We start from the raw sequence: 55,394 nt of genomic DNA, 5'->3' as shown, positions 1-55,394 counted from the left end.
ATGCAACGGTGACTTTTGCGAGACCGTTTCGTTGCCGGGGTGTCCGCCGGGTGTGAAGCGTTCTCCGGCCGGAAAGACGCAGGGAATGGCAGATCGCTACGTGGAAGTCGCCCTGACCGAACGGGACGTACGGTGCACCGCGCGGCTCCTCGACGACCGTGCCCCGCTCACCTGCGCGGCGGTCTGGGAGGCGCTGCCGCTCGGCGGGGACGTGTACCACGCGAAGTACGCCCGCAACGAGATCTACGCCCTCTTCCCGCCCTTCGCCGCCACCGAGCCGCCCCTGGAGAACCCGACGGTCACGCCCATCCCCGGCGACCTGTGCTACTTCGCCTTCTCGGGTGCGGAACTGGGCACGCGGGCCTACGGCTACGACCGCGAGGTCGGCCCGGCCATGATCGACCTCGCCCTCTTCTACGAGCGCAACAACCTGCTGCTCAACGGGGATGTGGGCTGGGTGCCGGGCACCGTGTGGGGGCAGGTCGTCGACGGGCTGGAGGAGATGGCGGCGGCCTGCAACGACCTGTGGCGGACCGGGGCGGCGGGGGAGACGCTGACCTTCACCCGCGCGTGACGTACGGCCGCGCGATCCCCGCCTCGTACAGCGCGTGCGCCGCCCGCAGCACCAGATCGTCCCGGTGCCGGGCGGCCACGATCTGCAGGCCGATCGGCAGCCCGTCCGGATCCGTGCCCACGGGGACGGAGGCCGCCGGCTGCTGGGTCAGGTTGAAGGGGTACGTGAACGGCGTCCACCCCGTCCAGCGCCGCAGCCCCGACCGCTTCGGCACCTCCGCGCCCGCCTCGAACGCCGTGATCGGGAGCGTGGGGGTGACCAGCAGGTCGTACGTCTGGTGGAAGCGGCCCATCCGGCGGCCGAGGTCCATCCGGACGTCCACCGCGGCCAGATAGTCCAGCGCGCTGTACCGGGCGCCGATGGCGCAGATCTCCCGCAGCCCCGGATCCAGCAGCTCCCGGTCGTGCGGGCCGAGACGCTGGACGACGCGGGCCGCCCCGCTGAACCAAAGGGTGTGGAAGGCGTCCACCGGCTCGGCGAAATCCGGGTCCGTCTCCTCGACGTACGCGCCGAGCCCCGCCAGCCGCTCCACCGCCCGCCGCACCGCCGACGCCACCGCCGGGCGCACCGCCACCTGCCCGCCGAACGACGGCGAATAGGCGACCCGCAGCCCGTGCACGCCGCCCTCCAGCCCCGCCACGAACGAGCCCGGCGCGGGGGCCAGCGCCGACCAGTCGCGGGCGTCGGGCGCCGAGATCACGTCCATCAGCAGCGCCGCGTCCGCCGCGTCCCGGGTCAGCGGGCCCACATGCGCCAGCGTGCCGAAGGCGCTCGCCGGGTACAGCGGCACCCTGCCGTACGTCGGCTTCAGCCCGAAGACCCCGCAGAACGCCGCCGGGATACGGACGCTCCCGCCCCCGTCCGTGCCCAGCGACAGCGGGCCCGCGCCCAGCGCCACCGCCGCCGCGCTGCCGCCGCTGGAGCCGCCCGCGGTGCGCGCCGGGTCGTGCGGGTTGCGGGTGACGCCGGACAGCGGCGAGTCGGTGACGCCCTTCCAGCCGTACTCCGGGGTCGTCGTCTTGCCGAGGAACACCGCGCCGTGCTCGCGCAGCCGGGCCACCGACGGCGCGTCCTCGGTCCACGGGCCCTTCGGGTCGACGGTCCGCGACCCGCGCAGGGTGGGATGGCCGCGCAGCAGCAGGATGTCCTTCACCGTCACCGGCACCCCGTCCAGCAGCCCCTGCGGCTCCCCGCGCCGCCAGCGATCCGCCGACGCGCGCGCCTGCTCCAGCGCCTCGTCGGCGGTCAGCAGCACGAACGCGTTCACGGCCGGCTGGATCTCCGCCGCCCGCGCCAGCGCGGCCCGGGTGGCCTCGACCGGGCTGAACGCCCCGCTGCGGTAGCCGTCGACGAGCCGGACTGCGGTCAGCTCGGTGAGTTCCATACGGCCTCCTGCGCGCTCAGTGCCCCGGTACGTAACCCCGCTGCTTGTCGACCACGTTGATCAGCGGGCGGCCCGCCGCCCACCGCTCGTACAGCTCCACGAACTGCGTACCCAGCTCGTCCCGCCAGCCCACCGTGTCCCCGCTCATGTGCGGTGACACGATCAGCCCCGGCAGCCGCCACAGGGGGCTGTCCGGGCCGAGCGGCTCGGCCGCGAAGACGTCCAGTGCCGCCCCCGCGATCCACCGCTTGCGCAGCGCCTCGGCCAGCGCCTCCTCGTCCACCAGCGCGCCCCGGCCGACGTTCACGAACCGCGCGGACGGCTGGAACACCCCGAAGCGGCGGGCGTCGAACATGCCGCGCGTGTCGTCGGTGAGCGGGGCCGCCGCGACCACCCAGTCGGCGCGCGCGAGCAGCCGGTCCAGGTCGTCCGGGCCGTGGATGCCGGTGCGCGGCGTGCGGCCGACGATCGCCGTACGGATGTCGAGGGCCTTCAGCACGCGGGCGACCGCCCGGCCGACCGGCCCGGAGCCGACGACCACCGCGCGGGTGCCGGCCACCCGCTGCGACTCCCGGTGCCGCCACTCGCCGCGCTGCTGCAGCTCCCAGGTGCGGGGCAGATCCTTCGCCATCGCCAGCACCAGCGCGGCCACGTACTCGGCGATGGGCTGTTCGAACACTCCGCGCGCGTTCGTCACCACCGTGTCGGACGCCGCCAGCTCCGGGCACATCAGATGGTCGACGCCCGCGCTCGCGGTGTGCACCCAGCGCGGCCGGGGCCCCTCGCCCGGCCAGGCCTTCCGTACGGCGTGCGAGGTGAAGTCCCAGACCAGCAGGACGTCCGCCTCCGGCAGGCGGGCGGCGAGACCCGCCTCGTCCGTGTGCACGATCCGGGCCCGGCCGGTGAGCCGGCCGAGCCGGGGGAGCGGGTCGGCGTCCAGGACGAGCAGGGTGGGGTCGGTCATGGGCAGCCGTCTCTCCCAGCGGATCGGTGTGACCAAGGGCGTCTGACATGCACGGATTGACCACGCTCGCACCCGAACCTACCGTCGTCAACACGGGCGCCCGCACGGTCCGTTGTCCCGCGTCCGCCGCCCTCCCATGACTTCCGGAAGGCCGGTGCTGCCATGGACGTCTCCTTCCTCGGCGGACCCCGCGCGCAGCGCGGCATCGGCGTCGTCGCCCCGTTCGACTTCGCGCTGGACCGGGAGCTGTGGCGCTGGGTGCCCGACGACGTCTCGCTCCATCTGACCCGCACCCCGTACGTCCCGGTCGAGGTGAGCCTCGACCTCGCCCGCCTGGTCAGCGAGCACGAGACCCTGACCGACGCCGTGCGCACCCTGATCGCCGTCGCCCCGCAGACGGTCGCCTACGCCTGCACCTCGGGCAGCTTCGTCGGGGGCATCGCCGGGGAACGGGCGATGTGCACGGCGATGAGCCTCGCGGGCGCGGTGCCGTCCGTCACCACCTCAGGGGCGCTGCTGGAGGCGCTGACCGAGCTGGGCGTACGCCGCGTGGCGCTGGTCACCCCGTACACGGTGTCGGTGACCCGGGCCCTGGAGGAGTACGTCGCCGAGGCGGGCGTCACCGTCACCGGCTGCGCGTTCATGGGTCTCACCCGCCACATCTGGCAGGTGCCGTATCGGGAGGTCGTCGACATGGCCCGCCGCGCCGCCCGGGCCGGCACCGCGGACGCGCTGTTCATCAGCTGCACCAACCTCCCGACGTACGACGTCATCCCCCAGCTGGAGGCGGAACTGCGCTTCCCGGTGATCTCGGCCAACCAAGTGACGATGTGGGCGGCGCTGCGCCGGGTGGGTACCCGAGCCGTGGGGCCGTATCAGGCTCTGTTGGACGAGACGGCGCGCGCATGGCCCCCCGTACTGCCGGACCAATCCCCCGCACTGCCGGAAGAACAGCAGGAAGGCTGGACATGACCGCACTCGGATTCCTCTACCCGGGCCACTCGGCCGAGGACGACTATCCCCGTATCGAGCAGCTGCTGGGCAGTGACATCCGGGTGGACCTGGTCCACACGGACATCGGCGAGGACGCCCACCGCGAGGACGCGCTGCGCGAGATGGGCTCCCCCGAGCGGCTCGCGGCGGGCGTCCAGGAACTGCGGCACGCGGGCGCCGAGGCGGTGGTGTGGGCGTGCACCAGCGGCAGCTTCGTGCACGGCTGGGAGGGCGCCCACGAGCAGGTGCGCACCCTCGCCCGCACCGCCGGGATGCCGGCCTCCTCGACCTCCTTCGGCTTCGTCCACGCGAGCCGGGAGCTCGAGCTGCGGCGGGTCGCCATCGGTGCGACCTATCCCGACGACATCGCCGCCCTCTTCGCGGACTTCCTGCGCGCGGCCGGCCTGGAGCCGGTCGCCGTGCGCGCCTCCGGGATCGTCACCGCCGCCGAGGTCGGCACCTGGGGGGAGGCCGAGCTGTTCGCGCTGGCCCGCGCGGCGGACCACGTCGACGCCGAGGCGGTCCTCCTGCCGGACACCGCCCTGCACACGGCGTCCTACCTCACCGCCCTGGAGAAGGACCTGGCCAAGCCGGTCCTCACCGCCAACCAGGTCACGGTCTGGGAGGCGCTGCGCCTGACCGACCGCCGGGTGAACGCCCCGAACCTCGGCGCCCTCTTCACCCGGGAGCCGATCATCCAGGTGTGACCGGGTCGGTCCATCGCTTACGGCGTCCTTGCGCGGCGGGGGAGAATAGAGGGTGGTCCGGCCGGATGTCCGGGGGGCGGGCCACCCGATCCGTCCGTACGAGGAGGACCCGACATGGCGGAGCCCACGCCGCGTCGCAACGAACCGCGGCTACGCCCCGCGCCCCTGCTCTTCGAGCCGGCCGAGGCGGCCGGCGACGCGGAGCACTTCTTCGACCTGGAGTCGATCGACGACCCGCGCGCGCTGCTGGCCCGGGCCACCGAGCTGACGCAGGCGTTCCGCGCGGCGGCGGACCGCGCCGTGGAGTTCCAGGCGATCGCGGCGGCCCAGCTCGCCGACCCCCGGCGGTTCGACCGGCTGACGCCCGCGGACATCGCGGAGCGGGCGGAGTGGACCGAGGACTACGCCAAGAAGATGGTCGAGTTCGGCAGGGACCTGCTGCGGGGGGCCGACGCGCAGGGACCCGACCCGGTCTGAGCACCCCTGCACACCGCGCTGTGGCATATGCCAGGCGGGCAAGATACCCGTTCCCGTCGCTCCCCGTCCCGGTTTCCGGCAACCCAGGGAAACGGAACATGCACAACGGGTAGACCTTGGTGGCATGAGCAGCAGCAAACTCACCGCTGACGGAGTCGCCTGGCTCGCCTCGGCAGGAACGTATCCGCGCAGCACCCGCGCCCTCTGGGCGGAGCGGCCCGACGCTCCGGCCGTACTGCCCTGCGGCACCACCTTCGACGTGGTGAGCGCGCCCGCGATCTTCGGGCGCCGGATGCTCGACCGGCTGTGGGAGGAAGGCCCGGGCTCCGGCCCCGTGGCCGCCTTCCGGGGCCGGATGCTGCTGTTCGCGGCGCCCGGCACGGCCCAGCGGCTGCCCTCGCTGATGGAGTGGGAGGAGTGGGGCGGTCAGGGCCGCACCGGCGAGATCCCGCCACTTCTCTGCCATGGCACCGGCGACGCCGTGACCGTCCCCGCGCCGGCCGGTCCCCAGGTGGCGGCCTCCTCCGCGGAGTCCCGCTGGATCGTCGCTCCGGACACCCGCCACCCCTGGCTGCCGGGCCCGGAGGTGCTGCTCTGGGCGGCTGTCAGGGTGGCCCGGGCGGCGGTGCGGATATCGATTTCACCTCCCGCCGACCAGGATGCTAATGTCTACGACGTCAGCAGGCGCCGCTAGCTCAGTTGGTTAGAGCAGCTGACTCTTAATCAGCGGGTCCGGGGTTCGAGTCCCTGGCGGCGCACTAGCGATTAGGTCGCTGACCTGGGCGTTCTCGTTTCGAGAACGCCCTTTCGCTTGTCCGCGATCAGCTCTGGCGCACTGGCGAGATCTTGACGGTCCACGCCCCCGACACCGTACGGCCCTCCACCTCGACGCGGACGTCCTCGCCGGGCACCGTGAAGCTCTCCCCGACGCCGACCGGGGCGTCGGCGAGCGCCGGGTAGACCGAGTTCTCCCAGCAGGCCTCCGTCTTCGGATGGGCGTCGATCACCTGGACCGGGCCGCCCCCGGACTCGGCGCCGCTGCGCACCCGGTACACCAGGACGCCCTGCCGGCAGGTGGCGCGGTCGTTGCCGACCGCGCCCCGCGCCTCGAAGGCGAGCACGCTGTCGGGGCCGGTGCGCACCACCGCCAGCTTGGTGCCGCGCCCGGAGCCGAAGACCGGCACCCCGGCGGCCCCCAGGACCGGCGCCCCCGGGCCGGCGCCCAGCGACTCCAGGGAGAGCCGGGTGGGTTCGTTGCCCGGCACGCACACCACCTGCCGCTCGTTCAGCCAGCCCAGCTTCCACTTGTGCCAGCCGAACAGGTCGGGAGCGAGGCCGAACTGGCTGCCCATCAGGTCCCAGTCACCGACGTGGGTGTCCCAGTCGCCCTTGCCGTCCGTCGGCCGGTGGTAGAGATCCGGCAGATCGAACACATGGCCGGTCTCATGGGCGAGCACCAGCCGGTCCGGCGGATGGTTCTCGAACACCGTGACGACCCGGCGGATGTCCGTGTCGTCGGCCCGCAGCGGGGTGTCCAGATTGACCACCTTGGTGGCGTCCGAGTCCACGCCGGGCGCGTGCGGATCGGCGACGAAGTAGACGACGTCGTAGCGCGAGAAGTCGACCTGCTCGTCGGTGACGGCGAGCGCGTCGCGCAGATAGGCGGCCCGGTGCGAGGTGTCCCAGTCGCGCTGTATGGCGTACGCCGTGGACGGGCGCGGCATCCGGATCCAGTGCCGTAGCGGATGCGGGCGCAGCACGAACCGGCCGTAGGACGCCTGTGCGAAGTAGCGGCTGGTGGCCGGGAAGTGGTCCGCCGTCAGCTCTGCCGGGGTGGTCAGCGGCTCGGAGTCCGGGAAGGACAGGAAGACCATCACCGCGTCCAGGGTGCGGCTCGGCCGCGGATAGGCGGCGTTCCAGGTGTCCAGGCCCTCCGAGTGGTGGGCCTCGGTGCGCTCCAGGGCGCAGGGTGCCGCCGAGAAGGGCTCGGCGACCGAGGGGTCGGTGATGAAGGAGGTCGCGGCGAGGGAGGAGAGGGTGGTGAACACGGCCGCAGTGCTGCGCAGTCGGGGGCGCGGGAGCGGACGCGGCACAGAAACCTCCGGATGCGGTGGGGGTGGCCCCACGCCCTTGAGGCAGTGGGGGAGGGACGCCGCATCCAGCGTGTGGCAGATTGTCGTACTGCGTCCTGTTTGTCTGACCCGGATGAGTGAGACGGGAAAGGAGCCCGGAAGGCGACGCCCTCGAAGTGCTCACGGAACGTCACCACTGGTCGTGAGGCTGATGAAGACGTCCAGCTGTGGGCAGAAACGATCCGCCTGCAGAGTGGGTATGTCCTGAGTGGTGGGCAGTGGCTGGAAGGGCCGGAGGACACCCTCTATGATCGGCACACTTTCCTGCGCGGACGACGATCGAGTGCACTGCGGGAGCGAGCGGTGAGCGGAACCTCCGAAGGGCCGACGCCCGCGGCAGACCTCATCCGGCCGGCGGTCACAGAGAGTGACTCAGAGGCGCCGGGTGGTACGGACGCTGTCGCTTTCGTGCCCCTGGACCCGGACACGGACCTGGGCAGGGGCATGGACATGGACATGGACGCGGCGGCGGGCCACGACGCCGACTCCTACCGGTCCGCCTTCACCTCGGCGCCACTCGCCATGGCGGTCGTCGACCGGGACGGTCTGGTCGTCACCGCCAACGACACGCTCGCCGCGCTGTTCGGCGGCCGACCCGGCGGACTCGTCGGACGCGTCGCCGCCGAACTGCTCGACCTCTCCTCCGACCCCCGCACCTGGCACGCCTACCGCGAGGTGCTGCGTGGCCGGCAGGCCAAGCTGCGCTGCACCCGCCGGCTCAAACATCCCGACGGGCACGCGGTCTGGGCGCAGATCACCGTCGCCCCGCTCGCCGACCGCATGCCCGGCGTCCTGCTGTCCGTCACCGACATCAGCGCCCGCCGCGAACTCCAGGCCCAGCTACGGCACTTGCAGATGCACGACCCGGTGACCCGGCTGCCCAACCGCACCCTGTTCTTCGAACGCCTCTCCGCCGCCCTCGACACCGAGTCCTACGCCCGCGGCGGCACCGGCCGGATCGGCCTGTGCTACCTCGACCTCGACGGCTTCAAGGCGATCAACGACACCCTCGGCCACCGCGTCGGCGACCGGCTGCTCGCCGCCGTCGCCGAACGGCTCACCCGCTGCGCCGAGGAAGCCGGCTACACCCGCTCCGGGGCGCCGCTGGTCGCCCGGCTCGGCGGCGACGAGTTCGCCCTGCTCGTCGAGGACTCCACCGGCACCGAACAGCTGGCCGACCTCGCCGAATCCGTCCTCACCGCGCTCCAGGCCCCGTTCGACCTCTCCGGACAGCGGCTCAGCGTCTCCGCCTCCATCGGCGTCGTCGAACGGCAGGCCGCCGGGACCACCGCCACCGGGCTGATGCAGGCCGCCGACACCACGCTGTACTGGGCGAAGGCCGACGGCAAGGCCCGCTGGACGCTCTTCGACCCCGAGCGCAACGCCCATCGCATGACCCGCCAGGCGCTCGCCTCCACCCTCCGCCCGGCCATCGACCGCGGCGAGTTCGCCCTGGAGTACCAGCCGCTGGTCGGCATGGCGGATGGGCGGCTGAGCGGGGTCGAGGCACTGGTGCGATGGAATCATCCGCAGTTCGGCACACTGACGCCGAATCGGTTCATCGGATTGGCGGAGGAGGACGGGGCGATCGTCCCGCTCGGCCGCTGGGTGCTCGCCACCGCCTGCCGCCAGGCCCGCCGCTGGCAGCTCGAACACCCCGACGAGCCGCCCATCTTCGTCAGTGTGAACGTGGCGGTCCGTCAGGTGTGGGACTCCGACCTGGTCGCGGACGTGGCGGAGACCCTCGCCGAGACGGGCCTCGCCCCGCACCTGCTCCAGCTGGAGCTGACCGAGTCCGCCGTGATGGGCTCCTCCGGGCGCCCGCTGCGCACCCTCCAGGCCCTCAGCGACATGGGCGTGCGCATCGCCATCGACGACTTCGGCACCGGCTACTCCAACCTCGCCTACCTCAGCCGGCTGCCGGTGTCCGTGCTGAAGCTGGACGGCTCGTTCGTGCGCGGCTTCCAGTACGAGGACGCCGGGGCGCACGCCAGCCCCGCCGACGAGGTCATCGTCGAGGCGATGATCCAGCTCGCCCACCGGCTCGGACTGACCGTCACCGCCGAGTGCGTGGAGACCTCCGCGCAGGCCGGGCGGCTGCGCCGGATCGGCTGCGACACCGGCCAGGGGTGGCTGTACTCCCGGCCGGTGGCGGCGGATCGTATCTCCGAGCTGCTGGCCTGCCCGGCGGGTCAGGCGGCCGGCAAGCCGTAGGCGTCGGCGATGAGTTCGTAACTGCGCAGCCGCACCTCACCGGTGGGCGTGTTGGCCGTGATCATCAACTCGTCGGCGCCGGTGCGCTTCTGCAGGTCGTCCAGACCGCTGCGGACCTCGTCCGGGGTGCCGTGGATGATGTTCGAGCTCCACTGCTGCACGAAGTCCCGCTCCATGGGGCTGAATTCGTACGCCTCCGCCTCCTCCGGGCTCGGCACCAGACCGGGCCGTCCGGTGCGCAGCCGGACCATGCTCAGCACGGCCGCCTTCACCTCACGCCGGGCCACCCGCTCCTCGTCGGCGGCCAGCGCAGAGACACCGATCAGCGCGTACGGCTCGGCCAGCACCTCCGACGGCTTGAACGACTCCCGGTACAGATCCAGCGCCGGGATGGTGTTCTGCGCCGAGAAGTGGTGGGCGAACGCGAACGGCAGGCCCAGCAGACCGGCCAGCCTCGCGCTGTAGCCGGAGGAGCCCAGCAGCCAGACGGGAGGGCGGTGCGGGGACTGGACGCCGCCGGGGGAGGTGCCCTGGACGGGACCCGGGACGGCATGGATCCTCCGGTACGGGTGGCCGTCGGGGAAGTCGTCGTCCAGGAAGCGGGTCAGCTCGGCGAGCTGGCGCGGGAAGTCGTCGGCGGCCTCGTCGGGCCGGTCGGTGCGGCGCAGCGCCGCCGCGGTGGCGCCGTCCGTGCCGGGGGCGCGGCCGAGCCCGAGGTCGATCCGGCCGGGGGCCATCGCCTCCAGGGTGCCGAACTGCTCGGCGATGACCAGCGGGGCGTGGTTGGGGAGCATCACGCCGCCCGAGCCCAGGCGGATGCGGTCGGTGTGCGCGGCGAGATGGGCGAGGATCACCGCGGGCGAGGAGGAGGCCACGCCGGGCATGGAGTGGTGCTCGGCGACCCAGTACCGGTGAAAGCCCCGGGCCTCGGCCAGCCGGGACAGGGCGACGCTGGTGCGCAGGGCGTCGGTTGACGTATGGCCGGCGCCGACGGTGACCAGGTCGAGCACGGAGAGCGGGGTGGGGGCGGAGCCGTGGGCGGTGCCTTGGATGCCGTCGCCTTCGCTCGTGCGGTTCTCGGCGTCCCGGGTGTCGTCTGCCGCCACGGTGGGGCCTCCTGCTCTCGTCGCCATGCGGTGGGGTCATGGGCGTCAACGGGAGGTGGCGGGGGGTTCATTCCCTGGTGGGCGGAGGTAGGGGGGTGCGGCGGCGGAGGTAGGGGGGCCGCGGGGCCTGCGACTGCGGTGGTCCTACGACCGCGCAGGCGCCGCGGGTTCTAGGTCGTGTCCGCAAAGTCCCGTCGGGGCAGGCGGGACTTTGCGGACACGGCCTAGGGCCGCCAGCTCACCCGGTGCTCCGTCAGGTGGGCGAGGACCGCGTGGTTCGCTTCCCACCCGTCCGGGAACTTCACCAGCGTTCCCAGCTGCACCGGTTCCGTCGACGGATAGTCGTCCAGCAGCTCGCCGACGCCCGCGCGGCAGACCACGATGCAGGCATGCCGGTGCCGGGAGGCGAGCACGCAGAGGCGGCCCGTCTCCAGGTGGAAGGCGGTGGCGTCGGGGCGGCCGGAGAGCGGGTGCAGGACGACCGTGACGTCGTACTCCCGCCCCTGGAGGCGGTTCGCCGTGTCGACGGTGACGTCGCGCACACCCAGCTCGGCGAGGGCCGCGCGGACGGCCGCCGCCTGGTCCCGGTGGGCCGTGCCGACGGCGATCCGGTCGGCGGTCAGCGGCGTCGGGTCGGGGGACCGCTCCGAGGTGGCGGCGCCGCCCCGGTCCAGCACCCGGCGGACGACCGTGGCCACCGCCCGCACCGCCTCCGGGTCGGTGCGCGGGGTGTGCCGCGCGGGCAGCTCCAGCAGGCCCCAGCCGGACTCGGCGGCCTCGTCGATCACCCGGTCCGGCCCGGAGCCGTCCGACGGCACCGCGAAGGCCAGCTTCCGGTCGCCGTGGCCGGTGCCGCTGCGGAACGGGGTGTACGGGTAGAAGGCGTCCGAGACCAGCGGCGCGGCCGAGGCGGGCAGCCGCCAGGAGACCGGCAGCCGGTGCTGCGGCAGGCCCGGGTTGTGCGCGAGCAGCGTGGTGACCGCGGAGGCCGACGGGTCGTACGACAGCCCCGCCCACTGCTCGCTGCCGACGATCGCGAACGGGTCGAGCTGCCCCGGGTCGCCCACGAACAGCGCCCGTTCGAACAGCCCGGCGACGGCGAGCAGCGCGTCCGAGCGCATCTGGTACGCCTCGTCGACGATCGCGTGCCGCCAGGGCTCGTCGACCTTGACGTGGGCCCACTTGGCGGCGGTCGACAACACGACGGGCAGGCCGGTCAGATCGGCCGCCTTCGCCGACGTACGGACGTGGGGCAGCTCGTCCAGCGCCTTGTCGTACGCGTCGGCGTCGCTGCTGTGCAGCCGGCCCACCGGCAGCTCGGGGTTCTTCTCCGCGAGCCGCAGGACCAGGTCGTCGACCTGGGCGTTGGTCTGCGCGACCACCATCAGCGGGCGTCCCGCGTCGGCCAGTTCGAGAGCCGCGCGGACGACGAGGGTGGACTTTCCCGCGCCGGGCGGGGAGTCGACGACGACGCCACGGTCCGGGCCGTGCAGGGTGTCGTGGAGGATCGCGTCGGTGGCCCGCGCGGCGGCGGTGCCCGGGTCGAACGGGGCGCCGGAGTCGAGCGGGGCGCCCGGGTCGAACGGGGCGCCGGGGTCGGTGACGGCCTCGGCGGTCACAGCGCGTCCTCCTCGGTCACGGGGTCGGCGGGTTCGGGGGCGGCCTCCTCGCCGGGCGGTCCGCCGTGTGTCCACGGGGTGTCCTCGGGGTCGGGCAGCTTGGCGCCGCCCCGCTGCTCGTGCTCGAACAGCGTCCAGCACAGCCGGTCGCCCTTCTCGGGCACCGAACCCGGCTCGGGCTCCTTACCGCGGCCCATCTTGTCGAGGATTCGAACGGTGATCAGCGCGCCGTCCTCCTCGCTCGCCACGAACTCGGCGGACTGCGGCTTTCCGCCCAGCGAGCGGTACACCTTCGCGCGCTCCCCGAAGTGCGGCCGGTCGTCCGTGCGGACCGTGACCAGCGGGCGCGGGCTGGGGCGCTTGCCCTCGCTGTACGCCATCTCGACGTCGACGACCTCGCCCGCGAACGCCTCCCCGGCCAGTCGCCGGCCCGCCATCACCAGCGGATCGTCGAGGGCCTCCTGCGCCTCCAGGCGGGCCTGCTCGCGCTCGCGGGTGGCCAGCTTGTTCGCCGCGGTCACCGCGTCGTCGTGGCGCGGCTGCGGCGGCTCGCCGGACAGCACGCGGTCGCGGTGGCCGGTGAACGACCAGCGGTCGCGCGTCCAGCGCTCCTCGACCCGCCCGCCCTCGGGCAGCGCCCGCAGCAGGTCCAGGCCCCGCCACACCGCGTCCCACGTGGGGCGCGTCACGCTCTCCACCAGTGCGCGGATCTCCCGCTCGGCGGCGGTGACGGCACCGAGCCGGTCGTCGGCCTCCAGGCCGTCCTCGGCGGCGGCGAGGGCGCCGCGCGCGCGGTCGTAGCGTTCGATCGCCGGGGCGAGCAGCTTGTTGTCGAACGCCGGGTCGGTGGCCGGACCGGCCGGCGGGCACAGCAGCTGGCCCCGTTCGTCCCGGGCCAGCTCGGCGCGCAGCGCCGCCTCGGCGCCCGAGCCGCCCTCCGGCGGGTCGATCCAGGCGAGCAGCGCGCCCAGGTGCTGGTCCTCCAGCCCGGACTGGCCGGTCGCCCAGTGCCGGGACAGCACCTCGGTCACGGCCAGCAGCAGCGAGGAGCCCGGCACCCGGGACCGCTCCGCGTAGTGCGTCAGCCAGCGGCCCAGCAACGGCACCCGCGGCGGGGCCGGGTGCGGTGTCTCCGGGTCCTGCTCCGCCGTACGCCTGAAGCGCATGGAGCGGCCCAGCAGCCGTACGAAGTCGACGCCCGCGCGGCTCGGCACGATCAGCTGCGGGGCGTCCGCGCACAGGTCGACCTCGACCTTGACCCGCTTGCCGGTCTCCGGGTCGGTCTCGGTGCGCTCGGCGGCCTCCACGGCGTCCGCGTACGCGTCGATGTACGGCAGCACGATGTCCGCCAGCTCGGCCAGGAAAGCGAACCGCAGGTCGCGGTCGCGTGGTTGCGGGACGACCAGCAGGCGGGGTGCGTCCCGGTCGGTGCCGACCAGCGCGCCGAGCGGCGCGCCCGCCTCACCGGCGGTGGTGAGCGGCACGAAGACCAGCGGCCGGTCGGACAGATGCCGGTGCCGGACGGTGGCGGCGGGCTGGGCGCGGCCGGTGTCGACGGCCTCGAGGCGGGCGAGGGTGGCGATCAGCGACATGCGGCCACCTCCGGTGCGGTGGCGCTCGGTCCGGAGGACGCCGTGGCCAGGGCCTCCGCGCGCAGTCGTGCTGCCCGGCGCAGGGCGGCCACCGCCGGGTCGTCCGGGTCGCCGCTCTCGCCGCGGGCCGCCGACAGGACGGCGCCGACGGTGGTCAGCCCGCCCAGCTCGGCGCGGACCGCGCGGCCGAGGGAGGTCACCGCGTCGGCCGCGCGGGCCCGGTCGCGGCAGTGGAAGGCCAGCTCGCAGGCGGACAGGCACTCGGGCGCGTAGGTCGCCGGGACCGACTCGACGGCGGCGGTCAGCTCGGCGGCCGGCAGCTCTGGGGAGAAGCAGGTGCCCTCGGGGAGCGTGTCGACGATCTCCTCGATCCGGGTGAGCCGGGCCAGTTGGCGGCGGGTCACCGCGCGCTGCTTGCGCACGTCCACCGCGGACGCGGCGGGCAGGTTGGAGAAGTCCTTCGGGCAGACCAGCAGGATCCGGTGCCGCACGCGCGGGGCCGGATCCAGACGGGCCGCGACCTCCTCCAGCGCCAGCACGTACACCGCCGCCTGGCGGGCCGCCGCGCCCACCTTCGCCGGGTCCGCGGAGCCGTCCAGCATCGGGAAGGACTTGATCTCCACGACCGTCCAGCTGCCGTCGGGGTGCACGACCACCGCGTCCGGCTCCAGGAACGCCGGGGACCCGGCGACGTCGAGGGCGAGCAGCGGATGGTCGAGCAGCGTCCAGCCGCCGGCCTCGACGGCCTCCCGCAGCGCCAGCGCCGTACGCGCCGCCCGCCCCTCCGGGCCGATCGCGGACAGCTCGGGCACCCGCGCCCGCTCGGGCGGCTCGGCGCCCGGGTCCAGCTTCCGGTGCGCCAGCCGCAGCAGCTCCGCGCCGCCGTCCGCCTTCACCCGTGCCTCGAACGCGTTGCCCCGGGTCAGGGCGAACTGCGACTGGCCGAAGGCGGACGGCGAGCCCAGCGCGTCCGCCAGTCTCGTCTTGTCCACCCCGGCGCCGTCGAGGACCGCGCGCCGCGCGCAGCCCGGGTTCGCGGCGAGCGCCGCGAGGGCACGCGCGTCGAGCGCCTTGGCCGGTACGTCGGGACCGCGCAGCTCAGCGAGCCGGTGCCGGAGCCCCGTCCCCTGCCTCCGAGGGTGCGGCACTCGGCTCGGCTCCCGGTCCGAACCGTGACTCGCGCTGCCGTGGAATTCGCTCACCCGCCGAAGTCTGGCATCCGTCACTGACAATCGAGGCCTGCGCGGCCCCGGCGGCCCCTGTGGCGGGTGCCGCTCCGACCCCCGCACGGTCCGTCAGACGGGCCCTGACCCGGTCCGCGCAGCGCATCACGACCGGGGCCAGCAGCAGTCCGGCCCCCATCACCGCGGCGCCCGCGACCGCGTCGAGGAAGTAGTGGTTCGCGGTGCCCATCACCACGACCGTCGTCACCAGCGGGTACGCCACGGCGACGGCCTTGGCAAGCCGCGTCCCGCCGTACCGCCACAGCATCACTCCGCACCACAGCGACCAGCCGACGTGCAGGCTGGGCATCGCCGCGTACTGGTTGGTCATGCCACCGAGGCCGCGCGGTGCGCTGGCCTCCCCGCCCCACCAGCCGTACGCGCTGTACTGCGCCATGGTGTCCACGAATCCGTACCCGGCCGACAGCAGGCGGGGCGGGCAGGTGGGCAGCAGGGTGAAGCCGATCAGGCCGATGAACGTCGAGGTCATCAGCCAGGTGCGGGCCGCGCGGTAGTGCACGGTGCGGGAGCGGAAGATCCAGACCAGGAGCGCCGGGGTGACCAGATAGTGCAGCGACGCGTACCAGAAATCGGCCGGTATGCCGATCCAGGCCTCCCGCGTGAAGAGACGGTTCAGCGGGTGCTCGGCGTTGAGATGGAGGGCCTTCTCGATGCGCAGGATGGCCAGTCCGTGCTCGACGGCGGTGGAGACGTCGCCCCGGGCGAGCAGCCGGCCCGCCGAATAGCAGACGTACACCAGGAGGATCAGCGGCAGCTCCGTCCACCAGCGCAGCCGGGTCCGCGGGACAACCTCGGTGCCTGGTGAATCGGTCTGCGGCATCCGATCGCCCTCCCCCTTCGTTCACGTTCCACGGCCACGCCTGCCTGGGCGCCCCGGCCCTCAAAGACGCAAAGATCGCCCCCCAGGTTGCCCCACCACAGCGTGCGCGATGATGGTGGGGTTCCGCCTCTGGTTTCTCCCGGAAAGGTCATCCATGGCACCGCGCATCCTGCTGGCCCGGCACGGACAGACCGAGTGGTCGCTGTCCGGCAAGCACACCGGCAGGACCGATGTGCCGCTGCTCGACGAGGGGCGGCGCGGCGCCAAGCTGCTGGGCGAGCGGCTGCACCGGACGCCGTTCGACGGCCTGCCCGGCATCGAGGTGCGCACCAGCCCGCTCTTCCGCGCGCGCGAGACCTGTGAACTCGCCGGGTTCGGGGACCGCGCGCAGACCTGGGACGCGCTGATGGAGTTCCACTACGGCGCGTACGAGGGCATGACCCCGGCCGAGATCCATGCCATACGTCCCGGCTGGCTCATCTGGCGCGACGGTGTGCCCGAGGGCGAGACCCTGGCGGAGGTGACCGCCCGCGCGGACGAGGTCGTCGCCTGGGCCCGCGAGGCCGACCGCGACGTCCTGGTCTTCGCCCACGGCCACATCCTGCGCTCCATAGGCGCCCGCTGGCTCGGCCTCCCCATCGACTTCGCGTCCCGCATCCGCCTGAACCCGACGTCCCTGTCGGTCCTCGGCTGGGCCTACGGCGAACCGGCGATCGAGAGCTGGAACGACGTGGGGCACTTGGCGGGGTAGCCAAGTCGCGGGGCCTGTCTGCCGTAGCCTCGGGCAGTCGTGCCGCCACGGGTGGGCGCGGGCGGCACCCCGCCGACGCCGGGCTGCGCACCCCCTGCCCAGCCCCACTCCGGGCACCGCTCAAGCGAACGGCCCGCTCACACCGTACGCGCCGCCCCCGCGTGCCGCTCCAAGAACGCCGACACCCCAGCCGCCCCCCGATGCGGCAGCAACACCCGCGCGGTCCCCGCCAACATCGCCTGCACGCGCGACGACTGCACCTGATCCAGCAGATCCAGCACCCGCATCCCCGCGACCGCCGCCTCGTCCGGCCGCCCCCCGCGCGCGAGATCGTCCGCCAGCTCGGCGGTGTACAGCGCGATGTTCCGGGTGAAGTGCGGATCCTGGAGCTCCGCCGCCCGCCCCGCGTGCCGCGCGGCCCGCTGCCAGTCGCCCAGCGTCGACCAGCACTGCGCCTCCAGACCCTCCAGCTCGGCCTCTCCGTAGAAGCTCATCCACTCGGGGTCGGCGTCCGAGGGGCCGCGCTCGAAGAGGGCCTGCGCGCGCGTGAGGGCCTGTTCGCAGCCCGCGCGGTCCGCCAGTCCCGCCCAGCCGCCCGCCTCGCGCAGCGCGAGCAGCGACATCAGCCGGGGCGAGCCGAGGGGGCGCGCGATGCGCTGCGCGGCCTGCGCGGCGCGCACCGCCTCCCGGGGCCGCCCGGCGTCGCGCGCGAGGAAGGCCGTGTTGCAGAAGGCGTGGGCCTCCAGCGCGTCGTCCCCGGTCATCCGCGCGGTCGCCAGGGCCTCCGCGTAGTGCGAGCGCGCGTCGTCGAACCGGCCGGAGTCATGCGCCAGCCAGCCCACGGAGATGGCCAGTTCACCGGCGCCGGAGTGCAGCCGGTCGGCGGTCGCCTGCCGGGTCGCGCCGGCGTCCAGCAGCGCGTACGCGGCGCGCAGCGGGGCAGCCGCGCGCCGGTAGAGGCCGTCCGCGCCGTGGCGGTCGTCCAGCAGCCGGATCCGGCGGACGGCGTCTTCCAGGGCGCTTGCCTCGCTCGCGCCGACGCGGCGGACGGGGCGCTCCGCGGCCGTCGTGTCGAGGGCGAGCCCGAAGGGGCCCAGCGAGGCGGCGGCCACGGTGGCGCCTCCGCCGGTCATGAATGCGCGACGCAGCACGTCGCTCTCCTCGTAGTTGATGTGCGGGTCGTACGGGTTCTGCGGGTCATACGGGTACTGCGGGTCCTCCGGTTCAAACCCCGCGCGCGTCTCACCGGTGGTGTGCGCCGGGCTCGGGTCGTGCACGGGGGGCGTGTCCGCGGCGGCGCGCGCCCCGCGTCCGCGCACGGACGAGCGGGGCGCGAACCCCAGGTCGGTGAGCGTGCGGCCGGGGAACATGTGCAGGAACACCCGCTCGTACGCGTAGTTGGGGCAGCGGATCTCGCCCGCCTCCACCCGGCCGATGTAGCGCGCGTCACAGCTGACCCGCTCGCCGATCTCCCGGGCGGCCCGGCGTACCGCCGCCGCGAACTCGGCGGGCGAACGCCGGCCCCGCAGCTGCCGGAAGGCGAGGTTCGGCCGCGGTGGCCGACTGGGCTGAGACGAGGTCACCGGTGACGACGTCATGGCCGGGTCCTCTCGTGCGAACCGTCGAACCATGCCGGATTCCTGGCGAGTTGACCAAACTGCCATGTTGCTGGCTTTATCGGTGTCAGGCCCTGTTTCCGGCGGGCAAGAACGTACCTGCTGTCACGGGTTCGGCACGCTGTGTTTGGCTACAAACCGGATATCTCATCCACGATCTGCCATGAACTGCCATCCTTTGCGGCGCACTTCCGCCGTAGCCGTTGACGCCGCCCCGCGTTGAACACGATGGACCGGGAGCCGCCCGACTCCCGAACCGCTGGCGCAAGGAGGGTTCGTGGTGGAGGCCGGGATGGAGACCAGCCAGAGCATCGATCCGTGTAGGCCGCCGTCCACGCCGCAGGCCGCGTGGGACCTTGTGACGGTTCCGGCCCGGCAGGGGCTGGAGGCGGTCGACATCCTGCGGCGCGGCGACGGGGACGGAGTCGGCCCCGTGCTGCACGACGACGACGGCGACACCCTCGGTTTCCTGGTCCCGCCCGGCACCGCGGCCGGCTGGGACGTCCCGGGCAGCACCTGCACGGAGACGAACGGCCGCGGCCTGAGCCTCGTCCCCGAGCCGCCGGCCACGGGCGCCGACGGCACCGCGGGCACCCCCGGCTCCGACTGCACCTGCTGGCTCCTCCCGCCCGGCGAGGCGGACCCGGCGACCGACCCGGCGGTGCTGCGCCGGGCCCTGGGAGAGGCGGCCCGGATGATCGAGGCGGCGGACAGCTGCCGCTGACCGCCGGGACCGGTTCCCGTCGGCGGCCGACTGCGCCGGTCACGCCGTACGCCCTGATAATGGCCGAATGGGAAAGTCCAGGAACTCCCGGCGGGCGTCGGCCGCCGCCGATGCCGTCGTCGAGGCCGTCGACGGCGGGCTCGCGCAGCTGGTGCCCGACCGCGACCGGGCCAGGGCCTGGACGCTGCTGATCGACGGGGCGCCGCAGTCGCACGTCGACCTGGACGATCCGGGGTATCTGTCCTTCGAGTACCAGCGGCGGCTCGGTCATGTCATCGACCTCGCGGCCCCGCCCGGCAAACCGCTGACCGCCGTCCACCTCGGCGGTGGCGCCCTCACCCTGGCCCGTTATGTCGCCGCCACCCGCCCCCGCTCCACCCAGCAGGTCGTCGAGCGGGACGCGCCCCTCGTCCAACTGGTCCGCCGGGAGCTGCCGCTGGCGCCGAACGCGCGGATCCGGGTGCGTTCGACGGACGCCCGCGAAGGGCTCGCCAAGGTGCCGGACGGCTGGGCCGACCTGGTCATCGCCGATGTGTTCAGCGGCGCCCGCACCCCCGCCCACCTCACCTCGACGGAGTTTCTGGACGAGGTCCGCAGGGCCCTGAAACCCGGCGGAATCTACGCCGCCAACCTCGCCGACGGCCCGCCCCTCGCCCATCTGCGCGGCCAGATCGCCACCGCCGCCGCCCGGTTCGCCGAGCTGGCGCTGGTCGCCGACCCGGCCGTACTGCGCGGCAAGCGCTTCGGCAACGCCGTCCTCGTCGCCTCCGATCTGCCCCTGCCGGTCGCCGAGCTGACCCGCCGGGCCGCCTCCGACCCGCATCCCGGACGGGTCGAGCACGGCAGGACGCTCACCGACTTCACCGGCGGCGCCGTCCCGGTCACGGACGCGGCGGCGGTCGCCTCGCCCGCACCCCCGGCCTCGGTCTTCCGCTGAGGCGCCGGGTCGCCGTCTGAGCGCCGGCTCAGTACGTGCCGATGTCCACCCGCGGCGGACCGTCGTGCCAGGTGCAGAACACCGACACCCGTTCCGCGCCGGAGCTGAACTCCACCCGGATCCACGTCTCCGTCTTCCACACCTGCATCGACCAGCCCGCCCCCGGGGTCGCCGACACCAGCGTCGCGGAGCGCTCGCCCAGGTCGAAGACGGCCCGGCCGCCCTCGGTGGTGTAGCTGCGCACGCGACTGACAGCGGTGGCGGAGGCCGAGGGGGACGCGCTCGGGCGGGCGGTCGGGGTCCGGGACGGCGTCGGCTCCGGAGGGCTGGTGGCCGAGGAGCCGGTGCTCTTCGACGGCTCCGGGCGGCTGGTGCTCGCAGAGGTGGCGAGCGGCTGGTCCGACGCGGTCGCCCCGGCCGAGACGACCGGCAGGGCGCGCGGCGGGTCGTACGCCGTGCCCGCCATCACCGAGTGCACTCCCCACCACGACAGCGTGGTCGCCGCGCCGGTGGCGAGCGACCAGGCCAGTACGTGTACGACTCCTCTGAGCATCGCGGGCCATACTGCACCACAAGCGCCACAGCTGTCCCACCAGTCAGGGACGGCCGGCCGCGGAACGTGGGGTTTTCCACAACGAGTCGGTTGTCCACAGGGCCCGGACCGGTGTTGCCCGCATGGCGTACGGTGCGGCGCATGGCAAGTGTGCTCGTGGTCGAGGACGACCAGTTCGTACGCTCCGCGCTCATCCGGCAGCTGACCGACGCCGCCCACACGGTACGCAGCGTCGGCACGGCGCTGGAGGCGCTGCGCGAGGTCGCCCATCACCGTTTCGACGTGGTCATCCTGGACCTCGGACTGCCCGACCTGGACGGGTCCGAGGCCCTGAAGATGCTGCGCGGCATCACCAACGTCCCGGTGATCATCGCCACCGCCCGGGACGACGAGACGGAGATCGTGCGGCTGCTCAACGCGGGCGCGGACGACTATCTGACCAAGCCGTTCTCCGTGGAGCACCTGTCCGCGCGGATCGCCGCGGTGCTGCGCCGCTCCCGCGCGGGCGCGGGCGAGGCCCCGGCCTCCCCGGTGCTCCGGGTGGGCGGGCTCACCGTCGACCCGCTGCGCCGCCAGGCCGAACTGGACGGCGTACGGCTGGACCTCACCCGCCGGGAGTTCGACCTGCTCGCCTTCCTGGCCGCCCGGCCCGGCGTGGTCGTGCCGCGCCGGGAGCTGCTGGCGGAGGTGTGGCAGCAGTCCTACGGCGACGACCAGACCATCGACGTCCACCTGTCCTGGCTGCGCCGCAAGCTGGGCGAGACGGCGGCCCGCCCGCGCTATCTGCACACCCTGCGCGGCGTCGGCGTGAAGCTGGAACCCCCGGCCATGGAACCCCCGGCCATGGAACCGCCCGGAGCGGAGCCGGTGCGATGAGGTGGGCCCTGGTCAAGGTCTCGCTCGCGGTCACCGCGATGGTCGTGGTCGCCTTCGCCGTGCCGCTCGGGCTCGTCGTCAGGGAGATGGCCCGCGACCGCGCCTTCTCGAACGCCGAGCGGGACGCCGCCGAGATCGCCCCCGCGCTGTCCATCACCACCGACCGCGCCCAGCTCGAACGCGTCGTGGCCTCCGCCGGGTCCGACGCCGGGATGGCCGTGCACATCCCGGCGGCCGACGGCAGCGGCCCGGTCGAGATCGGGCGGCAGCGGGCCGCCGACGCGGACATCGCCGCCACCCGGAAGCTGGGCCGCGCCTCCACCGCCGAGGTGGACGGCGGATCCGCGCTGCTCCAGCCGGTCGCGCTCAGCTCGGGGAAGTTCGCCGTCGTCGAGGTGTACATCCCCGACACGGCGGTCACCAAGGGCGTCGGCACGGCCTGGGCGGTGCTCGCCGGCGTCGGCCTTGCGCTGATCGTCGGCTCGGTCGCGGTCGCCGACCGGCTGGGCGTGCGCATGGTGCGGCCCGCCCAGCGCCTGGTCGAGGGGGCCCGGGAGCTGGGCGAGGGCAAGCTGGGCGCCCGGGTGCCGGAGGAGGGACCGACCGAACTGAGGCTGGCCGCCGTCGCGTTCAACTCGATGGCCGACCAGGTCGTCCAGCTCCTCGCCAACGAACGGGAACTGGCCGCCGACCTCTCCCACCGGCTGCGCACCCCGCTGACCGTGCTGCGGCTCAACGCCGCCTCGCTCGGCGACGGTCCGGCGGCCGAGCAGACCCGGGCCGCCGTGGCCCAGCTGGAGCGCGAGGTCGACACCATCATCCGCACCGCCCGGGACGCCAAACCGCAGACCGCCGCGGCCGGTCCGGGCGCCGGATGCGACGCGGCCGAGGTGGTGCGCGAGCGGATGGCGTTCTGGTCGGCGCTCGCCGAGGACGAGGGCCGCAAGGTGCGGCTGGCCGGCGTCGACCGGCCGGTGCGGATACCCGTGGCCCGCGCCGACCTGGCCGCCGCGCTGGACGCGCTGCTCGGCAATGTCTTCCGGCACACCCCGGAGGGCACCGCCTTCGCGGTCGACGTGCACAACGGCGACGACGCGGTGATCGTCCTGGTCTCGGACGCGGGCCCCGGCATAGCCGACCCCGAGGCGGCCATGGCGCGCGGGCGCGGCTCCGGCAGCGACGGCTCGACCGGCCTCGGCCTGGACATCGTGCGCCGGCTCGCGGAGTCCACCGGCGGGGACGTACGGATCGGCTCCTCGGTGCTCGGCGGCACGGAGGTGCGGATCTGGATCCAGCTGGACGGCCGGGAGCCGGTGCGCAGAGGCCACCGCGGGGCGGTGCGAAGACGCCGTCCGCGTGGGATGGTCTCGACCTTTAACCGGTCCCGATCCCTTCCTTAAGGGCGTCCTAAGATCCTCAACGCCGGTCTGGATGAGGAGTTTTGCCCGATTCCGGATCGCTAGCGTGCTGCCGCACCCACCCCCGATCAGCGAGGCAGACACGCGATGAGCACGCACCGGCGCAGGATCAGCGGCAGGAACAAGGCGATCGGCGGCGTCGTCGCAGCGGCCGTGGCGGGCGGGGGCGCGTTCCTGTTCACCGGCACCGCCCAGGCGGCCGGCGTCGGCGCCGCGTACACGAGGACCAGCGACTGGTCGACCGGATACACCGGGCAGTACGTCGTCACCAACGACACCGGTCAGGCCAAGGCCGACTGGACGCTGGAGTTCGACCTGCCCGCCGGGACCAAGCTCAGCTCGCTGTGGAACGGCGAGTCGAGCGTGAGCGGACAGCACGTCACCGTCACCCCGCCCGCCTGGGACAAGGACGGCCTGGCCGCCGGCGAGTCCGTCACCGTGGGCTTCGTCGTCAACGGCAGCGGTGACCCCACCGGCTGTCTCATCGACGACGCCAAGTGCTCCACGGACGACTCCGCGACCCCCGAGCCGACCGGCCGCCCCACCCAGTCCCCGACGCCCACCGCGACGCCCACCGCAACCCCCACCCAGTCCGCGACACCGACCCCCACGGCCACCGCCACGACCACCCCGAAGCCCTCGGAGAGCCCCGGCACCGGCACCCCCGCCACCGCCGGCTTCGCCCCCTACGTCGACACCTCCCTCCACCCCGCCTTCGACCTGGTCGCCGCCGCAGAGGCCACCGGCGTGAAGGACTACAACCTCGCCTTCGTCACCGACGGCGGCGGCTGCACCCCGAAGTGGGGCGGCGTCACCGACCTCGCAAGCGACGCGGTGGCCGGGCAGATCGGCGCCCTGCGCGCCAAGGGCGGCGACGTCCGGGTCTCCTTCGGCGGCGCGGCCGGCACCGAACTGGCCACCGCCTGCTCCTCGGCGGACGCACTGGCCGCGGCATACGGCAAGGTCGTCGACGCCTACCGGCTCACCAAGGTCGACTTCGACGTCGAGGGCGGCGCGCTGCCGAACACCGCCGCCAACACCCGCCGCGCCCAGGCCATCGCCAAGCTCCAGCAGCGACACCCCGGCCTGGACGTCTCCTTCACCCTGCCGGTCATGCCCGAGGGCCTCACCCAGGACGGCGTGAACCTCCTCGCCGACGCCAAGCAGAACGGCGTCAAGATCACCACCGTCAACATCATGGCCATGGACTACGGCCCGGCGTACAGCGGCGACATGGGCACCTACGCCGAGCAGGCCGCCACCGCCACCCAGGCCCAGCTCAAGAGCGTGCTCGGCCTGTCCGACAGCGCGGCCTGGAAGACGGTCGCCGTCACCCCGATGATCGGCGTCAACGACGTGACCTCGGAGATCTTCAAGGTCGACGACGCCACCCAGCTGGTGAACTTCGCCAAGGCCAAGGGCCTCGGCTGGCTGTCGATGTGGTCCGGCACCCGCGACAAGCAGTGCCCCGGCGGCGCGCAGAACCACGCCGACGCCACGTGCAGCTCCATCGTCCAGGAGAAGTACGCCTTCACGAAGGCGTTCGCCGCCTACCACTGACCCCTCCCCGGACAACGCGGGGCGCGACACCCCCCACGGTGTCGCGCCCCGCCCCCTTTCCCAAGGGCCCCAAGGGTCAGGCGGTCTCCTCCGCCACCGCGGGCAGCACCCCGGACCGCGCCGCGCGCCCGTACCACAGGGCGCTCGACTTCGGCGTCCGCTCCAGCGTGGCGTAGTCGACGTACACGGCGCCGAAGCGCTTGCCGTAGCCGTACGCCCACTCGAAGTTGTCCAGCAGGGACCACAGGTAGTAGCCGCGGACGTCGGCGCCGTCCGTGATCGCCCGGCGGACGGCCGAGAGGTGGCCGTGCAGGTAGGCGATCCGCTCCGGGTCGTGGACGCGGCCGTCCGGGTCGGGCTTGTCGTCGTAGGCCGCGCCGTTCTCCGTGATGTACAGCGGCAGGCCCGGCGCCTCCCGGGTGTAGCGCATGATCAGCTCGTGCAGACCGGTCGGGTCGATGGTCCAGCCCATCTCGGTGCGCTCGCCCGGCGTCTGATGGAACGCCACGTCGTCCGCACCCGGCCACGGCGAGTGCTCGCTCTGCCCGTGCCCGTCGGCCCGCGGCCCGCTCGCCGACGGGTCCGCGGCCGAGACCAGGGTCGGCGTGTAGTAGTTGAGGCCCAGCGCGTCCAGCGGCTGGTTGATGGCCGCCAGGTCGCCGTCCTGGACGAACGACCAGTCGGTGACCGACGAGGTGGCCGCCAACAGGGTCTGCGGGTAGGCGCCGTGCAGCATCGGACCGTGGAAGACGCCGTTGGCCAGGTCGTCGATCTTCCGCGCCGCCGCCAGGTCCGCCGGGTCCTGCGACACCGGACGGACCACCGAGGAGTTGAGGGAGATCGCGACCGTGTTGCGGGCCGGCATCACCGAGCGCAGCGCCGTGGCGCCGAGGCCGTGCGCCAGGTTGAGGTGGTGCGCGGCGCGCAGGGTCGCCGCCGGCTCGGTGCGGCCCGGGGCGTGCACGCCGGAGCCGTAGCCGAGGAAGGCGCTGCACCAGGGCTCGTTGAGGGTGATCCACTGCTCCACCCGGTCGCCGAGTGCCTCGCCGACGATCTGCGCGTACTCGGCGAAGCGGTAGGCGGTGTCGCGCTCCGGCCAGCCGCCCGCGTCCTCCAGCTCCTGCGGCAGGTCCCAGTGGTAGAGGGTGACGGCGGGCTTGATGCCGTGCGCGAGCAGCTCGTCGACCAGGCGGCGGTAGAAGTCGAGGCCGACCTGGACGGCGGGGCCGCGGCCGGTGGGCTGCACCCGGGACCAGGAGATCGAGAACCGGTACGCGGTCAGGCCCAGCTCCGCCATGAGGGCCACGTCCTCGCGGAAGCGGTGGTAGTGGTCGACAGCGATGTCACCGGTCTCGCCGCCGGCCGTCTTGCCCGGCGTATGGCTGAAGGTGTCCCAGATCGACGGGGTCCGGCCGCCCTCGCGGACCGCGCCCTCGATCTGGTACGCGGAGGTGGCCGCGCCCCAGAGGAAGGCGGGGGGAAAGGACTCGGAGGTGGCCGGGTTCGCCGGGGTCACCGGATTCACGGGCTCAGGCATGGAAGCGCTCCCATATGGGGTCGAGGAGACCGACGTAGGACGTAGAACGAGGAAGGGGGGAAGGGAGGGGGCCGAGGCGGCGATGACCCGGCCCCCGGGGAGATGCGAACGGGCGTCAGCCCTTGACCGCGCCCTGCATGATGCCGCCCACGATCTGCTTGCCGAAGATCGCGAAGACCAGCAGCAGCGGCAGCGTGCCGAGCAGCGCGCCCGCCATGATCAGGGACTGGTCGGGGGTGTAGCCGCGGCCCAGGCCCGCCACGGCGACCTGCACCGTGGGATTGCCGGTCTGGGTCAGCACCAGGAACGGCCAGAGGAAGTCGTTCCAGGTCTGCACGAACATCAGCATGCCCAGCACGGCCATCGCGGGCCGCGCCGCCGGGAACACCACATGCCACACCACGCGCCAGCTGCTCGCGCCGTCCACCCGGGCGGCCTCGATGATCTCGTCCGGCAGCGCCTGGAGCAGGTACTGCCGCATGAAGAACACACCGAACGCGCTCACCAGCGACGGGAAGATCACCGCCTGCAGCTGGTCCGTCCAGTCGAGCTTGGCGACCATCATGTACAGCGGGATCACACTGAGCTGCGGCGGCACCATCATCGTCCCGATGACGATCAGCATCAGGGCGTTACGGCCTTTGAAGCGCAGCTTGGCGAAGGCGAACCCGGCGATCGTCGACAGGAAGACGATGGTGGCCGCCGAGATCCCGGCCACGATGGTGGTGTTGAGGAACGCCTCGCCCAGATTGGCGTCGGTCCAGGCCAGTTCGAGGTTGTCGAACAGGTTGGCGCCGAACCAGAACGGCGGTGGGGTCTGCGCCAGCCGGTTGTTGTCGCGGGAGGCGGCGATCGCCGTCCACACCAGCGGGAACAGGGAGCCGATGGTGAACAGGGCGAGCACCACGTAGGCGACCGGACCGGCGTGCAACTGCCCGCCCGCCCGCGCGGACCGGGGCCGGCGCGAGCCCTTCGGCCGCTCGGCAGGAGCCTTGAGCCGGTCCGGATCCGGGGGAGTCAGTGTCGTCGTCACGGCCGGTTCTCCTAACTACTGGCGCGCAGCCGGCGCGAGATGACGTAGTTGACGATCCCGATCACGATGAGGATCAGGAACATCGTCCAGGCGATGGCGGAGGCCCGGCCCAGGTGCTGGTTCACCCAGCCCTGCTCGTACAGGTACAGGCCGAGCGTCTGGAACTGGTGCTGGGATCCGCCCGAGGCGCCCTTGTTCGCGTCGAACAGCAGCGGCTCGCCGAACAGCTGCGAGGCGCCGATCGTCGAGACGACACAGGTGAACAGGATGGTCGGCCGCAGCGAGGGCAGCGTGACATGGAAGAACTGCTGCCAGCGGTTGGCGCCGTCCAGTGCCGCCGACTCGTACAGGTCCTGCGGGATCGCCTGCATCGCCGCCAGATAGATCAGCGCGTTGTAGCCGGTCCAGCGCCAGATCACGATCGTCGACACGGCGACCTGGGAGGCCCAGGTCTCGTTCTGCCAGTCGATGTTGTCGATGCCGACCAGGCCGAGGGCCCAGTTGATCATGCCGTAGTCGCGGCCGAAGAGCAGCACGAAGACCAGCGAGGCGGCGGCGATCGAGGTCGCGTACGGCGCGAGCATCGCGACCCGGTAGAAGGTCGAGGCGCGCAGCTTGTAGTTGAGGATGTGGGCGAGGCCCATGGCCATCAGCAGCTGCGGGACGGTGGAGATGATGCCGATGGTCAGGGTGTTCTGCGCCGCGTTCCAGAAGAAGTCGTCGTCGAAGATCCGGGTGTAGTTGCGCAGCCCCACCCAGTTCATGTCGGTGGGCGCGGTCAGCTCCACCTGATGCAGCGAGGCCCAGCCCGTGTAGACCAGCGGGAACAGGCCGAAGGCCACGAACAGCAGGAAGAACGGGGAGACGAAGGCGTACGGGCTCCAGCGCACGTCCCGCTGCCAGCGGCGGGACAGCCGGGCCCGTCGGCGCCGCTCCTTCTCGGCGGACGCGGGATCGCCGGCCGGGCGGCCCGGGGCCGCGCCCCCCTCCGTGGAGGGGGCCGCGGCGGCGGTGTCGTGCCCAGTGGTCATACGGGTCACTGGTCCAGGTTGTTGTCGATGGTCTTCACGGCGTTCTCCCAGGCCTCCTCGGGCGACTTGCCCTGGGCGACCAGGATGACGCCGTTGTCGGTGAGACCCTGCTGGACGATCTGGTCCTTCGGGCCGATCACCTGGACCGGGGCGTTCTTGGCCGCCTCGGCGAAGATCTCGCCGATCGGGGCGTCACCGGTCATGTCGTTCTTGGCGCCGGTGACCTCGGGCATGGTGTACGCGGCCGGGGTGCTCGGGAAGCTGCCCTGCACCTTGAACAGCTTGGCCTGCTGCTCCGGCGCGGTCAGCCAGGCGGCCAGCTTGGCGGCCTCCTCGGCGTTCTTTCCGGACTTCGGCACGGCGAGGAAGGAGCCGCCCCAGTTCCCGGACTTGGGCGCCTGGGCCACGTCCCACTTGCCCTTCGCCTCCGGCTTCGACTTGCCCTTGATGGTGCCGAGCATCCACGGCGGGCAGGAGATCGCGGCGAACTTGCTGTTGGCGATGGTGGTGTCCCAGGCGGGCTGGAACTGCGTCTGGTTGCCGACGAGCCCGTCCTCCGCGGCCTCCGCGGTGAGGTCGAAGGCCGCCTTGACGGCCGGGTTGTCCTTGTAGATGACCTTGCCGGAGGAGTCGTAGAACCGCTCGGTCTCACTGCTGAGGATCGCGTTGATCAGACCGCCGGGGGAGTCCATGAAGGTGGTGCCCTTGGGGGCGTTCTTCTGGTAGTCGCGGCCGACGTCGACGAACTTCTTCCAGTCGCCCGCCCACAGCTTGGCGACCTCTTCGCGGTCGGTGGGCAGTCCGGCCTCCTTGAAGAGGTCGGTGCGGTAGCAGATGGCCATCGGGCCGACGTCGGTGCCGAGGCCGATCGTCTGGCCGTCCTTGGTGGTGGCCTGCTGCCACTTCCACTCGAGGTAGTCGCTCTTCTTGCCGTACTTCGACAGGTCGAGCAGCTTGTCGGACTGGGTCGCGGCCACCTCGGCGATGTTGCCGACCTCGACGGCCTGGATGTCCATCAGGCCGCTGTTGGTGGTGAGGTGGTTGACGAGCGCGGGGTAGTAGTTCTCGTTGCGCTCGGTCACGTTCTCTTTGATCGTGATGTCGGGGTTGAGCTTCATGTACTCGTCGTAGAGCCCGGCCTCCTTGAAGCCGAACGTGCCGAAGAGCCCCAGGGTGATGGTGGTCTTGCCGCCGTCTCCGCCGTTCGACGAGCCCGGTTCCTTCTCGCCGTCGTCGGCACAGCCGGCCAGCAGCCCGGTGCCCAGCGACGCGACGGCCGCGAGGACGACCGCCTTGCGGCGGATTCGGGTAGATGCTCGCATTGGGTCCTCCAGTTGCCCTGACGTGCCGACCCCCCGGCCAGAATTGCTTTGTTGTCCCGTTGTACGTGGTGCTGCGTGGGTCTTGCCTGGTGCTGTGTGGCGCTGCGGCTCGGGCGGGGAACGTGCGGGATGTGTATGTGCCAGGTAGTGTGGGAGCGCTCCCATCGGTGATGAGTTGAAGGTTCGTGGGTTCGAGCGAGGGTGTCAAGGGACCGGACGCGGAGAGATGCGTTCAGTTATCGGCCTGTTAACTGGAATCCGTCGCTCGGGATCGGTCACGGTCCCTCGGCGCCAGATGGCGGAAGCACTGTTACATTCCAGGCCAACGGGTGTACGAGGGAGGGCGAAGCCCATGGCAAGCCACGGAGCGCGGGGCCGCAGCGGCGGCCGGCCGACCCTGGAGGAGGTCGCCGCACGCGCCGGAGTCGGCCGCGGCACGGTCTCCCGCGTGATCAACGGCTCCCCCCGGGTCAGCGACGCGACCCGCGCGGCGGTGGAGGCGGCGGTCGCCGAGCTCGGCTATGTCCCGAACACGGCGGCCCGCGCCCTGGCCGCCAACCGCACCGACGCGATCGCGCTCGTCGTCCCCGAGCCGGAGACCCGGTTCTTCGCCGAGCCGTACTTCTCGGACATGCTGCGCGGTGTCGGCGCGGCACTCTCGGACACCGAGATGCAGTTGCTGCTGATCTTCGCGGGCAGCGACCGGGAGCGCCGGCGGCTCGCCCAGTACCTCGCCGCGCACCGGGTGGACGGCGTCCTGCTGGTCTCCGTCCACGCCGACGACCCCCTCCCGGACCTCCTGGCCCAGCTGGAGATCCCCGCGGTGATCAGCGGCCCGCGCTCGGCGGCGGAGACGCTGACGTCGGTCGACTCGGACAACTACGGCGGTGCGCGGTCGGCCGTCGAGCACCTCCTCTCCCGGGGCCGCCGCCGGATCGCGCACATCACCGGCCGCCTCGACGTCTACGGCGCCCAGCGCCGCATCGACGGCTACCGCGACGCGCTCACCGACGCCGGCCACGAGGTCGACGAAGGGCTGATCGAGCCGGGCGACTTCACCGAGGAGGGCGGCCGCCGCGCGATGGCCGAGTTGCTGTCCCGCCGCCCCGACCTGGACGCGGTCTTCGCGGCGTCCGACGTCACCGCGGCCGGTGCCCGGCACGCGCTGCGCGAGGCGGGCCGCCGTATCCCCGAGGACGTGGCGCTCGTCGGCTACGACGACTCGGCGATCGCCCGCCACCTGGACCCGCCCCTGACCAGCGTCCGCCAGCCGATAGACGAGATGGGCCGCCGGATGATCGACCTCCTCCTCAACGAGATCGCGGACCGCAGGCCGGCGGTGTCGCGGGGGCTGGAGCGCAGGCAGGTGGTGCTGGCGACGGAGCTGGTGGAGCGGGCGTCGTCGTAGAACTCGAGACGGCTGCCCGCTCAGCGATCCGAACCCGGCTCGGCCGTGCCGCCTGAGGTCGTCTCGGGTTTCGTGTAGAGGATCTCGCGGGCCTGCTCCGCGGCGCGGGTGGTGCTCTCGGAGACGAAGTCGAGGAAGCGGGCGATGTTCTCCAGGCGGGTGGCGGCCGGGGTGCCGGGGCCGAGGACACCGACGCCCTGCCGTGCGGTCTCGACGATCTGGGCGATGGCCCGGGCGCTGGCGATCATCGATTGGTACCAGACGTCGTCGTCGACGGCGTAGCGCTCGCGGCGTCGGTCGTCGCGTTCCCGGCGGACGAGGTCCTGGCTCTCGAGGAACGCGACCGCTTTGGAGACGGACGCCGGGCTGACCTGGAGGCGCTGGACGAGCTCGGACGCGGTGAGGCTGCCCGTGTCGCTGATGGAGAGGCAGGCCATCACCCGGGCCATCATCTTGGGCATGCCCGACTGCATGTAGACGGTGGCCAACGTCTCCTCGTACTCGCGCACCGCCTCGGCGTCGCGCCCGTAGGCCGGCGCGGGCGCCTCCGACTCCCGGGCCGCCGCCTGCCGGCGGCGCTGGGCGCGGCGTTCGGTGGCGCGGTGGGCGAGGTCGGCGCGGTAGGCGGTGGGGCCGCCGTTGCGCATGACCTCGCGGGTGATGGTCGAGGTCGGGCGGTCGAGACGTCGGGCGATCTCCGCGTAGGCGAGGCCGTCGGCCAGTCCCAGCGCGATCTGCTGGCGTTCCTGCTGAGTGAGTCTGCCTCCCGGCATCGCGGCCTCCTCTGTGGTCTGTGAGCATCTCCAGCATAGCGTTCACTCACGAGTCATTGCAACGTGCTGAAGGATCACCGTTGCGTTCGCTGTGGAACCATTGCAATGATTTATCTGCTCTCACCTGTGCTTATGTTGGTTAAGCGCAACAAGCTTGTTGCCCGATCATTGAACGCAACGTAGCGTTTCCAATGTCAGAAACGACAGCGAGCACAGGAGAGCACGATGCGGAAGTTCGACACCCCGGCCCCGATCACCGCCGTCCTCGACATCCCCGCGGGGCGTGTCCAGTTCATCGCCGCCGACCGGACCGACACCACGGTCGAGGTCCGGCCCGCTAACGCCTCGAAGGGGCGCGACGTGAAGGCGGCCGAGCAGACCGAGGTCACCTACGCCGACGGCACCCTGCAGATCAAGGCCCCGGCGGCCAAGAACCAGATCCTCGGCCAGTCCGGGTCCGTCGAGGTCACCGTCCAGCTGCCCGCCGGCTCCCGTGTCGAGGCGAAGGCGGCCGCCGCCGAACTCCGCGGCGTCGGACGCCTGGGCGACGTCCTCTTCGAGGGTGCGATGGGGGTCAAGGTCGACGAGGCCGCGAGCATGCGCCTCACCGCCTTCGGCGACGTCTCGGTCGGCCGCCTGCGCGGCCCCGCACAGATCAGCACGCAGAAGGGCGACATCCGGATCGCCGAGGCGGTGCGCGGGGAGGTCGTGCTGACCACTCAGATGGGCAACGTGTCGGTCGACGCCGCCGCCGGAGTCTCCGCCTCCCTGGACGCCGGCACCGGCTACGGCCGGATCGACAACGCGCTCAGGAACACCGGCGGCGCGGACGCCGACCTGACCATCCGCGCGACCACCGCCCACGGCGACATCACCGCCCGCAGCCTCTAACCCGCGGCCCGTCCGAAGGAGCACCTCTCATGACCAGCTTGGCCATCACGGCGAACGGGCTGCGCAAGTCCTACGGCGACAAGACCGTCCTCGACGGCATCGACCTGGCCGTCCCGGAGGGAACGATCTTCTCCCTGCTCGGCCCGAACGGCGCCGGCAAGACCACCGCCGTGAAGATCCTCTCCACCCTGATCGGCGCCGACGACGGTGTCGTCCGGGTCGGCGGCCACGACCTCGCCGCCGACCCGCAGGGCGTGCGTGCCGCGATCGGGGTCACAGGGCAGTTCTCCGCGGTCGACGGGCTGATCACCGGCGAGGAGAACATGCTCCTCATGGCGGACCTGCACCACCTGTCCAAGCGCGAGGGGCGGCGGGTCAGCGCTGAGCTGCTGGAGCGGTTCGACCTCACCGAGGCCGCGAAGAAGCCCGCCTCCACCTACTCCGGCGGTATGAAGCGCCGCCTGGACATCGCCATGACGCTGGTCGGCAGCCCGCGGATCATCTTCCTCGACGAGCCGACCACCGGCCTCGACCCGCGCTCCCGCCACAACATGTGGCAGATCATCCGCGAGCTGGTCGCCGACGGCGTCACCGTCTTCCTCACCACCCAGTACCTGGAAGAGGCCGACCAGCTCGCCGACCGCATCGCTGTGCTCAACGACGGAAAGATCGCCGCCCAGGGCACCGCCCAGGAGCTGAAGCGGCTCATCCCCGGCGGACACGTCCGCCTCCGCTTCACCGACCCGGCCGCCTACCAGTCCGCCGCCTCCGCGCTGCGCGAGGCCACGCGCGACGACGAGGCGCTGGCCCTGCAACTCCCCAGCGACGGCAGCCAGCGCGAACTGCGCTCGATTCTCGACTGGCTGGACTCGGCCGGCGTCGAAGCGGACGAGCTGACCGTGCACACCCCCGACCTCGACGACGTCTTCTTCGCCCTGACCGGCGGCGCGAAGGTCCCCACCCAGCCGAACCAGTCCAAGGAGACCGCCCGATGAGCACCCTCTCCCTCGCCGTACGCGACTCGACGACGATGCTGCGCCGCAACCTCCTGCACGCCCGGCGCTACCCGTCCCTCACCCTGAACCTGCTGCTCACGCCGATCATGCTGTTGCTGCTCTTCGTCTACATCTTCGGCGACACCATGAGCGCGGGCATCGGCGGCGGGGACCGCTCCGACTACATCGCGTACATCGTCCCGGGCCTGCTGCTGATGACCATCGGCAGCACCACGATCGGCACCGCGGTCTCCGTCTCCAACGACATGACCGAGGGCATCATCGCCCGCTTCCGCACGATGGCGATCCACCGCGGTTCCGTGATCATCGGACACGTCATCGGCAGCGTGCTGCAGTCGATCGTCAGCGTGGTCCTGGTCGGCGCGGTCGGTGTGGCCATCGGCTTCCGCTCCACCGATGCCACCGTCCTGGAGTGGCTGGCGGCCTTCGGACTGCTCGCCCTCTTCGCCCTGGCGCTCACCTGGATCGCCGTCGGCATGGGCCTGGTCAGCCCGAACGCCGAGGCCGCCAGCAACAACGCCATTCCCCTGATCCTGCTGCCGCTCCTCTCCAGCGCCTTCGTCCCCGTCGACGCGATGCCGGGCTGGTTCCAGCCGGTCGCCGAGTACCAGCCGTTCACCCCGGCCATCGAGACCCTGCGCGGACTTCTCCTCGGCACCGAGATCGGCCACAACGGATGGCTCGCCGCCGTCTGGTGCCTGGGCCTCACGGTGCTCGGCTACTTCTGGTCGACCGCGAAGTTCAACCAGGACCCGAAGTAACCGCCATGAACGGGAACGCAATCAGCCGGTGACCTTCTTCCGAAGGTCACCGGCTGATCATTCAGGGTGAGTGACGGGACTCGAACCCGCGGCATCCTGGACCACAACCAGGTGCTCTACCAGCTGAGCTACACCCACCATGACCGGCGGTTGACGTTGTCGTTTCCCCGACCGGCCGAGAAAAAGTGTACAGGGTCCGAAGGGGTGCTCGCGCACGGATTTGGCGGCGCCCCTCCCACGGGCCTCGTCAGCCCTGCTGAGCAGGGAGAACGTGCTTGGCGGCGATCGCCTTGGCGGTGTCCGAGTCGGGACCGGGCTGCGGAACGAAGATCGCCTCGCGGTAGTAGCGCAGCTCGGCGATGGACTCTCGGATGTCGGCGAGGGCCCGGTGGTTGCCGTTCTTCTCCGGGCTGTTGAAGTAGGCCCTCGGGTACCAGCGGCGGGCCAGCTCCTTGATCGACGAGACGTCGACGATCCGGTAGTGGAGGTAGTCCTCCAGGGTCGGCATGTCCCGGAGGAGGAAGCCGCGGTCCGTGCCGACCGAGTTGCCGCACAGCGGGGCCTTGCCCGGTTCCTTGATGTGCTCGCGTACGTACGCCAGGACCTGCTCCTCGGCGTCCGCCAGCGTCGTACCGTTCGGGAGCTCCGCGAGCAGTCCGGACGCGGTGTGCATCTGACGCACCACCTCCGGCATCGTCTCCAGCGCCTGGTCCGGCGGCCGGATGACGATGTCCACACCCTCGCCGAGCACGTTCAGCTCCGAGTCGGTGACGAGGGCGGCCACCTCGATGAGCGCGTCGTCGGACAGCGAGAGGCCGGTCATCTCGCAGTCGATCCACACCATGCGATCGTTCATGCGTCCACATTACGGCCGACGGCTGGGGACGGATCCCCCGCGTGCCGCCCCGGCGGCTCCCGGAAACGCCGCGGGGCCACGAGGTCGGTTCCTCGTGGCCCCGCGGGGTGGTCACGCGCTCACGTTCCGCTGCGCTGGCCCGGGAGGCTGGCCCGCGACGGGACGTAGGCGTCCCGGTGGTCCAGGGATCCCGAGGCGCCGACCGCGCTCGCGGCCGCCGTGCGGCGGGCCTGGAGCGGGACCGGGTGGTCCTGGTGGTGCGCGGCGGCGTGCCCCGGCTGGCCCGCACCGGCCGGACCCGGCTGGCCCGGGCCCGCGCCCAGTGCCGCCGGGCTCGGCGTCGGGGTCGCCTCGGCGTCGACCGGCTTGTCACCCTGCGGCCGGCGCGCCCGGTACGCGGCACGGTACGCCGCCGGGGACGAGCCCAGCTGACGGCGGAAGTGGCCGCGCAGCGCGACGGGGGAGCGGAAGCCGCAGCGGCCCGCCACCTCGTCCACCGAGTAGTCCGACGTCTCCAGGAGGCGCTGCGCCTGGAGCACCCGCTGGGTGATCAGCCACTGGAGAGGGGCCGACCCCGTCAGCGAGCGGAAGCGGCGGTCGAAGGTGCGCCGGCTCATGTACGCCCTCGCGGCCAGCGTCTCCACGTCGAACTGCTCGTGGAGGTGCTCCAGCGCCCAGGCGACGACCTCGGCGAGCGGGTCGGCGCCGATCTCCTCTGGTAAAGAGCGGTCCAGGTAGCGTTCCTGGCCTCCGCTCCGGCGCGGCGGGACCACCAGGCGGCGGGCCAGGGCCCCGGCCGCCTCGTTGCCGTGGTCCGTCCGCACGATGTGGAGACAGAGATCGATTCCGGCCGCGGTGCCCGCCGATGTCAGTACGTCTCCGTCGTCGACGAAGAGTTCGCGCGGATCCACGTGCACCGACGGATAGCGCTTGGCCAGCGTCGGCGCGTACATCCAGTGTGTCGTCGCGGGACGGCCGTCCAGCAGGCCCGCCGCCGCGAGGACGAAGGCGCCGGTGCACAGCCCGACGATGCGGGCGCCTTCCTCGTGCGCCCGGCGCAGTGCGTCGAGCGCTTCCTCGGGTGGTGGCGAGGTGATCGAGCGCCAGGCCGGTACGACGACCGTGCCCGCCCGCGAGATCGCCTCCAGGCCATGTGGTGCCGTGAGTTCCAGGCCCCCTGTGGTCCGCAGCGGGCCCTCCTCGCCGGCGCACACCAGCAGTCGGTAGCGCGGCACCCCGGCGTCCTGGCGGTCGATCCCGAACACCGACAGCGGTATGGAACTCTCGAAGATGGGGCCGCCGCTGAACAGCAGCACCGCGACGATCTCCTTGCGGCGTCGCCCGGAGAGCTTCCGGGCCGCGGCATCCGGCGCGGCAGTGGAGTCGTGGCTCATACTGCTAAGCCCCCCTCGGTGGTCGCGGCTCCTCGGTTGTGTCGCTCCTGCACGTTTCCCCTCGGTCCTGCACGAGTCCCCCGCCGTAAGACAGTCAAGATCGAATCTACTGCGTCACGCCGTGCCGGGGTGGCCAGTTCGGCACCCGGCACATTGTCGACTTGGCAACTTGGCGTAAAGCATTCGATCACGAAGCGTTGCACTCGCGGGCCGTGCAGGGAAGTGCGCCTCGTCGCAGTGGCCAAACCACGTAGGGTGCGCGCGCCGCTGGAGACCCTTTCCTTGCAGGTCAAACGGGGGGTGGAGGGTGTTCCGGACGGGCGATGCGCGACATTCAGAAGTTGGCTGAAAAGATACGGGCGCGTGCGCGGAAACCGGTCAGCCGACCGGTGTATTTCCCCGCCCGCCGGGCCTCCCGCCGCGATGTGCCCCGGTGCCCGTCCGGTGGTGCCGGCCGCGGTGCGGAGGGCGCTCCTCCGCGAGCAGCCGGGCCGCGCCGCGCTCCGACTGGCGCAGCAGCAGCCGGCAGACCGCGGTGACGGCCGCGAGACCGAGCGCGGTGCCGGCCGCGCCGGCGAGGGACGTGCCGTACCAGAGGAGCACCACCGGGACGAGGACGCAGCTGAACGCCGCCCAGCGGACGACGTCGCCCGAGCTGTCCGACCCGGACTGTCTCGAGCTGTCCGGCCCGGACTGTGAGGACATGTGATCGTGCTCCCTGTGGCGCTCCCTGGGGGTGGTTCAGGGGGTTCAACGGCCCGTCGGCCGGTCGGTCACCTGGCCGTGGCCTGAATGCTGCGCAAACCGCCTGTACGGGGCAGCAACCATTGCGTTACGGGCGCACCCTCGTGCATGCTCCGGTGAACCGCCACGGACGGTGCGCGGGATCTGGGCTAAGGAGGCGTGCCGCCGTACCCTTGGGGGTATGGGGTTGGGAAGATGATTCCCGGACACAGCTCCGCCGCACAGTGTCGTCCCCCCAATAAGGATCACAACGCCGAGACAGCCATGGCCGGTCACGAATTCTTCGAACCCGCGGACCGCAAGCGGCCCGTCGCCGACCCCACGGCGGCCGAGCCCCTGGCGGCGGAAGAGCCACGCCACTCGTGCGACCCCGCCTTCAAGCACGGCGTGGTCGTCGGCTTCGACGGCTCCACCTCCAGTGAGCGCGCCCTCGCGTACGCCATCGGCATGGCCCAGCGGTCCCGTTCGGGCCTGATCATCGTCCATGTGGCCAACCGGCTGCCGACCACCGTCTGGGCGGGCTGCGAGCCGCCGGTCTTCGTCGACGTGCCGGACCACCGCACCGAGGTGCTGGGCCTGGAGCTGGCCTGTGCGGACTATCTCGCCGAGGTGCCGTGGATCCTGGTCGAGCGCGGCGGTGACATCTGTCACGAACTCGAAGAGGTCGGGCGGGAGTACGAGGCGGACGCCATCGTGGTCGGCTCCACGCACGGCATCGTCGGCCGGATCTTCGGCTCGGTCGCCGGGCGGCTCGCCAAGCGGGCGAAGCGGCCTGTCGTTGTCATTCCGTAACTCGCCCTTGTCTCAGGTGACATGGGATCCGGGTACGGCCAACTCCCTTTGTGCGCTGGATAAATCTACTCACGCGTAGATGTGTTTGTGCTCTTGTGAAGGGCATATACCGGTCACCGCACAACTGCACATGCATGAAGGGAGCCCGCCGTGGACAACGACGTCTCTGCGGGAAGCACCACCACGATCGTCGGCCGACTCGCGCTCGGGATCACCCTCCTCGCGGTCGGCCTCGGCTACACCGGTGTGATCGACGGTGTGACGGCGGCGGACGCCGGGTCCGTAGCCCAGTACGTAGGCGGAATCGCCCTCTTCCTCGCCGGTCTGCTGGCCTTCCGCGACCATGACGCGGGGACCGGCACGGCCTTCTCCGCGCTCGGCGCGCTCTGGTTCACCTGGGCCGTGTCGGGTGACGTCTCCGCCAACGCGGCGGGGCTGTTCCTCTTGTTGTTCGCCCTCGTGGTGCTGTCGCTCGCCCTCGCGGGCGGGGGTCAGCTGGCGCAGGCGTCGTACGGGCTGTTCTTCGTGGCCCTGCTGCTGTGGGCTGTCGCCGCCTTCGCCGAGAGCGGCGGGCTGGCCAAGGTGGGCGGCTGGGTCGGCGTCGTCGCCGGGGCGCTCTTCTGGTACGCGGCGACCGCTGCGCTGGCTCACTGGCCGACGGTTCTTCCTCGGCGTGCTGCCGGCCGGGGTGTGACGGCTACCGGCTAGCTGCGCAGGCCGGGGTGTCGGGCAGCCCCGGCGCACATGAAACGGACCCCCCGTGTCTGGGGCGACACGTGGGGGTCCGTTCTCGTGACTACTCGACCGTTACCGAACTACTCGACCGTTACCGACTTCGCGAGGTTCCTCGGCTTGTCGATGTCGCGGCCCAGGGTCAATGCCGTGTGGTACGCGAGGAGTTGGAGCGGGATGCCCATCAGGATCGGGTCCAGTTCGTCCTCGTTCTTCGGGACGACGATGGTCTGGTCGGCCTTCTCCTGCTCCTGGTGGGCGACCGCGAGGATCTTGCCGCTGCGGGCCTTGATCTCCTCCATCGCGGCGCGGTTCTTCTCCAGCAGGTCGTCGTCGGGGACGATCGCGACCGTGGGGAGGGCGGGCTCGATGAGGGCCAGCGGGCCGTGCTTCAGCTCGGAGGCGGGGTAGGCCTCGGCGTGGATGTAGGAGACCTCCTTGAGCTTCAGGGAGGCCTCGCGGGCGACCGGGTAGCCCCGGACGCGGCCGATGAAGAGCATCGAGCGGGCGTCGGCGTAGGCCTTGGCCAGCTTCTCGATCTCCGCCTCCTGCTCCATGATCTCGGCGATCTGCCCGGGGAGCTTGCGCAGACCCTCGATGATCCGCTTGCCGTCGCGGACCGAGAGGTCGCGGGTGCGGCCGAGGTGCAGGGCGAGCAGGGCGAAGGCGACGGTGGTGTTCGTGAAGCACTTGGTCGACACCACGCAGACCTCGGGGCCGGCGTGCACGTAGATGCCGCCGTCGGCCTCGCGGGCGATCGCCGAGCCGACCACGTTCACGATGCCCAGCACCCGGGCGCCCTTGCGCTTCAGCTCCTGGACGGCGGCCAGCACGTCGTACGTCTCGCCGGACTGGGAGACCGCGATGTACAGGGTGTCGGGGTCGACGACCGCGTTGCGGTAGCGGAACTCGGAGGCCGGCTCGGCGTCCGCGGGGATGCGGGCCAGCTCCTCGATCATCTGGGCGCCGATCATGCCGGCGTGGTAGGAGGTGCCGCAGCCGAGGATCTTCACCCGGCGGATGCGGCGGGCCTCGCGGGCGTCCAGGTTGAGGCCGCCGAGGTGCACGGTGGAGAACCGGTCGTCGATCCGGCCGCGCAGCACGCGGTCCACGGCCTCGGCCTGCTCGTGGATCTCCTTGTGCATGTAGGTGTCGTGGCCGCCCATGTCGTAGGAGGCGGCCTCCCACTCGACGGTGGTCGGCTCGGCCGTCGTCCGGGTGCCCTCCGTGGTGTACGTACGGAAGTCGTCGGCCTTCAGCGTCGCCATCTCGCCGTCGTCCAGCGTGACTATCTGGCGGGTGTGGGTGACCAGCGCGGCGATGTCCGATGCGACGAACATCTCCTTCTCGCCGATGCCGAGCACGACCGGGGAGCCGTTGCGGGCGACGACGATCCGGTCCGGGAAGTCGGCGTGCAGGACGGCGATGCCGTACGTGCCCTCGATGAGGCGCAGGGTCTCGCGGACCTTGTCCTCCAGCTTCTCGGCCTGCGAGCGGGCGATCAGGTGGACGAGGACCTCGGTGTCGGTCTCGGAGAGGAACTCGACGCCGTCCGCCACCAGCTTGCGGCGCAGGTCGGAGGCGTTGTCGATGATGCCGTTGTGGACGACGGCGACCTTGCCCTCGGCGTCCAGGTGCGGGTGGGCGTTCACGTCGGAGGGGGCGCCGTGGGTGGCCCAGCGGGTGTGGGCGATGCCGGTGGTGCCCTTGAAGCGGGCCGGGACCTTGGCCTCCAGGTCGCGGACCCGGCCCTTGGCCTTGACCGTCTTCAGGCCGGAGGCCTTGGGGGAGGTCACGACGATGCCGGCCGAGTCATAGCCGCGGTACTCCAGGCGCTGGAGGCCTTCGAGGAGCAGCGGCGCGACGTCCCGCTTGCCGATGTATCCGACGATTCCGCACATATATGGGTATTCCTAGCTGTCTTTAGCCGTAGACGATCCGCCGCAGCTGCCGGAGCGACAGCTCCGGCGGGGCCACCGCGCGGTACTTCAGGTCCGCCTCGATCCGCTCGAAGATCGTCGCGTTGACCAGGCCCTGGGCCTGGAGCTCGCGGTGGCGGCGACGGACGTATTCCTCGGTCGTCTCGTCGAAGAAGGCGAGCACGTCCTGGACCACGCGCAGCGCCTCGCCCCGGCTGAGGGGCGTGGACCGCGTCAGATGATCAAGAAGTTCGTCGTGCACCCGGTAGATCCTGGAGTAAGGGGCAGGGTTTTGCAAGAATCCTGCCCGATTCCGGGCAGCGCATGGGCAGGGCCCCTCTTACATGCGCTTCAGCACCGCCTGCTTGGCCATCGTGAACTCCTCGTCCGTGAGGACCCCGGAGCGATGCAGCTCGCCGAGTTCGCGCAGCCGGCGCAGCAGGGCGTCGTGGTCGTCCTCGGCGGCGGCGGGCTCCGGGCGGGGGAGCCGCGGTGCGTCGGCGGGGGCGGGCGCCGACGGGTGCGGCAGGCGCGCCTGGACGGCCGCCGCGACCAGGGCCATCAACGGGTCCTTCTTGAAGCCCCACAGCTCGACCGCGTTCGGGTCGTACTTGGGCGGCTGCTTGGTCGGGGCGTTCCTCACGGTGAAGCGGAGGTAGCCGTTCTCCAGGCCGGCCGCCGGCTGCCACTCCACGGCCAGGATGTCCTCGACCGCCAGCGTGCGGGTGCCGGCGGCGGCCTTGGCGTCCTCCGTCTTCCAGTTCCACTCCAGCCGGACGTGGTCGCCGTCGAAGCTCGCCGTGGCGTCACCGGCGGCGGCCGTCAGCGGGACGGCGGGGCCCGGCAGCAGATACTCGGTGACCGGGTCGGCGGACACCTGGTCCAGCAGCAGGGCGTTGCGCACTTCCTCCACGAAGTACTCGGCGACGCCGTACCGGTCCGACTCCACGACGAGCTGGTAGGGGTCGTGCGATTCGGTCAGCCGTCCGCCCGTGGCCTGGATCAGCGGGTCGGCGCCGTCGCGCAGCCGGAGTCGCAGCCGTCCGGACTTCTTGCCCTGCTCGAACGAGATGCCCGCCAAGGCCCCGAGGGGGACGACCAGTTCGCCCAGCGTCCGGCGCAGCAGGCCGACGCCCTTGTCCCGTCCGGGAGTCAGCCGCAGGGCATCGCCGTCGAAGGTCCAAGTGCCGTCCTTTTGAAGGATTTCCGCCATGAGGGGATTGTTTCACTGGTTCTGCCGGAGACGGATCTGCGGGAGAGTGGTCTGCGGAAAGTGGTCTATACCCCTTCCGAAGGGAGCACGTGTGAGACGGCACAGACTGCACCTTCTCGGCTCGCTGCTGCTGGTCGCGGCGGCCGGTGTCCTCGCCTCCGGCGCGGCGCCGGCGCCTCCGCCCGCCCAGCCCCGGCCCCTTGGCCAGGTGGTCCCGGCCCCCGCCTCGGTCGCCCCGGCCGGATCCCCGTACCGCATCACCGACGGCACCCGCATCCGCGTCGACGACTCGCGGGAGGCCCGCGGAGTGGGCGAGTACCTCGCGGACGTGCTGCGGCCCGCCACCGGCTACCGGCTGCCCGTCACCGAGCAGGGCACGGGCGGCATCCGGCTCCGCCTCGCCCCGGGGCCCTACGGCGCCGAGGGCTACCGCCTCGACAGCGGCCGCACCGGCGTCACCATCACCGCCGCCCGGCCCGCCGGGCTCTTCCACGGCGTGCAGACCCTGCGCCAGCTGCTGCCCGCCGCCGTCGAGAAGGACACCGTCCAGCCCGGCCCCTGGCTGGTCGCGGGCGGCACCGTCCGGGACACCCCGCGCTACGACTGGCGCGGCGCCATGCTCGATGTCTCCCGGCACTTCCTCACCGTCGACGAAGTCAAGCGCTACATCGACCAGATGGCCCTGTACAAGTTCAACAAGCTGCACCTGCACCTGAGCGACGACCAGGGCTGGCGCATCGCCGTCGACTCCTGGCCCCGCCTCGCCACCTACGGCGGCTCGACGGAGGTCGGCGGCGGCCCCGGCGGTTACTACACCAAGGACCAGTACAAGGAGATCGTCCGCTACGCCGCCTCCCGCCACCTGGAGGTCGTGCCGGAGATCGACATGCCCGGGCACACCAACGCGGCGCTCGCGTCGTACGCCGAACTCAACTGCGACGGCGTGGCACCCCCGCTCTACACCGGCACCGACGTCGGCTTCAGCTCGCTGTGCGTGCCCAAGGAGGTCACGTACGACTTCGTCGAGGACGTCGTCCGCGAACTGGCGGCCCTCACCCCCGGCCGCTACCTCCACATCGGCGGTGACGAGGCGCACTCCACGAGCCACGCCGACTATGTGAAGTTCATGGACCGGGTGCAGCCGATCGTCGCGAAGTACGGCAAGACCGTCATCGGCTGGCACCAGCTGACCGGCGCGACGCCGGCCAAGGGCGCGCTCGCCCAGTACTGGGGCCTGGACCGCACCAGCCCCGAGGAGAAGGCGCAGGTGGCGAAGGCGGCACAGAGCGGGACGGGGATCGTGCTCTCGCCCGCCGACCGGATCTACCTCGACATGAAGTACGACCGGAACACCCCGCTCGGGCTGTCCTGGGCGGGGTACGTGGAGGTGAAGCGGTCGTACGACTGGGACCCGGGGGCCTATCTGCCGGGCGCGCCCGCTTCGGCCATCCGGGGTGTCGAGGCGCCGCTGTGGACGGAGACGATCGAGAACTCCGCACACATCGACTACATGGCCTTCCCCAGGCTGCCGGGCGTCGCCGAGCTGGGCTGGTCGCCGGCCGCCACGCACGACTGGGAGGCCTACCGGACGCGGCTCGCGGCGCAGGGGCCGCGGTGGGACGCGCTGGGCATCGGCTACTACCGGTCGCCGCAGGTCCCGTGGCCTGCTGAGTGAACGCCGACGGGCGCCCCGGAGGACCGTACTCCGGGGCGCCCGTCCGTTCTCGGGGTTGTCAGAACCCGGCGATCGGGTTCTCCAGCGTGCCGACGAGCTGGAGCGCGCCGGACGGGTCCGCGAGGTCGACCATCTGCTTGTTGTTGCGCAGCTGGAGCCGGTTCAGGCAGGACAGCGCGAACTCGGGGGCGAACATGTCGTACTGCGTGAACTTGTCGGCGAGTTCGGGCGTCGCCTCCTGGTACTCGCGGGTGACCTCGGCGACCGTGCGCCAGAAGTCGTCCTCCTCCAGGATCCCCTCGGTGGCGAGGTTCGCGGCGAGGAAGCGGAAGAAGCAGTCGAAGACGTCCGTGAAGATGGACAGCAGCTTCTTGTCCTCGGGGACCTCGGCGCGGATCCGCTGGACCTCGGGCGGCAGCACCGCGTCCGGGTCCATGACGCAGATCTCCTCGGCGATGTCCTTGTAGATCGCGCGCTCGACCACGCCGTCCTTCAGGACCAGGATCACGTTCTCGCCGTGCGGCATGAAGACCAGGTCGTAGGCGTAGAAGCTGTGCAGCAGCGGGGTGTAGTACGCCCGCAGGTAGCGGCGCAGCCACTCCGTCGGGGTCAGGCCCGAGCGGGCGATCAGCGCGCCCGCGAAGGAGGCGCCCGCGTGGTCGACGTGCAGCAGGGAGGCCATGGTCGCCAGGGACTCGCCGTCCTGGAGGGACGGCACCGGGCTCTCCCGCCACAGCGCGGCGAGCATCTTGCGGTACGGCGAGTAGCGGTCGGTGGCCTTCTCGTACTCCAGGTGCCGGTAGCCGACGGCCGCCCGCTCGCGGATGATCGTGAGGCCCGTCGACTTCAGCACCGGGTCGCCCTCGATCAGCTGGGCGAGCCAGTCGTTGATCGCGGGGGTGGCCTCCATGTAGGCGGCGGACAGTCCGCGCATGAAGCCCATGTTGATGACGGACAGGGCCGTCTTCACGTAGTGCTTCTCGGGGCTGCTGGTGTTGAAGAAGGTGCGGATGGACTGCTGGGCCAGGTACTCGTCGTCGCCCTCGCCCAGACAGACCAGGTGCCGGCGCGCCACCTCGGCGGCGAAGGTGACGGTGAGCTTGTTCCACCACTGCCACGGGTGGACGGGGATGAGGAGGTAGTCGGCCGGGTCGAGGCCCTGGTCGCGCAGGACGCCGTGGAAGCGGTCGACGGTCTCCTCGCCCAGCTCCTGCCGGAAGAAGGCCTCGTAGTCGATGCCGACCCCGGCCGTGAAGGCGGCGCGGGAGCGGTGCGCGGCCAGCCACACCAGGCGGACCGGGCTCGCCGTCTCCGGGGCGTACGACAGGTACTCGTGGATGCCGAAGCCGAGCCGGCCGTTGTTGGCGACGAAGCAGGGGTGGCCCTCGGTCATCCCCGTCTCGATGGCCTGGAAGCCGCTGGAGACGAGTTCGGCGGAGGGAGTCTGCGGCTTGGTGAGCTTGTAGCAGGTGCCGGAGAGGGTGGAGGAGATCTCCTCCAGGTAGACCGGCAGGATCTCGTCGCTCAGGCCGAGGGCGTCCTTCAGCTCGACGAAGAAGTCCAGCGCGGCGAGCGGCAGTTCGGACCCGTCGCGGTGCCGGGTGATGGAGTCGGCGTCGACCTGCCAGTGGTCGAGGGCGCGGCGGACGGCGGTGAAGCGGTAGCGGGTGAGGCCGTCGTCGCTGCGGACGACGTACTGGTCGCCGTCGAGGGACTCCGGGGTGATCAGCCGCTCGTGCGCGAACTCGGCGAGGGCCTTGCGGATCAGCAGGCGGTTGGCCTTCTCCCAGCGCTCGGGGGAGAGGTGCGCTACGGCGTCGGCGAGGCTCATGCGGACACCCCCGTGGCGGCCAGGAACTGCTCACGCGTGCAGAAGCTCAGCAGCGCCTTCTTCTCCGGCTTCTGGATCTCGCGCTCCGGGACGAAGCCGACGGCCTCGTTCAGGGCGTGCACGGCCTTGTTGCGGACGTCCGGCTCGACGACGACCCGCCGGGTCGCCGGGTCCTCGAAGAGGTGGGCCATGACGGCGGTGATGACGGACTTGGTGAAGCCGTGCACCGGCCTGTCCGTGGCCGGGGTGAGGAAGTGCATGCCGACATCCCCGGGCTGGGGCTCGTACAGCCCGACCAGCTCGCGGTGGGCGGGGTCGTACTTCTCCATCAGGAAGGCGGGCTCGCCGTCCTGGAGGCCCAGCAGCGCGTGGTGGTGCTCGTCGGCGGCTATCTCCATGTAGGCGCGCTCGACGTCCTCCAGCTTCGCGTCCTGCATCATCCAGAACGCGGCCTTGGGGTGGGTGACCCAGGCGTGCAGGAGCTCGGCGTCCTTCAGCGGGTCGAGGGGGCGGAACGTGAAGGTCGTACGGCTCATACGGCGAACTCCTGGAACGCGATCGTCTTCTCCACCGGGTAGTAGTCGCTGCCGAGCAGCTCCCGGATGATGTAGCTGTTGCGGTAGGCGCCCATGCCCAGATCGGGGCTGGTGATGCTGTGGGTGTGGACGCCGGCGTTCTGCAGGAAGACGCCTCTGCCGGTGACGTCGATGGCGTAGTTGCGGCCGACGTCGAAGCTGCCCCGGGAGTCGTAGACCAGGCGGTCGCGGATCGGCTTCAGGAACTCCGGCTCGGCGTACCTGTAGCCGGTGGCCAGGATCAGGCCCTCGGAGTTCAGCTCGAAGTCCTTCTCCTGCTCCTCCTGGCGGAAGCCCAGGGTGTACGTGCCGTTCTCGTACGACGCGCTGGTCAGCGCCGAGTTGGTGAGCAGGCGGGTGGGGACCGGGCCGCCGAGGTTCTTCTGGTAGAGCAGGTCGAAGATCTCGTTGATCAGATCGCCGTCGATGCCCTTGAACAGGCCCTTCTGCTGCGCGGTGAGGCGGTAGCGGGTCTGCTCGGGCAGGGCGCGGAAGTAGTCGATGTACTCCGGGGAGGTCATCTCCAGCGTGAGCTTGGTGTACTCCAGCGGGAAGAACCGCGGGGAGCGGGTGACCCAGTTCAGCCGGTAGCCGTGGACGTCGATCTCGCTGAGCAGGTCGTAGTAGATCTCGGCGGCGGACTGGCCGCTGCCGACCAGCGTGATCGACTCCTTCTTCACCAGCTCGGCCCGGTTCTGCACATAGCGCGAGTTGTGGATGAAGTCGCCGCCCAGGCCCTGGCAGGACTCGGGGATGTACGGCGGGGTGCCGGTGCCGAGGACGAGGTGCCGGGCGCGGTACGTCTCACCGGCGGCGGTCGTCACGACGTACAGCTCGTCCGTCTCGTCGTACGTCACCTCGGTGACCGTCGTGTTGAAGCGGACGCTGCTCAGCTTGTTCGCGGCCCAGCGGCAGTAGTCGTCGTACTCGACGCGCAGCGGGTAGAAGTTCTCGCGGATGTAGAACGAGTACAGCCGGCCCTTCTCCTTCAGGTAGTTCAGGAAGGAGTACGGCGAGGTCGGGTCGGCCAGGGTGACCAGGTCCGACATGAACGGCGTCTGGAGGTGGGCGCCGTCGAGGAACATGCCGGCGTGCCACTCGAAGTCCGGCTTGGACTCCAGGAAGACGCCGTCGAGCGCGTCGATCGGCTCGGTGAGGCAGGCGAGGCCGAGGTTGAAGGGCCCGAGTCCGATCCCCACGAAGTCGTAGGTCTTGGTGGTGGATTCAGGAAGCGCGGTCAAGGGAGTCTCCCAGGTACTGCTCGGCGTGGCCGGCGATCAGATCGAGGACGGCGGCGATGTCGGACGCCTTCGTCTCAGGGTTGAGCAGGGTGAACTTCAGGTAGTGGCGGCCGTTCACCTTGGTGCCCGCGACGATGGCCTCGCCGGAGGCGAAGAGGGCCTTGCGGGCGTAGAGGTTGGCCCGGTCGATCTCGGCGGGGTCGGTGACGGTGGCCGGGATGTAGCGGAAGACCAGGGTGGACAGGCTGGGCTCGACGACGACGTCGTAACGCGGGTCGGCGGCCAGCAGCCGCCAGCCCTCCTCCGCCAGGTCGCAGACCTCGTCGAAGAGCTGCCCGATGCCGTCGGCGCCCATCACCCGGAGGGTGACCCACAGCTTGAGGGCGTCGAAGCGGCGGGTGGTCTGGAGGGACTTGTCCACCTGGTTGGGGATACGTTCCTGCACCATCCGGCGCGGGTTCAGGTACTCCGCGTGATAGGTGGCGTGCCGCAGCGTGGCGGCGTCCCGTACCAGCACGGCGGAGGAACTCACCGGCTGGAAGAAGGACTTGTGGTAGTCGACGGTGACCGAGTCCGCCCGCTCGATCCCGTCCAGCAGGGCGCGGCGCTTGAGCGAGGTGAGCAGGCCACAGCCGTAGGCGGCGTCGACGTGCATCCAGGTGCCGTACTGCCCGCACAGCTCGGCGATCTCGGGGAGCGGGTCGATCGAGCCGAAGTCGGTGGTGCCGGCGGTGGCGACGACGGCCATGGGGACGAGGCCGTCCTTCGCACAGCGCTCCAGCTCGTGGGCGAGCGCGACGGTCTGCATCCGCTTCTCGTGGTCGACGGGGATCGTCACGACGGCGTCCTGGCCGAGGCCGAGCAGTTTCGCCGACTTCTTCACGCTGAAGTGGCTGACCTCGGAGGCGAAGATACGCAGCTTCCCCAGGTCGGCGCCTCCTTCCCACCCTGCCCGCCCTGGCTTGGCCTCCTCGCGGGCCAGCAGCAGCGCCTGGAGGTTGGACTGGCTGCCCCCGGAGGTGAACACGCCGTCGGCGTTCTCGCCGAGGCCGATGCGCTGGGCCGTCCAGTCGATGAGCCTGCGCTCGATGAGGGTGCCGCCGGCCGACTGGTCCCAGGTGTCCAGGGAGGAGTTGACGGCGGAGAGGATGGCCTCGCCGAGCACCGCCGGGATGACCACCGGGCAGTTGAGGTGGGCGAGGTAGCGGGGGTGGTGGAAGTAGATCGCGTCCCGGAGGTAGACGTCCTCCAGCTCGTCGAGAACCGCGGTCGTGTCGTGCAGCGGCTGGTCGAGGTCGATCCGCTCGATGGCGGGGGCCAGGGCGTCGACCGTGACGCCGGTGAACGGACGCTGGGTGGTGGCGAGTTTGGCGGCCACCCGCTCGACTCCTTCGGTCACGGAGCGGCGGTACTGCTCCGCGGTCGTGTCATTGAGCAGGTGCGAGCGCATGGTTGGGGTCCTCCGGTGGGGACGGTCCGTGGGGAGTGGGGTTCGGCGTGACTTAGGTTAGCCTAACCTAAGTCACACTGGACGAAGGCAGCCTCGACCGTGACCTGATCACTTTGGTCTCAGGCGCAACTACTCGGCGGCGCGCAGCTGTTCCTCGGTCATCCCGTGCCGCCAGTAGCCGACGAACGTCACCCGGCGCCGGTCGATCCCGCGCTCGCCGACGAAGTGCCGGCGCAGCGCCTTCACCGAGCCCGACTCGCCCGCGATCCAGACGTACGGGTGCTCCGCGGGCGGCAGTTGGGCGGCGCGGATCGCATCGAGCGCGTCCTCCCGGACCAGCCACGTCACCTCGGCGTCCGCCTCGGTCGCCAACTCCAGGATGTTCCCGGGGTCGTGCACGTCCAGCCACACCCGCGCCCGCTGCCCGGCCGGCAGCGACTCCAGGATCGCGGCGACCGCCGGAAGCGCGGTCTCGTCACCCCAGAGCACCACCAGATCGGTGTCCTCCGGCGGCCGGAACCGGATCGCCCGGTTGTCCGCGACCGCCGGTCCGAGCAGCAGCACCTTGTCGCCGGCGGAGGCCTGAGCGGCCCACCGCGAGGCGGGCCCGGCGGGAACGACCGCATCGGGCTCGACCCCGTGCAGCACGAAGTCGATGTCGATCTCGTCGGGATCCCGCCGCAACGACCGCAGGGTGTACGAGCGCATCACGGCCCGGACATCGTCCGGCAGCGCCATCCACCCCTTCCACCAGTCCTCACCCATCTCGATGGGAACGACCGGCGCGTCCTGCCCCGGATGCGGCAGGAACAGCGACAGCGACTGGTCACACCCGTCGGAGTGGAAGTCGACGAGGTCGTCCCCGGCGAACGAAACCCGGACCAGAGACGGCCCAAGCCGCTCAGTCCGCACAACCTGAAGGGAAAAGAACCGAAACGGCGCGGCAACGGCCGTGGACATGGAGGCTCCTGGGCTTTTGACAGGGGGCGAGGTGAGTCACCTAGGGGCGCGGGGCTGTATCGATATGCGGCTCCGCCGCGTGGGCGCGACCAGCCACGACGAACCCGCAGCCGCCAGGCGGCACAAGCCCCCCACCCCAGAAGGCGAACCTCAGCTGACCTTCTTCGCGTTCTCGATCGCCTCAGCGAGACTCGTCAGCAGCGGCACGCACTTCGCGTACGACAGAATCGGCTCCGGCGACCGACCGATAACCTGCCCCGCCTTCACCGCCGGCAGCTTCTTCCACGTCGCCTCGGTAATCGCCGAAGGCTGCAGCGCCTGCGCCCGGTCGTCCATCATGATGATGTCCGCGTCGTACTTGTCGACGTTCTCCCAGCTCAGGCTCTCGTACCAACCGCCGCCCTGCGCCTTCGCCTTCTCCGACGGCTCCACGAAGTTCACGCCGAGCGCCTTGAAGTACTCCAGGTCGATCGACAGGTTGGTGCCGGAGACGTAGAACAGCTCCGCGCTGGCGGACCCGGCCATCACCTTGATCTCGGGCCGCGCCTTCGCGGCCTTCCGCAGCCGCTCCGCCGCCGCCTCGAACTCCTGCTTCGCCTTGACGACCTTGTCGGCCTTCAGGTCCGCGCCCAGCGACTCGGCCAGCGCCCACATGCGCTCCAGCGGCTGGGTCAACTGGCGGTCGTAGACGGAGACGGCGACGCTCGGGGCCAGCTTGGCGATCTTGTCCTTGGACTCCTCGGGGACGTACCAGAGGGTGCCCGTGTTGTCGAACATCGTGGTGATGAGGACCTCGGGGGCCAGCGCCGCGTACTTCTCGACGTTGAACTGGCCCCAGACGTTGCCGAGGATCTCGACCTTGCTGATGTCCATGTCGCCGGCCTGGACGTCCGGCTTGCCGTCCTGGGTCTTGGTCGGGCCGAAGACGCCCTTGACCTGGATGCCGTAGTCGTACAGCGCGGCGGCCACACCGGTGAAGGCGACGATGTTCGCCGGAACCTTGTCCAGCTTCACGGTCGTGCCGCGGTCGTCCTTGAAGGTCCAGGGGCCGGAGGCCTTCGCGGCAGCCGTCGAGTCCGAGCCACCGCTTTTCGTCTCCTCGTCACCGCAGGCGGTGAGGACGGCACCGAGGCCGAGGGCACCGCCGGCGGCGAGGATCCCGCGGCGGGTGAGGTGGGTGGCACGGGCGTTGGACATGAGTGTGGCTGCTTTCGAACAGGGCGGAGGGCCCGCCGGACAATTCGAAGGTAGGTTAGCCTAACCTCAGATCTTGTCCAGGGGTCGGGTCCTGTCCGGAGCCGATCCGGAAGATGATCCAGATCACTTGGGCATCGGCGGAACGGGGAGGTTGTACACGTGGTTCGGGCTGACGATCCTCGTGATGGCGTCGCCGAACAGCGTGCTCGGCTCCTCCTCGCCGTGCAGGATGTCGGTGTTCAGGAGCACGACGAGGGTCGCCTCCGCCGACGGCAGATAGATCGTCAGGGACTCGTAGCCGGGCAGTGAGCCGTTGTGGCCGATCCAGCCCTGGACGTCGAAGATGCCGAGGCCGTACCCGGCGCCCTTGATGCCGGTCGGGGGCGTGTCCAGGCGCTGCTTCTGCGTGGCGGGTTCGACCATCGTGTCGCCGTCGGGGAACTCGCCCGTGGCCACCGTCCGCGCCCAGGTGCGCATGTCGTCACGGTTGGAGATCATCGCCCCGGCCGCCCAGCCCCACGACGGGTTCCAGTCGGTCGAGGTCTCGACCTTGCCGGTCGCGGTCTGGTTCGTGTACCCCTGCGCGTGGGGCTCGGGGAAGTCCGCGTTCGTCGGGAAGACGGTGTCCGTCATGCCGGCCGGATCCAGGATGTTCTCCTGGATGAAGTCCTGGAGGGGTTGTTCGCCGACCTTCTCGACGACCAGGCCGAGCAGGATCAGGTTGGTGTTGCAGTAAGAGAACTTCTCGCCCGGCTCGAACAGCGGGGGGTGCTTGAAGGCGTAGTCCAGCAACTGCTGCGGGGTGAAGGCGCGTTGCGGATCGGACGTCAGCGCCTTGAAGAAGTCCGGATCCTCCGAGTAGTTGAACAGTCCACTGCGCATTCCGGCCAGTTCGCGCAGGGAGATCTCGTCGCCGTTCGGCACACCGTCGACGTACGCGCTGATCGGGTCGTCCAGGCCGATCTTGCCCTGGTCGACCAGCTGGAGCAGGGCCGTGACGGTGAACGTCTTCGTCTCACTGCCGATCCGCGTGAACAGGTCCGGCGACATGCGCTGACCGGTGCTCTTGTCGGCCACGCCGAAGGAAGCCTCGTACTGCCCCTTGTCCGGCGTCCACAGGCCGACCGTGACGCCCGGGACGTTCGCCTCTCGCATGACCCGCTGGATGGCCTCGTCCAGCTGCTTCCGCACCTCGGGGGTGATCTCCCGGAACTCGACGCCCGGGACGGGTTCCGTCTGGGCGACGGCGGCGGGAACGGCCGTCGGGGTCGCCACGGCCGTCGCCGCGGTCACCGGCACCAGGAGAATCGCCGCCATCCCCGCGGCCACGGCTCCCCTGCGAAGTCTTCTGCACGCGAACGTCATGGGCTGCTCCCAGGACATGCGGAGGTGGCCGCGGCCACGAGCGCAGACCTCTCAAGCCGTACCCCACCAGCTTAGGAGCGCCCCCGCCGGAGCGCGCGTCGAGCCGGCGGGGGGCGGGAGGCCGCTGCGGATCAGGGGGTCAGCTGACCAGCCCCAACTCCCGTGCGATCAGCATCCGCTGCACCTCGCTGGTGCCCTCGCCGATCTCCAGGATCTTCGAGTCCCGCCACATGCGGGCCACCGGGTACTCGTTCATGAAGCCGTAGCCGCCGTGGATCTGGGTGGCGTCCCGGGCGTTGTCGACGGCGATGGTGGACGAGTACAGCTTGGCCAGGGCCGCCTCCTTCTTGAAGGGCTCCCCGGCGACCAGCCGGGAGGCCGCGTCGCGCCAGGCGAGGCGGGCGGTGTGGGCCTTCATCTCCATGTCGGCGATCTTGAACTGGATCGCCTGGTTCGCCCCGATCGGGCGGCCGAAGGCGTGACGTTCCTTCGCATAGCGGACCGACTCGTCCACACAGCCCTGCGCCAGCCCCGTCGCCAGCGCCGCGATGGCGATCCGGCCCTCGTCGAGGATCCGCAGGAACTGGGCGTATCCACGGCCCTCCTCGCCGAGCAGGTTCTCCGCCGGCACCCGCACGTCCGCGAAGGACAGCTCGCGGGTGTCGGAGGCGTTCCAGCCGACCTTGGAGTACGGGGCGGCGACCGTGAAGCCGGGGGTGCCGGAGGGGACGATGATCGCGGAGATCTCCGGCTTGCCGTCCGGCTTGCGGCCGGTCACCGCGGTGACCGTGACCAGGCCTGTGATGTCCGTACCGGAGTTGGTGATGAAGCACTTGGTGCCGTTGATCACCCACTCGCCGGTGGCGGGGTCCTTCTTCGCGGTGGTCCGGGTCGCCCCGGCGTCGCTGCCGCCGTCCGGCTCGGTCAGGCCGAACGCGCCCAGGATCTCGCCGGAGCACAGCCGGGGCAGCCACTGCCGCTTCTGCTCCTCGGTGCCGAAGAGGTGGATCGGCATCGCGCCCAGCGAGACGCCCGCCTCCAGGGTGATGGCGACCGAGGAGTCGACCCGCGCGAGCTCCTCCAGCGCGATGCCCAACGCCAGATAGTCGCCGCCCATGCCGCCGTACTCCTCCGGGAACGGCAGCCCGAACAGGCCCATTCGGCCCATCTCGCGGACGATCTCGTACGGGAACTCGTGCCGCTCGTAGTAGTCGCCGATCTTCGGGGCCACCACGTCGTGTGCGAACTCCTCGACCGTGCGGCGGAGTTCTTCCAGCTCGGGGGAGAGACGGTGGTCCATCGTTCTTCACTGCTCCTTGTGGGAGAGGGCTCGGACGGTGCGGGACGGGCTGGGGCGGCCCAGTTGTTCGGCCATCCACACGCTGGTGGCGGTGAGCCGGCCGAGGTCGACGCCGGTGTCGATGCCGAGGCCCCGCAGCATCCACACCAGGTCCTCGGTGGCGAGATTGCCGGTGGCGGACTTCGCGTACGGGCAGCCGCCCAGGCCGCCCGCCGAGGCGTCGACGGTCGTCACCCCGTGCTGGAGCGCGGCGAGGGTGTTCGCGAGCGCCTGGCCGTAGGTGTCGTGGAAGTGCACGCCGAGCGCGTCGGTGGGGATCCGCGCGGCGTTGAGGGCGGTGAGCAGCTCGCGGACGTGTCCGGGCGTGGCCACGCCGATGGTGTCGCCGAGGCTCAGCTCGTCGCAGCCCATGTCCATGAGGGCCGTGCAGACCCGGACGACCTGCGGGACCGGCACGGGACCCTCCCACGGATCGCCGAAGCACATGGACAGATAGCCGCGGACGTGCCCGCCCTCCGCCCTGGCCCGGCCGACGACCGGCTCGAACATCGCCAGCGCCTCGTCCACCGTGCGGTTGAGGTTGGCCTTCGCGAAGGACTCGGTGGCGCTGGCGAACACGGCGATCCGGCGAGCGCCGAGCGCCAGGGCGCGGTCCAGGCCGCGCTCGTTGGGGACCAGGACCGGGAGCGCCACTTCCGGCAGGTCGCTGACGAGCGGGAACAGCTGCTCCGCGTCGGCCAGTTGGGGCACCCACTTGGGGTGGACGAAGCTGGTCGCCTCGATGGTGGTGAGCCCCGCGTCGGCCAGGCGGCGGATGAACTCCGCCTTGACCTCCGTGGGCACCGTCGCCTTCTCGTTCTGCAGTCCGTCGCGGGCGCCGACCTCGTGGATGCGGACGCGGGCGGGCAGGCCGTCGGCCGGGACGGCCATGGGGAGTCCGGCCGGTACGGCGGTGGGGGATCCGTCGGCTGTCATTCCGCCGCCTCCTTCCCGGGGGCGTCGTCCTGCGGGGTGATGACCGCCAGCACCTGGTCCATGGCGACCGTCGTGCCGGGCGTGACGTCCAGCTCGGCGACCGTGCCGGCGTGCGGGGCGGAGATGACGTGCTCCATCTTCATCGCCTCGACGACCAGCAGACTCTGACCGGCGGTCACCTCGTCGCCGACCGCCACCTTCACGACCGTGACCGTCCCCGGCATGGGCGCGGTGAGGGAGTCGGCGCCGGAGTGGGCGGCCCGGTCCAGGGAGGCGGCCACCGGGTCGTGGTCGCGGACGTGCCAGGCGTCGCCGTCACGGCCCAGCCAGTCGCCGGCCCGGTGGAAGGTGTGGCGGACGCCGTCGAGGGTGACGGAGACCTGGTCGTCGGTGACGGTGTGCGTGCCGCGCGGGACGTACTCCACCGGTTCGGTGACCCGCAGCGGGAAGCCGAGCGGCTTCGGTGTGCCGCCGAGCCGCCAGCCGTCAGGCACCGAGAAGGGGTCCGTCCAGCCGTCCCCGCGCGGCCGCAGCGCGTCCAGCCGCACGGCCGCCGCCGCCTCGTACACCTCCTCCGGCACCTCCGTCGGCACCAGCCCCTGGACCTCACGCTCGACCAGCCCGGTGTCGATGTCGCCCGCGACGACCGCCGGATGGGCGAGAAGGCGCCGCAGGAAACCGGCGTTCGTCTGCACGCCCAGCGTCACCGTCTCGGAGAGGGCCGCGCGAAGCCTGCGCAGGGCGGTGGCGCGGTCCGGGCCGTAGGCGATCACCTTGGACAGCATCGGGTCGTACAGACTGCCGACCTCCGTGCCCTCGCTGAGCCCCGAGTCGGTGCGGACGCCGTCCTTTTGGGGTTCCCGCAGCCGCAGCACCGTGCCGCCGGACGGGAGGAAGCCGCGCGCGGGATCCTCGGCGCAGATGCGGGCCTCGACGGCGTGCCCGGTGAGCCGGATGTCGTCCTGGGCGAACGGCAACGGCTCGCCCGCCGCCACCCGCAGCTGCCACTCCACCAGGTCCAGGCCGGTGACCAGCTCGGTGACCGGGTGCTCCACCTGGAGGCGGGTGTTCATCTCCATGAAGTAGTACGACGAGGGGTCGCCGCCCGGGACGATGAACTCCACCGTGCCCGCGCCGACGTA

Annotated in this window: 50 protein-coding genes and 2 tRNA genes (1 of these 52 only partly in view); 20 read left to right on the top strand and 32 right to left on the bottom strand. The window is 71.5% G+C overall.

Annotation, left to right across the window (positions count from 1 at the left end; translation table 11 throughout):
- Positions 1-85: 85 nt before the first annotated feature.
- Complete coding sequence (locus ACZ42A_RS16720; protein ID WP_468527933.1) at positions 86-574, top strand: DUF3830 family protein; 489 nt, start codon at positions 86-88, stop codon at positions 572-574.
- Here ACZ42A_RS16720 and ACZ42A_RS16715 read toward each other — a convergent pair.
- The gene (locus ACZ42A_RS16715; RefSeq protein WP_468527932.1) at positions 561-1,958 is read right to left on the bottom strand and encodes an amidase; all 1,398 of its coding nucleotides are present in this window, start codon (positions 1,956-1,958) and stop codon (positions 561-563) included. The two genes, ACZ42A_RS16720 and ACZ42A_RS16715, sit on opposite strands and share 14 nt — an antisense overlap.
- A gap of 16 nt (positions 1,959-1,974) precedes the next feature.
- Positions 1,975-2,922 (bottom strand): D-2-hydroxyacid dehydrogenase, encoded by a 948-nt coding sequence (locus tag ACZ42A_RS16710; RefSeq protein WP_468527931.1) that lies wholly within the window; start codon positions 2,920-2,922, stop codon positions 1,975-1,977.
- Positions 2,923-3,084: 162 nt separating this feature from the next.
- Between ACZ42A_RS16710 and ACZ42A_RS16705 the strand changes: the two genes are divergently transcribed.
- The 5 genes from ACZ42A_RS16705 (at position 3,085) to ACZ42A_RS16685 (ending at position 5,857) form a co-directional block, all read left to right on the top strand.
- Positions 3,085-3,894, top strand: coding sequence for a maleate cis-trans isomerase family protein (locus tag ACZ42A_RS16705; protein ID WP_468527930.1), 810 nt, complete (start codon positions 3,085-3,087; stop codon positions 3,892-3,894).
- On the top strand, positions 3,891-4,622 hold the full coding sequence (locus tag ACZ42A_RS16700) for a maleate cis-trans isomerase family protein (RefSeq protein WP_468527929.1): 732 nt from the start codon (positions 3,891-3,893) through the stop codon (positions 4,620-4,622). Before ACZ42A_RS16705 ends, ACZ42A_RS16700 begins: the two co-directional genes overlap by 4 nt.
- A gap of 114 nt (positions 4,623-4,736) precedes the next feature.
- The gene (locus ACZ42A_RS16695) at positions 4,737-5,099 is read left to right on the top strand and encodes a hypothetical protein (protein WP_468527928.1); all 363 of its coding nucleotides are present in this window, start codon (positions 4,737-4,739) and stop codon (positions 5,097-5,099) included.
- Between the two features lie 124 nt (positions 5,100-5,223).
- Positions 5,224-5,793, top strand: coding sequence for a bifunctional DNA primase/polymerase (locus ACZ42A_RS16690; RefSeq protein ID WP_468527927.1), 570 nt, complete (start codon positions 5,224-5,226; stop codon positions 5,791-5,793).
- Positions 5,784-5,857, top strand: a tRNA-Lys gene (locus ACZ42A_RS16685). Before ACZ42A_RS16690 ends, ACZ42A_RS16685 begins: the two co-directional genes overlap by 10 nt.
- 63 nt (positions 5,858-5,920) lie before the next feature.
- Here ACZ42A_RS16685 and ACZ42A_RS16680 read toward each other — a convergent pair.
- Positions 5,921-7,192, bottom strand: a complete 1,272-nt coding sequence (locus ACZ42A_RS16680) for a M6 family metalloprotease domain-containing protein (protein ID WP_468527926.1) — start codon at positions 7,190-7,192, stop codon at positions 5,921-5,923.
- A 342-nt stretch (positions 7,193-7,534) separates the two neighbouring features.
- Between ACZ42A_RS16680 and ACZ42A_RS16675 the strand changes: the two genes are divergently transcribed.
- Positions 7,535-9,445, top strand: a complete 1,911-nt coding sequence (locus ACZ42A_RS16675; RefSeq protein WP_468527925.1) for a putative bifunctional diguanylate cyclase/phosphodiesterase — start codon at positions 7,535-7,537, stop codon at positions 9,443-9,445.
- Here the strand turns inward: ACZ42A_RS16675 and ACZ42A_RS16670 are convergent.
- The 5 genes from ACZ42A_RS16670 to ACZ42A_RS16650 form a co-directional block, all read right to left on the bottom strand.
- The gene (locus ACZ42A_RS16670) at positions 9,424-10,551 is read right to left on the bottom strand and encodes an LLM class flavin-dependent oxidoreductase (RefSeq protein WP_468527924.1); all 1,128 of its coding nucleotides are present in this window, start codon (positions 10,549-10,551) and stop codon (positions 9,424-9,426) included. The two genes, ACZ42A_RS16675 and ACZ42A_RS16670, sit on opposite strands and share 22 nt — an antisense overlap.
- Positions 10,552-10,775: 224 nt before the next feature.
- The gene (locus ACZ42A_RS16665; protein ID WP_468528099.1) at positions 10,776-12,059 is read right to left on the bottom strand and encodes an AAA domain-containing protein; all 1,284 of its coding nucleotides are present in this window, start codon (positions 12,057-12,059) and stop codon (positions 10,776-10,778) included.
- Positions 12,060-12,166: 107 nt separating this feature from the next.
- Positions 12,167-13,762: a hypothetical protein gene (locus ACZ42A_RS16660; RefSeq protein ID WP_468527923.1), complete on the bottom strand. Its 1,596-nt coding sequence runs from the start codon at positions 13,760-13,762 to the stop codon at positions 12,167-12,169.
- On the bottom strand, positions 13,753-14,910 hold the full coding sequence (locus ACZ42A_RS16655; RefSeq protein ID WP_468527922.1) for a hypothetical protein: 1,158 nt from the start codon (positions 14,908-14,910) through the stop codon (positions 13,753-13,755). Before ACZ42A_RS16655 ends, ACZ42A_RS16660 begins: the two co-directional genes overlap by 10 nt.
- Positions 14,861-15,826 (bottom strand): phosphatase PAP2 family protein, encoded by a 966-nt coding sequence (locus tag ACZ42A_RS16650; RefSeq protein ID WP_468527921.1) that lies wholly within the window; start codon positions 15,824-15,826, stop codon positions 14,861-14,863. The genes ACZ42A_RS16655 and ACZ42A_RS16650 overlap by 50 nt, the downstream gene beginning before the upstream one ends.
- 154 nt (positions 15,827-15,980) lie before the next feature.
- On the opposite strand from ACZ42A_RS16650, the gene ACZ42A_RS16645 reads away from it, so the two are divergent.
- Positions 15,981-16,577, top strand: a complete 597-nt coding sequence (locus ACZ42A_RS16645; RefSeq protein WP_468527920.1) for a histidine phosphatase family protein — start codon at positions 15,981-15,983, stop codon at positions 16,575-16,577.
- Positions 16,578-16,714: 137 nt separating this feature from the next.
- Here the strand turns inward: ACZ42A_RS16645 and ACZ42A_RS16640 are convergent, their stop codons facing one another.
- A complete protein-coding gene (locus tag ACZ42A_RS16640) occupies positions 16,715-18,175 on the bottom strand; it encodes a tetratricopeptide repeat protein (protein ID WP_468527919.1) in 1,461 nt (486 codons plus the stop codon).
- Between the two features lie 310 nt (positions 18,176-18,485).
- On the opposite strand from ACZ42A_RS16640, the gene ACZ42A_RS16635 reads away from it, so the two are divergent.
- Together ACZ42A_RS16635 and ACZ42A_RS16630 are read left to right on the top strand one after the other, a co-directional pair.
- Positions 18,486-18,917 carry a hypothetical protein gene (locus ACZ42A_RS16635; RefSeq protein WP_468528098.1) on the top strand — a complete coding sequence of 144 codons (432 nt, stop codon included), beginning with the start codon at positions 18,486-18,488 and terminating at the stop codon, positions 18,915-18,917.
- 67 nt (positions 18,918-18,984) lie between these two features.
- Positions 18,985-19,854 (top strand): spermidine synthase, encoded by an 870-nt coding sequence (locus tag ACZ42A_RS16630; protein WP_468527918.1) that lies wholly within the window; start codon positions 18,985-18,987, stop codon positions 19,852-19,854.
- 28 nt (positions 19,855-19,882) lie between these two features.
- On the opposite strand, the gene ACZ42A_RS16625 is transcribed toward ACZ42A_RS16630, so the two are convergent.
- Complete coding sequence (locus ACZ42A_RS16625; protein ID WP_468527917.1) at positions 19,883-20,407, bottom strand: hypothetical protein; 525 nt, start codon at positions 20,405-20,407, stop codon at positions 19,883-19,885.
- Between the two features lie 141 nt (positions 20,408-20,548).
- On the opposite strand from ACZ42A_RS16625, the gene ACZ42A_RS16620 reads away from it, so the two are divergent.
- The 3 genes from ACZ42A_RS16620 (at position 20,549) to ACZ42A_RS16610 (ending at position 24,261) form a co-directional block, all read left to right on the top strand.
- The gene (locus tag ACZ42A_RS16620; RefSeq protein WP_468527916.1) at positions 20,549-21,283 is read left to right on the top strand and encodes a response regulator transcription factor; all 735 of its coding nucleotides are present in this window, start codon (positions 20,549-20,551) and stop codon (positions 21,281-21,283) included.
- A complete protein-coding gene (locus tag ACZ42A_RS16615; RefSeq protein WP_468527915.1) occupies positions 21,280-22,683 on the top strand; it encodes a sensor histidine kinase in 1,404 nt (467 codons plus the stop codon). The genes ACZ42A_RS16620 and ACZ42A_RS16615 overlap by 4 nt, the downstream gene beginning before the upstream one ends.
- A 105-nt stretch (positions 22,684-22,788) precedes the next feature.
- The gene (locus ACZ42A_RS16610; RefSeq protein ID WP_468527914.1) at positions 22,789-24,261 is read left to right on the top strand and encodes a glycoside hydrolase family 18 protein; all 1,473 of its coding nucleotides are present in this window, start codon (positions 22,789-22,791) and stop codon (positions 24,259-24,261) included.
- A gap of 76 nt (positions 24,262-24,337) precedes the next feature.
- Here the strand turns inward: ACZ42A_RS16610 and ACZ42A_RS16605 are convergent, their stop codons facing one another.
- From ACZ42A_RS16605 to ACZ42A_RS16590, 4 genes are all read right to left on the bottom strand, one after another.
- Positions 24,338-25,798, bottom strand: a complete 1,461-nt coding sequence (locus ACZ42A_RS16605) for a GH1 family beta-glucosidase (protein ID WP_468527913.1) — start codon at positions 25,796-25,798, stop codon at positions 24,338-24,340.
- Positions 25,799-25,913: 115 nt separating this feature from the next.
- Positions 25,914-26,831: a carbohydrate ABC transporter permease gene (locus ACZ42A_RS16600; RefSeq protein WP_468527912.1), complete on the bottom strand. Its 918-nt coding sequence runs from the start codon at positions 26,829-26,831 to the stop codon at positions 25,914-25,916.
- 11 nt (positions 26,832-26,842) lie between these two features.
- The gene (locus tag ACZ42A_RS16595) at positions 26,843-27,862 is read right to left on the bottom strand and encodes a carbohydrate ABC transporter permease (RefSeq protein ID WP_468527911.1); all 1,020 of its coding nucleotides are present in this window, start codon (positions 27,860-27,862) and stop codon (positions 26,843-26,845) included.
- 5 nt (positions 27,863-27,867) lie between these two features.
- Entirely contained in the window at positions 27,868-29,184 is a 1,317-nt protein-coding gene (locus ACZ42A_RS16590) for an ABC transporter substrate-binding protein (protein WP_468527910.1), read from the bottom strand.
- A 352-nt stretch (positions 29,185-29,536) separates the two neighbouring features.
- Between ACZ42A_RS16590 and ACZ42A_RS16585 the strand changes: the two genes are divergently transcribed.
- Complete coding sequence (locus tag ACZ42A_RS16585; RefSeq protein WP_468527909.1) at positions 29,537-30,592, top strand: LacI family DNA-binding transcriptional regulator; 1,056 nt, start codon at positions 29,537-29,539, stop codon at positions 30,590-30,592.
- 20 nt (positions 30,593-30,612) lie between these two features.
- Here the strand turns inward: ACZ42A_RS16585 and ACZ42A_RS16580 are convergent, their stop codons facing one another.
- A complete protein-coding gene (locus tag ACZ42A_RS16580; protein WP_468527908.1) occupies positions 30,613-31,365 on the bottom strand; it encodes a GbsR/MarR family transcriptional regulator in 753 nt (250 codons plus the stop codon).
- 225 nt (positions 31,366-31,590) lie between these two features.
- Here ACZ42A_RS16580 and ACZ42A_RS16575 point away from each other — a divergent pair, with 225 nt between their 5' ends.
- The 3 genes from ACZ42A_RS16575 to ACZ42A_RS16565 are packed head-to-tail and all read left to right on the top strand — an operon-like array spanning position 31,591 to position 34,033.
- A complete protein-coding gene (locus ACZ42A_RS16575; RefSeq protein ID WP_468527907.1) occupies positions 31,591-32,256 on the top strand; it encodes a DUF4097 family beta strand repeat-containing protein in 666 nt (221 codons plus the stop codon).
- 29 nt (positions 32,257-32,285) lie between these two features.
- Positions 32,286-33,251: an ATP-binding cassette domain-containing protein gene (locus ACZ42A_RS16570; protein WP_468527906.1), complete on the top strand. Its 966-nt coding sequence runs from the start codon at positions 32,286-32,288 to the stop codon at positions 33,249-33,251.
- On the top strand, positions 33,248-34,033 hold the full coding sequence (locus tag ACZ42A_RS16565) for an ABC transporter permease (RefSeq protein WP_468527905.1): 786 nt from the start codon (positions 33,248-33,250) through the stop codon (positions 34,031-34,033). The genes ACZ42A_RS16570 and ACZ42A_RS16565 overlap by 4 nt, the downstream gene beginning before the upstream one ends.
- A gap of 65 nt (positions 34,034-34,098) precedes the next feature.
- On the opposite strand, the gene ACZ42A_RS16560 is transcribed toward ACZ42A_RS16565, so the two are convergent.
- The 4 genes from ACZ42A_RS16560 to ACZ42A_RS16545 form a co-directional block, all read right to left on the bottom strand.
- A tRNA-His gene (locus ACZ42A_RS16560) sits at positions 34,099-34,171 on the bottom strand.
- A 109-nt stretch (positions 34,172-34,280) separates the two neighbouring features.
- The gene (gene orn, locus ACZ42A_RS16555) at positions 34,281-34,889 is read right to left on the bottom strand and encodes an oligoribonuclease (RefSeq protein WP_468527904.1); all 609 of its coding nucleotides are present in this window, start codon (positions 34,887-34,889) and stop codon (positions 34,281-34,283) included.
- A 119-nt stretch (positions 34,890-35,008) separates the two neighbouring features.
- Positions 35,009-36,283 (bottom strand): helix-turn-helix domain-containing protein, encoded by a 1,275-nt coding sequence (locus ACZ42A_RS16550; protein WP_468527903.1) that lies wholly within the window; start codon positions 36,281-36,283, stop codon positions 35,009-35,011.
- 378 nt (positions 36,284-36,661) lie between these two features.
- Positions 36,662-36,988 carry a hypothetical protein gene (locus ACZ42A_RS16545; protein ID WP_468527902.1) on the bottom strand — a complete coding sequence of 109 codons (327 nt, stop codon included), beginning with the start codon at positions 36,986-36,988 and terminating at the stop codon, positions 36,662-36,664.
- Positions 36,989-37,291: 303 nt separating this feature from the next.
- Between ACZ42A_RS16545 and ACZ42A_RS16540 the strand changes: the two genes are divergently transcribed.
- Both ACZ42A_RS16540 and ACZ42A_RS16535 read left to right on the top strand, forming a co-directional pair.
- Positions 37,292-37,819 carry a universal stress protein gene (locus tag ACZ42A_RS16540; protein ID WP_468527901.1) on the top strand — a complete coding sequence of 176 codons (528 nt, stop codon included), beginning with the start codon at positions 37,292-37,294 and terminating at the stop codon, positions 37,817-37,819.
- Between the two features lie 150 nt (positions 37,820-37,969).
- Positions 37,970-38,527 (top strand): hypothetical protein, encoded by a 558-nt coding sequence (locus ACZ42A_RS16535; RefSeq protein ID WP_468527900.1) that lies wholly within the window; start codon positions 37,970-37,972, stop codon positions 38,525-38,527.
- Between the two features lie 107 nt (positions 38,528-38,634).
- Here ACZ42A_RS16535 and glmS read toward each other — a convergent pair whose 3' ends face one another.
- The 3 genes from glmS to ACZ42A_RS16520 all read right to left on the bottom strand — a co-directional run bounded on the left by glmS (position 38,635) and on the right by ACZ42A_RS16520 (position 41,683).
- On the bottom strand, positions 38,635-40,452 hold the full coding sequence (gene glmS, locus ACZ42A_RS16530; protein ID WP_468527899.1) for a glutamine--fructose-6-phosphate transaminase (isomerizing): 1,818 nt from the start codon (positions 40,450-40,452) through the stop codon (positions 38,635-38,637).
- A gap of 22 nt (positions 40,453-40,474) precedes the next feature.
- A complete protein-coding gene (locus tag ACZ42A_RS16525) occupies positions 40,475-40,732 on the bottom strand; it encodes a hypothetical protein (RefSeq protein ID WP_468527898.1) in 258 nt (85 codons plus the stop codon).
- A gap of 78 nt (positions 40,733-40,810) precedes the next feature.
- Positions 40,811-41,683: a DUF4429 domain-containing protein gene (locus tag ACZ42A_RS16520; RefSeq protein WP_468527897.1), complete on the bottom strand. Its 873-nt coding sequence runs from the start codon at positions 41,681-41,683 to the stop codon at positions 40,811-40,813.
- Positions 41,684-41,774: 91 nt separating this feature from the next.
- On the opposite strand from ACZ42A_RS16520, the gene ACZ42A_RS16515 reads away from it, so the two are divergent.
- Entirely contained in the window at positions 41,775-43,358 is a 1,584-nt protein-coding gene (locus ACZ42A_RS16515) for a beta-N-acetylhexosaminidase (protein WP_468527896.1), read from the top strand.
- Between the two features lie 58 nt (positions 43,359-43,416).
- Here ACZ42A_RS16515 and ACZ42A_RS16510 read toward each other — a convergent pair whose 3' ends face one another.
- The 10 genes from ACZ42A_RS16510 to ACZ42A_RS16465 form a co-directional block, all read right to left on the bottom strand.
- Positions 43,417-45,189 carry an IucA/IucC family protein gene (locus tag ACZ42A_RS16510; protein ID WP_468527895.1) on the bottom strand — a complete coding sequence of 591 codons (1,773 nt, stop codon included), beginning with the start codon at positions 45,187-45,189 and terminating at the stop codon, positions 43,417-43,419.
- Positions 45,186-45,725 carry a GNAT family N-acetyltransferase gene (locus ACZ42A_RS16505; RefSeq protein ID WP_468527894.1) on the bottom strand — a complete coding sequence of 180 codons (540 nt, stop codon included), beginning with the start codon at positions 45,723-45,725 and terminating at the stop codon, positions 45,186-45,188. Before ACZ42A_RS16505 ends, ACZ42A_RS16510 begins: the two co-directional genes overlap by 4 nt.
- Entirely contained in the window at positions 45,722-47,005 is a 1,284-nt protein-coding gene (locus tag ACZ42A_RS16500; protein ID WP_468527893.1) for a lysine N(6)-hydroxylase/L-ornithine N(5)-oxygenase family protein, read from the bottom strand. The genes ACZ42A_RS16505 and ACZ42A_RS16500 overlap by 4 nt, the downstream gene beginning before the upstream one ends.
- A complete protein-coding gene (gene desA / locus ACZ42A_RS16495) occupies positions 46,989-48,455 on the bottom strand; it encodes a lysine decarboxylase DesA (RefSeq protein WP_468527892.1) in 1,467 nt (488 codons plus the stop codon). Before desA ends, ACZ42A_RS16500 begins: the two co-directional genes overlap by 17 nt.
- A gap of 129 nt (positions 48,456-48,584) precedes the next feature.
- The gene (locus ACZ42A_RS16490) at positions 48,585-49,415 is read right to left on the bottom strand and encodes a siderophore-interacting protein (RefSeq protein WP_468527891.1); all 831 of its coding nucleotides are present in this window, start codon (positions 49,413-49,415) and stop codon (positions 48,585-48,587) included.
- Positions 49,416-49,565: 150 nt separating this feature from the next.
- A complete protein-coding gene (locus ACZ42A_RS16485) occupies positions 49,566-50,612 on the bottom strand; it encodes an ABC transporter substrate-binding protein (protein WP_468527890.1) in 1,047 nt (348 codons plus the stop codon).
- 123 nt (positions 50,613-50,735) lie between these two features.
- Positions 50,736-51,929 (bottom strand): serine hydrolase domain-containing protein, encoded by a 1,194-nt coding sequence (locus ACZ42A_RS16480; RefSeq protein WP_468527889.1) that lies wholly within the window; start codon positions 51,927-51,929, stop codon positions 50,736-50,738.
- 187 nt (positions 51,930-52,116) lie between these two features.
- Positions 52,117-53,277: an acyl-CoA dehydrogenase family protein gene (locus ACZ42A_RS16475; RefSeq protein ID WP_468527888.1), complete on the bottom strand. Its 1,161-nt coding sequence runs from the start codon at positions 53,275-53,277 to the stop codon at positions 52,117-52,119.
- A 6-nt stretch (positions 53,278-53,283) separates the two neighbouring features.
- On the bottom strand, positions 53,284-54,252 hold the full coding sequence (locus tag ACZ42A_RS16470) for a hydroxymethylglutaryl-CoA lyase (RefSeq protein ID WP_468527887.1): 969 nt from the start codon (positions 54,250-54,252) through the stop codon (positions 53,284-53,286).
- Positions 54,249-55,394, bottom strand: the 3' portion of a protein-coding gene (locus tag ACZ42A_RS16465; protein ID WP_468527886.1) for an acetyl/propionyl/methylcrotonyl-CoA carboxylase subunit alpha. Its footprint extends 786 nt past the window's final position; only the last 1,146 of its 1,932 coding nucleotides appear in the window; its start codon lies off the right edge, out of view — the gene reads right to left on this strand; its stop codon occupies positions 54,249-54,251. The genes ACZ42A_RS16470 and ACZ42A_RS16465 overlap by 4 nt, the downstream gene beginning before the upstream one ends.

Source organism: Streptomyces sp. NPDC030838, from assembly GCF_055572035.1.
Note: the sequence above shows the minus strand (reverse complement) of the source record. Positions and strands in the feature narration are given on the sequence as shown.

What these genes read in the sequence shown, in the direction of transcription:
- ACZ42A_RS16565 (WP_468527905.1), top strand. Translation starts at nt 33,248, where the DNA reads ATGAGCACCCTCTCCCTCGCCGTACGCGACTCGACGACGATGCTGCGC.
- ACZ42A_RS16585 (WP_468527909.1), top strand. Translation starts at nt 29,537, where the DNA reads ATGGCAAGCCACGGAGCGCGGGGCCGCAGCGGCGGCCGGCCGACCCTG.
- ACZ42A_RS16545 (WP_468527902.1), bottom strand. Translation starts at nt 36,988, where the DNA reads ATGTCCTCACAGTCCGGGCCGGACAGCTCGAGACAGTCCGGGTCGGAC.
- desA (WP_468527892.1), bottom strand. Translation starts at nt 48,455, where the DNA reads ATGCGCTCGCACCTGCTCAATGACACGACCGCGGAGCAGTACCGCCGC.
- ACZ42A_RS16695 (WP_468527928.1), top strand. Translation starts at nt 4,737, where the DNA reads ATGGCGGAGCCCACGCCGCGTCGCAACGAACCGCGGCTACGCCCCGCG.
- ACZ42A_RS16540 (WP_468527901.1), top strand. Translation starts at nt 37,292, where the DNA reads ATGGCCGGTCACGAATTCTTCGAACCCGCGGACCGCAAGCGGCCCGTC.
- ACZ42A_RS16710 (WP_468527931.1), bottom strand. Translation starts at nt 2,922, where the DNA reads ATGACCGACCCCACCCTGCTCGTCCTGGACGCCGACCCGCTCCCCCGG.
- ACZ42A_RS16475 (WP_468527888.1), bottom strand. Translation starts at nt 53,277, where the DNA reads ATGGACCACCGTCTCTCCCCCGAGCTGGAAGAACTCCGCCGCACGGTC.
- ACZ42A_RS16660 (WP_468527923.1), bottom strand. Translation starts at nt 13,762, where the DNA reads ATGTCGCTGATCGCCACCCTCGCCCGCCTCGAGGCCGTCGACACCGGC.
- ACZ42A_RS16650 (WP_468527921.1), bottom strand. Translation starts at nt 15,826, where the DNA reads ATGCCGCAGACCGATTCACCAGGCACCGAGGTTGTCCCGCGGACCCGG.
- ACZ42A_RS16510 (WP_468527895.1), bottom strand. Translation starts at nt 45,189, where the DNA reads ATGAGCCTCGCCGACGCCGTAGCGCACCTCTCCCCCGAGCGCTGGGAG.
- ACZ42A_RS16580 (WP_468527908.1), bottom strand. Translation starts at nt 31,365, where the DNA reads ATGCCGGGAGGCAGACTCACTCAGCAGGAACGCCAGCAGATCGCGCTG.
- ACZ42A_RS16480 (WP_468527889.1), bottom strand. Translation starts at nt 51,929, where the DNA reads ATGGCGGCGATTCTCCTGGTGCCGGTGACCGCGGCGACGGCCGTGGCG.
- ACZ42A_RS16590 (WP_468527910.1), bottom strand. Translation starts at nt 29,184, where the DNA reads ATGCGAGCATCTACCCGAATCCGCCGCAAGGCGGTCGTCCTCGCGGCC.
- ACZ42A_RS16520 (WP_468527897.1), bottom strand. Translation starts at nt 41,683, where the DNA reads ATGGCGGAAATCCTTCAAAAGGACGGCACTTGGACCTTCGACGGCGAT.
- ACZ42A_RS16720 (WP_468527933.1), top strand. Translation starts at nt 86, where the DNA reads ATGGCAGATCGCTACGTGGAAGTCGCCCTGACCGAACGGGACGTACGG.
- ACZ42A_RS16690 (WP_468527927.1), top strand. Translation starts at nt 5,224, where the DNA reads ATGAGCAGCAGCAAACTCACCGCTGACGGAGTCGCCTGGCTCGCCTCG.
- orn (WP_468527904.1), bottom strand. Translation starts at nt 34,889, where the DNA reads ATGAACGATCGCATGGTGTGGATCGACTGCGAGATGACCGGCCTCTCG.
- ACZ42A_RS16700 (WP_468527929.1), top strand. Translation starts at nt 3,891, where the DNA reads ATGACCGCACTCGGATTCCTCTACCCGGGCCACTCGGCCGAGGACGAC.
- ACZ42A_RS16470 (WP_468527887.1), bottom strand. Translation starts at nt 54,252, where the DNA reads ATGACAGCCGACGGATCCCCCACCGCCGTACCGGCCGGACTCCCCATG.
- ACZ42A_RS16630 (WP_468527918.1), top strand. Translation starts at nt 18,985, where the DNA reads ATGGGAAAGTCCAGGAACTCCCGGCGGGCGTCGGCCGCCGCCGATGCC.
- ACZ42A_RS16715 (WP_468527932.1), bottom strand. Translation starts at nt 1,958, where the DNA reads ATGGAACTCACCGAGCTGACCGCAGTCCGGCTCGTCGACGGCTACCGC.
- ACZ42A_RS16575 (WP_468527907.1), top strand. Translation starts at nt 31,591, where the DNA reads ATGCGGAAGTTCGACACCCCGGCCCCGATCACCGCCGTCCTCGACATC.
- ACZ42A_RS16505 (WP_468527894.1), bottom strand. Translation starts at nt 45,725, where the DNA reads ATGAGCCGTACGACCTTCACGTTCCGCCCCCTCGACCCGCTGAAGGAC.
- ACZ42A_RS16635 (WP_468528098.1), top strand. Translation starts at nt 18,486, where the DNA reads ATGGAGACCAGCCAGAGCATCGATCCGTGTAGGCCGCCGTCCACGCCG.
- ACZ42A_RS16550 (WP_468527903.1), bottom strand. Translation starts at nt 36,283, where the DNA reads ATGAGCCACGACTCCACTGCCGCGCCGGATGCCGCGGCCCGGAAGCTC.
- ACZ42A_RS16485 (WP_468527890.1), bottom strand. Translation starts at nt 50,612, where the DNA reads ATGTCCAACGCCCGTGCCACCCACCTCACCCGCCGCGGGATCCTCGCC.
- ACZ42A_RS16605 (WP_468527913.1), bottom strand. Translation starts at nt 25,798, where the DNA reads ATGCCTGAGCCCGTGAATCCGGTGACCCCGGCGAACCCGGCCACCTCC.
- ACZ42A_RS16615 (WP_468527915.1), top strand. Translation starts at nt 21,280, where the DNA reads ATGAGGTGGGCCCTGGTCAAGGTCTCGCTCGCGGTCACCGCGATGGTC.
- ACZ42A_RS16570 (WP_468527906.1), top strand. Translation starts at nt 32,286, where the DNA reads ATGACCAGCTTGGCCATCACGGCGAACGGGCTGCGCAAGTCCTACGGC.
- ACZ42A_RS16595 (WP_468527911.1), bottom strand. Translation starts at nt 27,862, where the DNA reads ATGACCACTGGGCACGACACCGCCGCCGCGGCCCCCTCCACGGAGGGG.
- ACZ42A_RS16610 (WP_468527914.1), top strand. Translation starts at nt 22,789, where the DNA reads ATGAGCACGCACCGGCGCAGGATCAGCGGCAGGAACAAGGCGATCGGC.
- glmS (WP_468527899.1), bottom strand. Translation starts at nt 40,452, where the DNA reads ATGTGCGGAATCGTCGGATACATCGGCAAGCGGGACGTCGCGCCGCTG.
- ACZ42A_RS16640 (WP_468527919.1), bottom strand. Translation starts at nt 18,175, where the DNA reads ATGACGTCGTCACCGGTGACCTCGTCTCAGCCCAGTCGGCCACCGCGG.
- ACZ42A_RS16490 (WP_468527891.1), bottom strand. Translation starts at nt 49,415, where the DNA reads ATGTCCACGGCCGTTGCCGCGCCGTTTCGGTTCTTTTCCCTTCAGGTT.
- ACZ42A_RS16705 (WP_468527930.1), top strand. Translation starts at nt 3,085, where the DNA reads ATGGACGTCTCCTTCCTCGGCGGACCCCGCGCGCAGCGCGGCATCGGC.
- ACZ42A_RS16645 (WP_468527920.1), top strand. Translation starts at nt 15,981, where the DNA reads ATGGCACCGCGCATCCTGCTGGCCCGGCACGGACAGACCGAGTGGTCG.
- ACZ42A_RS16620 (WP_468527916.1), top strand. Translation starts at nt 20,549, where the DNA reads ATGGCAAGTGTGCTCGTGGTCGAGGACGACCAGTTCGTACGCTCCGCG.
- ACZ42A_RS16625 (WP_468527917.1), bottom strand. Translation starts at nt 20,407, where the DNA reads ATGCTCAGAGGAGTCGTACACGTACTGGCCTGGTCGCTCGCCACCGGC.